The sequence below is a fragment of the Microbispora oryzae genome (genome assembly GCF_017896165.1).
Lineage (GTDB): Bacteria > Actinomycetota > Actinomycetes > Streptosporangiales > Streptosporangiaceae > Microbispora > Microbispora oryzae.
Genome location: NZ_JAFCNB010000027.1, coordinates 1 through 55,118, shown reverse-complemented (window position 1 = coordinate 55,118; position 55,118 = coordinate 1). Strand labels below are relative to the sequence as shown.

56 protein-coding genes and 1 tRNA gene (1 of these 57 running past the window's edge) are annotated in these 55,118 nt (G+C 71.5%); 25 read left to right on the top strand and 32 right to left on the bottom strand.

What is annotated here, in order from left to right:
* Both JOL79_RS30705 and JOL79_RS30700 read right to left on the bottom strand, forming a co-directional pair.
* On the bottom strand, positions 1-366 hold the beginning of the coding sequence (locus JOL79_RS30705) for a MinD/ParA family ATP-binding protein (protein ID WP_210159419.1). The gene continues 615 nt to the left of window position 1, outside the view; 366 of the gene's 981 nt are visible here — the first part of the coding sequence; the start codon lies at positions 364-366; its stop codon lies off the left edge, out of view.
* A 39-nt stretch (positions 367-405) separates the two neighbouring features.
* Positions 406-2,529 carry a hypothetical protein gene (locus JOL79_RS30700; protein WP_210159418.1) on the bottom strand — a complete coding sequence of 708 codons (2,124 nt, stop codon included), beginning with the start codon at positions 2,527-2,529 and terminating at the stop codon, positions 406-408.
* Between the two features lie 636 nt (positions 2,530-3,165).
* On the opposite strand from JOL79_RS30700, the gene JOL79_RS30695 reads away from it, so the two are divergent.
* Complete coding sequence (locus JOL79_RS30695) at positions 3,166-4,467, top strand: cryptochrome/photolyase family protein (protein ID WP_210159417.1); 1,302 nt, start codon at positions 3,166-3,168, stop codon at positions 4,465-4,467.
* A 19-nt stretch (positions 4,468-4,486) separates the two neighbouring features.
* Here the strand turns inward: JOL79_RS30695 and fdhA are convergent, their stop codons facing one another.
* From fdhA to JOL79_RS30675, 4 genes are all read right to left on the bottom strand, one after another.
* Positions 4,487-5,704, bottom strand: coding sequence for a formaldehyde dehydrogenase, glutathione-independent (gene fdhA / locus JOL79_RS30690; protein ID WP_210159416.1), 1,218 nt, complete (start codon positions 5,702-5,704; stop codon positions 4,487-4,489).
* Between the two features lie 59 nt (positions 5,705-5,763).
* Positions 5,764-7,632: a selenocysteine-specific translation elongation factor gene (gene selB / locus JOL79_RS35235; protein WP_210159415.1), complete on the bottom strand. Its 1,869-nt coding sequence runs from the start codon at positions 7,630-7,632 to the stop codon at positions 5,764-5,766.
* Complete coding sequence (gene selA, locus JOL79_RS30680) at positions 7,632-8,945, bottom strand: L-seryl-tRNA(Sec) selenium transferase (RefSeq protein ID WP_210159414.1); 1,314 nt, start codon at positions 8,943-8,945, stop codon at positions 7,632-7,634. Before selA ends, selB begins: the two co-directional genes overlap by 1 nt.
* Before the next feature lie 65 nt (positions 8,946-9,010).
* Entirely contained in the window at positions 9,011-9,517 is a 507-nt protein-coding gene (locus tag JOL79_RS30675) for a DinB family protein (RefSeq protein WP_210159413.1), read from the bottom strand.
* Between the two features lie 66 nt (positions 9,518-9,583).
* Between JOL79_RS30675 and JOL79_RS30670 the strand changes: the two genes are divergently transcribed.
* Both JOL79_RS30670 and JOL79_RS30665 read left to right on the top strand, forming a co-directional pair.
* Positions 9,584-10,420, top strand: coding sequence for a pentapeptide repeat-containing protein (locus JOL79_RS30670; protein ID WP_210159412.1), 837 nt, complete (start codon positions 9,584-9,586; stop codon positions 10,418-10,420).
* Positions 10,421-10,546: 126 nt separating this feature from the next.
* A complete protein-coding gene (locus JOL79_RS30665; protein ID WP_210159411.1) occupies positions 10,547-10,723 on the top strand; it encodes a hypothetical protein in 177 nt (58 codons plus the stop codon).
* Positions 10,724-10,775: 52 nt separating this feature from the next.
* Here the strand turns inward: JOL79_RS30665 and JOL79_RS30660 are convergent.
* A tRNA-Sec gene (locus JOL79_RS30660) sits at positions 10,776-10,871 on the bottom strand.
* 90 nt (positions 10,872-10,961) lie between these two features.
* Here JOL79_RS30660 and selD point away from each other — a divergent pair.
* From selD to JOL79_RS30645, 3 genes are all read left to right on the top strand, one after another.
* Positions 10,962-11,969 (top strand): selenide, water dikinase SelD, encoded by a 1,008-nt coding sequence (gene selD / locus JOL79_RS30655; protein WP_210159410.1) that lies wholly within the window; start codon positions 10,962-10,964, stop codon positions 11,967-11,969.
* A gap of 122 nt (positions 11,970-12,091) precedes the next feature.
* Entirely contained in the window at positions 12,092-12,325 is a 234-nt protein-coding gene (locus JOL79_RS30650) for a hypothetical protein (RefSeq protein ID WP_210159409.1), read from the top strand.
* Entirely contained in the window at positions 12,286-12,750 is a 465-nt protein-coding gene (locus JOL79_RS30645) for a pectinesterase (protein ID WP_210159408.1), read from the top strand. Before JOL79_RS30650 ends, JOL79_RS30645 begins: the two co-directional genes overlap by 40 nt.
* Positions 12,751-12,796: 46 nt before the next feature.
* On the opposite strand, the gene JOL79_RS30640 is transcribed toward JOL79_RS30645, so the two are convergent.
* Positions 12,797-13,714, bottom strand: a complete 918-nt coding sequence (locus tag JOL79_RS30640; RefSeq protein WP_230985773.1) for a hypothetical protein — start codon at positions 13,712-13,714, stop codon at positions 12,797-12,799.
* 238 nt (positions 13,715-13,952) lie between these two features.
* On the opposite strand from JOL79_RS30640, the gene JOL79_RS35920 reads away from it, so the two are divergent.
* A complete protein-coding gene (locus JOL79_RS35920; protein WP_210159407.1) occupies positions 13,953-14,351 on the top strand; it encodes an AIR synthase related protein in 399 nt (132 codons plus the stop codon).
* Between the two features lie 6 nt (positions 14,352-14,357).
* On the opposite strand, the gene nrfD is transcribed toward JOL79_RS35920, so the two are convergent.
* The 3 genes from nrfD to fdh are packed head-to-tail and all read right to left on the bottom strand — an operon-like array spanning position 14,358 to position 19,214.
* Positions 14,358-15,281: an NrfD/PsrC family molybdoenzyme membrane anchor subunit gene (nrfD, locus tag JOL79_RS30630; RefSeq protein ID WP_230985772.1), complete on the bottom strand. Its 924-nt coding sequence runs from the start codon at positions 15,279-15,281 to the stop codon at positions 14,358-14,360.
* Positions 15,281-16,039: a 4Fe-4S dicluster domain-containing protein gene (locus tag JOL79_RS30625; RefSeq protein ID WP_210159406.1), complete on the bottom strand. Its 759-nt coding sequence runs from the start codon at positions 16,037-16,039 to the stop codon at positions 15,281-15,283. Before JOL79_RS30625 ends, nrfD begins: the two co-directional genes overlap by 1 nt.
* Complete coding sequence (fdh, locus tag JOL79_RS30620; protein WP_307848821.1) at positions 16,032-19,214, bottom strand: formate dehydrogenase; 3,183 nt, start codon at positions 19,212-19,214, stop codon at positions 16,032-16,034. Before fdh ends, JOL79_RS30625 begins: the two co-directional genes overlap by 8 nt.
* A 238-nt stretch (positions 19,215-19,452) precedes the next feature.
* Here fdh and JOL79_RS30615 point away from each other — a divergent pair, with 238 nt between their 5' ends.
* The gene (locus JOL79_RS30615; protein ID WP_210159405.1) at positions 19,453-19,758 is read left to right on the top strand and encodes a hypothetical protein; all 306 of its coding nucleotides are present in this window, start codon (positions 19,453-19,455) and stop codon (positions 19,756-19,758) included.
* 24 nt (positions 19,759-19,782) lie between these two features.
* On the opposite strand, the gene JOL79_RS30610 is transcribed toward JOL79_RS30615, so the two are convergent.
* Genes JOL79_RS30610 through JOL79_RS30600 form a run of 3 tightly spaced genes read right to left on the bottom strand, consistent with a single transcriptional unit; the run spans position 19,783 to position 21,831 of the window.
* Positions 19,783-20,607, bottom strand: a complete 825-nt coding sequence (locus JOL79_RS30610; RefSeq protein ID WP_210159404.1) for an alpha/beta fold hydrolase — start codon at positions 20,605-20,607, stop codon at positions 19,783-19,785.
* Positions 20,604-21,233 carry a TetR/AcrR family transcriptional regulator gene (locus tag JOL79_RS30605; RefSeq protein ID WP_210159403.1) on the bottom strand — a complete coding sequence of 210 codons (630 nt, stop codon included), beginning with the start codon at positions 21,231-21,233 and terminating at the stop codon, positions 20,604-20,606. The genes JOL79_RS30610 and JOL79_RS30605 overlap by 4 nt, the downstream gene beginning before the upstream one ends.
* Before the next feature lie 46 nt (positions 21,234-21,279).
* Complete coding sequence (locus tag JOL79_RS30600) at positions 21,280-21,831, bottom strand: MarR family winged helix-turn-helix transcriptional regulator (protein WP_210159402.1); 552 nt, start codon at positions 21,829-21,831, stop codon at positions 21,280-21,282.
* A gap of 124 nt (positions 21,832-21,955) precedes the next feature.
* Between JOL79_RS30600 and JOL79_RS30595 the strand changes: the two genes are divergently transcribed.
* Complete coding sequence (locus JOL79_RS30595; RefSeq protein ID WP_210159401.1) at positions 21,956-23,425, top strand: MFS transporter; 1,470 nt, start codon at positions 21,956-21,958, stop codon at positions 23,423-23,425.
* Between the two features lie 144 nt (positions 23,426-23,569).
* Here JOL79_RS30595 and JOL79_RS30590 read toward each other — a convergent pair whose 3' ends face one another.
* On the bottom strand, positions 23,570-24,202 hold the full coding sequence (locus tag JOL79_RS30590) for a mycothiol-dependent nitroreductase Rv2466c family protein (RefSeq protein ID WP_210159400.1): 633 nt from the start codon (positions 24,200-24,202) through the stop codon (positions 23,570-23,572).
* 101 nt (positions 24,203-24,303) lie between these two features.
* Positions 24,304-24,741 (bottom strand): TIGR03668 family PPOX class F420-dependent oxidoreductase, encoded by a 438-nt coding sequence (locus JOL79_RS30585; RefSeq protein WP_210159431.1) that lies wholly within the window; start codon positions 24,739-24,741, stop codon positions 24,304-24,306.
* 81 nt (positions 24,742-24,822) lie between these two features.
* On the opposite strand from JOL79_RS30585, the gene JOL79_RS30580 reads away from it, so the two are divergent.
* Positions 24,823-25,284 (top strand): MarR family winged helix-turn-helix transcriptional regulator, encoded by a 462-nt coding sequence (locus JOL79_RS30580; RefSeq protein WP_210159399.1) that lies wholly within the window; start codon positions 24,823-24,825, stop codon positions 25,282-25,284.
* A gap of 125 nt (positions 25,285-25,409) precedes the next feature.
* Here the strand turns inward: JOL79_RS30580 and JOL79_RS30575 are convergent, their stop codons facing one another.
* Positions 25,410-25,970 (bottom strand): NADPH-dependent FMN reductase, encoded by a 561-nt coding sequence (locus JOL79_RS30575; RefSeq protein ID WP_210159398.1) that lies wholly within the window; start codon positions 25,968-25,970, stop codon positions 25,410-25,412.
* Positions 25,971-26,119: 149 nt separating this feature from the next.
* Here JOL79_RS30575 and JOL79_RS30570 point away from each other — a divergent pair, with 149 nt between their 5' ends.
* On the top strand, positions 26,120-26,608 hold the full coding sequence (locus tag JOL79_RS30570) for a ClpX C4-type zinc finger protein (protein WP_210159397.1): 489 nt from the start codon (positions 26,120-26,122) through the stop codon (positions 26,606-26,608).
* Positions 26,609-26,651: 43 nt separating this feature from the next.
* Here the strand turns inward: JOL79_RS30570 and kynU are convergent, their stop codons facing one another.
* Positions 26,652-27,908, bottom strand: a complete 1,257-nt coding sequence (kynU, locus tag JOL79_RS30565) for a kynureninase (protein WP_210159396.1) — start codon at positions 27,906-27,908, stop codon at positions 26,652-26,654.
* A gap of 76 nt (positions 27,909-27,984) precedes the next feature.
* Positions 27,985-28,887 (bottom strand): LysR family transcriptional regulator, encoded by a 903-nt coding sequence (locus tag JOL79_RS30560; protein WP_210159395.1) that lies wholly within the window; start codon positions 28,885-28,887, stop codon positions 27,985-27,987.
* A gap of 123 nt (positions 28,888-29,010) precedes the next feature.
* On the opposite strand from JOL79_RS30560, the gene JOL79_RS30555 reads away from it, so the two are divergent.
* From JOL79_RS30555 to JOL79_RS30545, 3 genes are all read left to right on the top strand, one after another.
* Positions 29,011-29,892: an NmrA family NAD(P)-binding protein gene (locus JOL79_RS30555; RefSeq protein WP_210159394.1), complete on the top strand. Its 882-nt coding sequence runs from the start codon at positions 29,011-29,013 to the stop codon at positions 29,890-29,892.
* A 446-nt stretch (positions 29,893-30,338) separates the two neighbouring features.
* Positions 30,339-31,091 carry a GntR family transcriptional regulator gene (locus tag JOL79_RS30550; RefSeq protein ID WP_210159393.1) on the top strand — a complete coding sequence of 251 codons (753 nt, stop codon included), beginning with the start codon at positions 30,339-30,341 and terminating at the stop codon, positions 31,089-31,091.
* 126 nt (positions 31,092-31,217) lie between these two features.
* On the top strand, positions 31,218-31,436 hold the full coding sequence (locus JOL79_RS30545; RefSeq protein ID WP_210159392.1) for a hypothetical protein: 219 nt from the start codon (positions 31,218-31,220) through the stop codon (positions 31,434-31,436).
* A gap of 192 nt (positions 31,437-31,628) precedes the next feature.
* Here the strand turns inward: JOL79_RS30545 and JOL79_RS30540 are convergent, their stop codons facing one another.
* The gene (locus JOL79_RS30540) at positions 31,629-32,783 is read right to left on the bottom strand and encodes a hypothetical protein (protein WP_210159391.1); all 1,155 of its coding nucleotides are present in this window, start codon (positions 32,781-32,783) and stop codon (positions 31,629-31,631) included.
* 158 nt (positions 32,784-32,941) lie between these two features.
* Here JOL79_RS30540 and JOL79_RS30535 point away from each other — a divergent pair, with 158 nt between their 5' ends.
* On the top strand, positions 32,942-33,469 hold the full coding sequence (locus JOL79_RS30535) for a gamma carbonic anhydrase family protein (protein WP_210159390.1): 528 nt from the start codon (positions 32,942-32,944) through the stop codon (positions 33,467-33,469).
* Here JOL79_RS30535 and JOL79_RS30530 read toward each other — a convergent pair.
* Both JOL79_RS30530 and JOL79_RS30525 read right to left on the bottom strand, forming a co-directional pair.
* Positions 33,378-34,400 carry an endonuclease/exonuclease/phosphatase family protein gene (locus JOL79_RS30530; RefSeq protein WP_210159389.1) on the bottom strand — a complete coding sequence of 341 codons (1,023 nt, stop codon included), beginning with the start codon at positions 34,398-34,400 and terminating at the stop codon, positions 33,378-33,380. The genes JOL79_RS30535 and JOL79_RS30530 overlap by 92 nt on opposite strands.
* Positions 34,401-34,535: 135 nt before the next feature.
* A complete protein-coding gene (locus JOL79_RS30525; RefSeq protein ID WP_210159388.1) occupies positions 34,536-35,924 on the bottom strand; it encodes a mannosyltransferase family protein in 1,389 nt (462 codons plus the stop codon).
* Positions 35,925-36,105: 181 nt separating this feature from the next.
* On the opposite strand from JOL79_RS30525, the gene JOL79_RS30520 reads away from it, so the two are divergent.
* Both JOL79_RS30520 and JOL79_RS30515 read left to right on the top strand, forming a co-directional pair.
* Positions 36,106-37,554, top strand: coding sequence for a hypothetical protein (locus tag JOL79_RS30520; protein ID WP_210159387.1), 1,449 nt, complete (start codon positions 36,106-36,108; stop codon positions 37,552-37,554).
* Positions 37,555-37,728: 174 nt separating this feature from the next.
* Positions 37,729-37,890 (top strand): hypothetical protein, encoded by a 162-nt coding sequence (locus JOL79_RS30515; RefSeq protein WP_210159386.1) that lies wholly within the window; start codon positions 37,729-37,731, stop codon positions 37,888-37,890.
* Positions 37,891-38,000: 110 nt separating this feature from the next.
* Here the strand turns inward: JOL79_RS30515 and JOL79_RS30510 are convergent, their stop codons facing one another.
* Positions 38,001-38,282 carry a metal-sensitive transcriptional regulator gene (locus JOL79_RS30510; RefSeq protein ID WP_210159385.1) on the bottom strand — a complete coding sequence of 94 codons (282 nt, stop codon included), beginning with the start codon at positions 38,280-38,282 and terminating at the stop codon, positions 38,001-38,003.
* A gap of 179 nt (positions 38,283-38,461) precedes the next feature.
* On the opposite strand from JOL79_RS30510, the gene JOL79_RS30505 reads away from it, so the two are divergent.
* Positions 38,462-39,502: a PP2C family protein-serine/threonine phosphatase gene (locus tag JOL79_RS30505; RefSeq protein WP_230985770.1), complete on the top strand. Its 1,041-nt coding sequence runs from the start codon at positions 38,462-38,464 to the stop codon at positions 39,500-39,502.
* Positions 39,503-39,578: 76 nt separating this feature from the next.
* Positions 39,579-39,965, top strand: a complete 387-nt coding sequence (locus JOL79_RS30500) for an STAS domain-containing protein (protein ID WP_210159384.1) — start codon at positions 39,579-39,581, stop codon at positions 39,963-39,965.
* Between the two features lie 24 nt (positions 39,966-39,989).
* Here JOL79_RS30500 and JOL79_RS30495 read toward each other — a convergent pair whose 3' ends face one another.
* From JOL79_RS30495 to JOL79_RS30470, 6 genes are all read right to left on the bottom strand, one after another.
* A complete protein-coding gene (locus JOL79_RS30495; protein WP_210159383.1) occupies positions 39,990-41,066 on the bottom strand; it encodes a glycosyltransferase in 1,077 nt (358 codons plus the stop codon).
* Positions 41,063-41,857, bottom strand: a complete 795-nt coding sequence (locus JOL79_RS30490; protein ID WP_210159382.1) for a hypothetical protein — start codon at positions 41,855-41,857, stop codon at positions 41,063-41,065. The genes JOL79_RS30495 and JOL79_RS30490 overlap by 4 nt, the downstream gene beginning before the upstream one ends.
* A 160-nt stretch (positions 41,858-42,017) precedes the next feature.
* On the bottom strand, positions 42,018-44,141 hold the full coding sequence (locus JOL79_RS30485) for a (Fe-S)-binding protein (protein WP_307848820.1): 2,124 nt from the start codon (positions 44,139-44,141) through the stop codon (positions 42,018-42,020).
* An 81-nt stretch (positions 44,142-44,222) separates the two neighbouring features.
* Positions 44,223-44,954, bottom strand: coding sequence for a TetR/AcrR family transcriptional regulator (locus tag JOL79_RS30480; protein WP_210159381.1), 732 nt, complete (start codon positions 44,952-44,954; stop codon positions 44,223-44,225).
* Positions 44,951-45,772 carry a class I SAM-dependent methyltransferase gene (locus JOL79_RS30475; protein WP_230985769.1) on the bottom strand — a complete coding sequence of 274 codons (822 nt, stop codon included), beginning with the start codon at positions 45,770-45,772 and terminating at the stop codon, positions 44,951-44,953. Before JOL79_RS30475 ends, JOL79_RS30480 begins: the two co-directional genes overlap by 4 nt.
* Positions 45,769-46,584, bottom strand: a complete 816-nt coding sequence (locus tag JOL79_RS30470) for a sugar phosphate isomerase/epimerase family protein (RefSeq protein WP_210159380.1) — start codon at positions 46,582-46,584, stop codon at positions 45,769-45,771. Before JOL79_RS30470 ends, JOL79_RS30475 begins: the two co-directional genes overlap by 4 nt.
* Positions 46,585-46,789: 205 nt before the next feature.
* On the opposite strand from JOL79_RS30470, the gene JOL79_RS30465 reads away from it, so the two are divergent.
* The 5 genes from JOL79_RS30465 to disA all read left to right on the top strand — a co-directional run bounded on the left by JOL79_RS30465 (position 46,790) and on the right by disA (position 51,094).
* Complete coding sequence (locus tag JOL79_RS30465; protein WP_210159379.1) at positions 46,790-47,488, top strand: class I SAM-dependent methyltransferase; 699 nt, start codon at positions 46,790-46,792, stop codon at positions 47,486-47,488.
* Between the two features lie 171 nt (positions 47,489-47,659).
* Complete coding sequence (locus JOL79_RS30460; RefSeq protein ID WP_210159378.1) at positions 47,660-48,040, top strand: MerR family transcriptional regulator; 381 nt, start codon at positions 47,660-47,662, stop codon at positions 48,038-48,040.
* Complete coding sequence (gene trxA, locus JOL79_RS30455) at positions 48,037-48,360, top strand: thioredoxin (RefSeq protein WP_210159377.1); 324 nt, start codon at positions 48,037-48,039, stop codon at positions 48,358-48,360. The genes JOL79_RS30460 and trxA overlap by 4 nt, the downstream gene beginning before the upstream one ends.
* 136 nt (positions 48,361-48,496) lie before the next feature.
* Entirely contained in the window at positions 48,497-49,924 is a 1,428-nt protein-coding gene (gene radA, locus JOL79_RS30450; RefSeq protein ID WP_210159376.1) for a DNA repair protein RadA, read from the top strand.
* 60 nt (positions 49,925-49,984) lie between these two features.
* Positions 49,985-51,094 carry a DNA integrity scanning diadenylate cyclase DisA gene (gene disA / locus JOL79_RS30445; RefSeq protein ID WP_210159375.1) on the top strand — a complete coding sequence of 370 codons (1,110 nt, stop codon included), beginning with the start codon at positions 49,985-49,987 and terminating at the stop codon, positions 51,092-51,094.
* Between the two features lie 30 nt (positions 51,095-51,124).
* On the opposite strand, the gene JOL79_RS30440 is transcribed toward disA, so the two are convergent.
* A complete protein-coding gene (locus JOL79_RS30440; protein ID WP_210159374.1) occupies positions 51,125-51,829 on the bottom strand; it encodes a hypothetical protein in 705 nt (234 codons plus the stop codon).
* A 137-nt stretch (positions 51,830-51,966) separates the two neighbouring features.
* Between JOL79_RS30440 and JOL79_RS30435 the strand changes: the two genes are divergently transcribed.
* Positions 51,967-52,833, top strand: coding sequence for an iron-sulfur binding domain-containing protein (locus tag JOL79_RS30435; RefSeq protein ID WP_307848819.1), 867 nt, complete (start codon positions 51,967-51,969; stop codon positions 52,831-52,833).
* A 60-nt stretch (positions 52,834-52,893) separates the two neighbouring features.
* Here the strand turns inward: JOL79_RS30435 and JOL79_RS30430 are convergent, their stop codons facing one another.
* Both JOL79_RS30430 and JOL79_RS30425 read right to left on the bottom strand, forming a co-directional pair.
* The gene (locus tag JOL79_RS30430; protein ID WP_210159373.1) at positions 52,894-53,829 is read right to left on the bottom strand and encodes a sugar phosphate isomerase/epimerase family protein; all 936 of its coding nucleotides are present in this window, start codon (positions 53,827-53,829) and stop codon (positions 52,894-52,896) included.
* 594 nt (positions 53,830-54,423) lie between these two features.
* The coding region (locus JOL79_RS30425) for an AAA family ATPase (RefSeq protein WP_210159372.1) at positions 54,424-55,118 on the bottom strand (695 nt) is incomplete at its 5' end.

The window sequence follows — 55,118 nt, the reverse complement described above, 5'->3', positions numbered from 1 at the left end:
CCCGAGCGTGCCGCGGTCGGGGTTGGCGTCGATGGCGATCACCCGGTCGCCGCGCAGGGAGGCCAGGGTGTTGCCGAGCGCGGCCGTCGTCGTGGTCTTCCCCACGCCGCCCTTGAGGCTCATGACCGCGATCCGGTGGTGTCCGCTGGCCACGGGCGTCTGGGCCTGCGCGATCAGCGTGCGCCGCTCCACCTCTCCCGCCGACTCCGACGGGTTGATCCGGCCGCCGGAGAGCTGGTAGACGAGGCGCCGCCAGCCGCCCGTGGGCTCGAGGCGTCGGTTGGTCAGCAGGTGTTCCGCCGTGAGCGGCACCGACTCCGGGAACGGCTCGCCGGGGAGGGGAAGCGATGTGTGCGTCTCTGTCATGGCCGTGGTCCTTTTACCGGGAAAGGGGTGGGAAGGAGGTCAGCAGGTGCGCCACCGCACTTCGGTCGTGGCCGTGCCCTTCTGGCCGTGCAGCTCCAGGGGAGCGCTGACCTGGTCGGGAGCCCCGCACCAGTAGCGGACGCGGAGCGCCCGCACGCTGATCACGCCGGTGTGACCCGGCTTCAGGGTCCCGGAGGACGGCGTGACGACCAGGCCCGGAGCCGATATCCGCCATTTCAGGGTGCTGCCTGATGTGGCTGTGATGGTGAGGCGGCCGCGGCCGAAGTCGTCGAGCGCGAGCGCGGCCGGCACCTGGAGCCCACCGGCCGCGACGGCCTCCAGCGTGGCGACCGGCCCCGCGCCACCGGATACCGCGCCACCCGAGGTCGAGTCGCCCGAGGGCGCGCCGTCTGAGGCCGAGTCCGGCACGGCGCCGCCTCCCGCTGTGTCGTTCCGGGGGGCACCGGAGGCGTTGGTCACGTTCGAGCTCAGGGACGCCGGGGTTCCGTCGTGATCGAAGACCGGCGCGAGCAGGTTGATGCCCGCCACCGTGCCCGCCGCACCGGCGACGACCACGATGACGATCCGCAGCGCGGTCGCGCGCACCAGCGAGCCCACACGCGCCAGCACCGTGACGATCCTGACCTGGGCGCCCGGCAGCCGGCCGCCCTCCTCGTCGCCGGACGCCTCGCCCAGACCCGTGGACGAGCCGGACATCGCCGGCAAGTCAGGCGTCATGACCGCGCCCGGTATCGCGTCGAGGCCGGGCTCGCCGGGGCGCGTACGGGCCTCCTCCCGGGCCCGGAGCTGGGAGAGCAGCGCGTCGTAGAGCGGGGTCTCCTGCCCGGTCCTGCCGCCGTGGACGGAGGCGGCCGAGAACGGTCCATTCACGGCCGCGGCCGATCCGACGGGGGGCGCTCCGACGGTCGGCGATCCGGCGGTGGGCGATCCGGCGGCCGGAGCGGACGGCTTGGCGGGAGACGGGCCGGCCTGCGGCCGCGCCGGCGCGGCCGGGGGGTGTGGCGCGACCTGGCCTGTGGGGGCAGGCGGCGCCGCCGACGCGGCCGGGGTCGCGGGGACAGGAGGCGCCGCCGGAGTGGCGGGCGACGGACGGACCGGGGCCGCGTCGACCGGGGCCGGGAGCGGCGCGCCGCCGAACGACGAGGGAGGACGGTGCCCCGCCTTCCGCGCGGCGAGCGGCGGAGGCCGGTGACCGCCCGTTCGCGGGGCGGCGGGCGGCTCGGGGGGCGCGGGAGTCACAGAACGCGCGGGAGTCACAGACCCGGGAATCGCGGGACGCCCGGGATTCGCAGGACGCCCGGGAGTCACGGGACGCGCTTGGGCCACGGGACGCGCGGGTGGCAGGGCCCGCAGCGCCTCGACCAGGCGCGCCCGGGTCTGGGGGGTGAGCGGGGCGATCGGCGGGCGGGACACGATCTGCGGGACGGTGTAGCGGATGTTGATCGGACGCTTGCAGACCGAGCAGGTCACGATGTGGGTCAGCAGGGCAGTCCGTGCGGGTCCCGGGGCCGCCTCGGGCCCTGCTCCCGCGGGGAAGACCGCGGCGACGAGGGGCTCGATCTCCGGGCATAGGGGACGGCTACGGGCGATGCCGTCCAGCCCGCTCACGAGTATCTCGATCACGTCCTGGGTGCGGGCGATCAGCCGGCCCACCTCGCGTGTCGACAGGGCCTGGAGCCGGGCGAGGTCGGCGACCACGAGCTCGTGGCGGTACAGCAGGCGGAGGGTCTCGGCGCCCGCCGGGTCCGCGAGCAACCAGGCGCGGGCGACGGCCCCGTCGTCGGGGACGCCCGGACCGGGGCCGGGCCGGAACCCGCCCGGGCCACCCGTTCCCGCAAAACCCGTTCCCGCAAAACCCGTCCCTGCGCCGCCCGTGCCCGGACCGCTTGGCCTGGGGCCGCCGGTCGGCGTGACGCCGCACTCACGGCGCAGCGCGGACAGCAGCCAGGCGCGGTCGGTGACGCCGTCGGGGCGCTCCAGCCCCACGCAGGACGTCAGCGCGGAGGCCGCCGCGGCCACCGCGCGAGCCGGCTCCAGGTGGAAGGAGGCGTAATCGACGAGGTGAGCACCGTGCTCGTCGACCCACGCCGCGCCCCGGCCGGGGTCGAGCGCGGCGTCCCCGGCTCCGGCGGACGGGTTCATGCGCTGGGAGGCGGTGTGAGCGTGGGATAGGAGTCATGTTCGGCCACAGCATCTCCACGATGACAGGGCCACACTTGCCCAACGGGGAAATCTGATGCATACCGATACATAGAACGAGATCTTAGACTGACTCCGATGTGTTGGGAAGGAAAGGAACCAGAGAAATACTCGGTTCATGATTGGCCGCAAATAACACCAATCCGGCCGTCCGAAAAGGGGCCCAGAAAGGCACCCGATATCGGTTCCGACTTCTCCGTAGAGGTCGCGATCCTGAGCCCCTCCATAATTCTCAGGTAAGTCCTACCTGGACATATGCCGCCCAATGGACGCACCGTCACACGCCCGGAGACCGGGGTTTCCACGCCCGACTTTCCCCGGCAACCCCGCGTCCACATCCAACGTGAATAACCTTCATACCCGCCGACGGCCTTATGACGACATCTTTCTCCATGCTTTCTCGGCATTACTGATCCGTGCCCCACGATCACGGAGCGGGCAGGGCGCCCGGCGCGCCCCTGCAGATCACTGGATGACCCCCCGAGACAGGCGAATTGGGAAGCCGCGCTTTTCCGTTTCCGTACGGCGGCCGGTCCATGGGTGGCAACCGGATAGAAGCCCCGCGCCGAAGAGACAGGCGTGGAGACCATCGTGGTGTTGTTCAACCGGGATCTGCGCGTGCGCGACCACCCGGCGCTCGCCGCGGCCTGCTCGCGCGGGGGTGTGGTGCCGCTGTTCGTGCTCGACCCCGCCATTGAGGCCGGGCATCGCCGCGAGTTCCTGCACGAGTCGCTCCACGACCTGCGGGCGAGCCTGCGCCGGCTCGGCGGCGACCTCGTCGTACGGCACGGCGACCCCGTCGCCGAGGCGATGAGGGTGGCGGGCGAGACGTCCGCCGCCGGGGTCTGGGCGAGCGCGGACGTCAGCGCCTTCGCCCGCCGGAGGGAGCAGCGCCTGGCGGAGGCGTGTGAGACCCATCGGCTGGAGTTCCGGACCTTCCCCGGGGTGACCGTGGTGCCGCCCGGCGCGCTCACCCCGCCGGGCGGAGACCACTACAAGATCTTCACGCCGTACTGGCGGGTCTGGTCGGCGTGGCCTGGCCGGCCGGTGCTCGAACCGCCCGAGCGGGTGCGGCTGCCCCACGGCCTGGCGCCAGGGAGCCTGCCCGCCCTCTCCCCGGAGCCGTTCGGCGTGGTCAGGGGCGGTGAGACGGAGGGGCTGCGGCGGATGGACGAGTGGGTCGGCGACGGCCTGGGCCGCTACGGCGACACCCGCGACCACCTCGCCGCCCGCACCTCGATGCTCAGCGCCTACCTCCACTTCGGCTGCGTGTCGCCCAACGAACTGGCCCGGCGGGCGGGCAGGCACCGCGGCGGCGACGACTACGTCAGGCAACTGTGCTGGCGGGACTTCCACCACCAGGTCACCCACGCCTTCCCGGGCATCACACGGCACGACTACCGTCCCCGTGGCCGTCTCCCCGGCCGTACGGCGTGGGGCCGGGACGCCGACGCCGAGGCGGCCTGGCGCGAGGGGACGACCGGCGTGCCCGTCGTCGACGCCGGGATGCGGCAGCTCCGGCGGGAGGGCTGGATGCACAACCGGGCCCGCCTGATCGTCGGCTCCTACCTGACGAAGCGGCTCGGCATCGACTGGCGCGTCGGCGCGGACCACTTCGCCCGGCTGCTCCTCGACGCGGATGTGCCGAACAACTTCGGCAACTGGCAGTGGGTCGCGGGCACCGGCAACGACACCCGCCCCAACCGGACGCTCAACCCGGTCCGGCAGGCCAGGCGGTTCGACCCGTGCGGGGAGTACGTGCGGCGCTACGTGCCTGAGCTGGCGTCCCTGCCGGACGATCTGGTGCACGAGCCGTGGCGGGCGCCCGTCCCGGTCCGCGGCTACCCACGCCGCCCACTCGGCGGGGAAATCAGCGGCTGATCACGGGCGATCACAGGGATCACGCGGGGATCATGCCGTGCGGGTCGAGGACGTACTTGCGGGCCGCGCCCCGGTCGAACTCCTCGTAGCCCCGGCGCGCCTCCGTCAGCGGCAGCACGGTGGCGTTGACCGCGTCGGCGATGCTCACCCGGTCGTTCAGGATCGTCGTCATCAGCTTCCGGTGATAGCGCATGACGGGACACTGGCCGGTGACGAAGGTGTGGGCCCTGGCCCAGCCGAGCCCGAACCTGATGGACAGCGAGCCCTCCCGGGCCGCCTCGTCCGCCGCGCCGGGGTCTCCGGTGACGTACAGACCGGGGATGCCGAGCCGGCCGCCCGCCCGGGTGGTCGCCATGAGCGCGTTGAGGACACTCGCGGGCCGCTCCGTCGCCGTGTCCTCCCCGTGCCCGCGCGCCTCGAAGCCCACGGCGTCCACCGCGCAGTCGACCTCGGGAACGCCGAGGACCTGCTCGACCAGCTCCCCCGGTTCGCCCTGGCCCACGTTGACCGCCTCGCAGCCGAAGCGGCGGGCCTGTTCCAGGCGCTGCTCGTTCAGGTCGCCCACGATGACCACGGCCGCGCCGAGGAACAGGGCGGAGACCGCGGCGGCCAGGCCCACCGGCCCCGCCCCGGCGATGTAGACGGTCGAGCCGCTGGTGACCCCCGCGCTCACGCACCCGTGGTAGCCGGTGGGGAAGATGTCCGTGAGCATGGCGAGATCGAGGATCTTCGCCATGGCCTGGTCGCGATCGGGGAACCTGAGGAGGTTCCAGTCCGCGTACGGCGTCAGCACATACTCCGCCTGCCCGCCCGGCCAGCCTCCCATGTCGACGTATCCGTACGCGCCGCCCGGCTGCGCGGGGTTGACCCGTTGGCAGATGTGGGTGTCGCCCGCCTTGCAGTTGCGGCAGCGCCCGCAGGCGATGTTGAACGGCACCGACACCAGGTCGCCAACCTTGATCACTTCGACGTCCGGGCCCACCTCGACGACCTCACCGGTGATCTCGTGGCCGAGGACGAGCCCGTGCGGCGCGGTGGTCCGGCCGCGCACCATGTGCTGGTCGCTGCCGCAGATGTTGGTCGCGACCGGTTTGACGATCGCGCCGTGCCGCACCTGCCGTCCCACGTTCTCCGGCGGGACCCCCGGCCCGTCTCTCAGCACGAACTCCGGGTAGCCGGCGTCGACCAGCTCGACGTCGCCCGGCCCCTGGTAGGTGACCGACGTGTTGCCTGGCATGTCGCCCCCCGTTCCCCCCGGGTCGGCCCCCGTAGATTCAGGTCGCCCCGATGTCCACGCTAACCCTGCGGGCCTGCGGCCACACAGCGGCGGTGGACGTCGTCGACGCGCTCGGTCATGCCCCTGCGGTCGAGGTGCTCCAGGAGCGGCACGGCGACCCTGCGGCTGGTGTCCAGGGCCGTCCTGGCCTGGCTGACGGTGAACGGCTGCGGGAGCCGGGCCAGCAGCGCCGCCGCCCGTTCGTCGGCTCCGGGCAGCAGTACGACGCCGTCAGCGATCCGCAGCAGGCCCCCCGCGCGCACGGCCGCGGCCAGCTCCCGGGGGCCGAGTCCGAGGTCGGCCAGCCGCCCGGCGTCGGGGGCGAGGAACGGCCGGTCGGTCAGCTCGGCGGCGAGCCGCCGCACCGCCTGGGCCACCGGGCCCGGCAGCCCCGGCCGCGCCGCGAGAACCCGGCCGTCCGCGATCTCCAGCGGCGGCCGGACCAGCGCGGCGACCAACCGGCGGTCGGGCAGGCCCAGCTCGTGGCGGACGGCCTCCAGGGGCATCCCTGGCTCCAGCGGGTTCGCCTCCGCGTGCCGCCGTACGACCTCGGGGAGCCGCGCCGCCAGCTCCGCCCAGTAACCGGGGTCGGCGTACCAGTCGGCCGCGACCGGACTCCCGGAGGGCGGGCAGCCCATCGCCACCAGAGTGCCGCCGCGCAGCAGCCGGTGCGCCCGGAGCGCCGAGGCCGCGTCCGGGGCGGCCGCGGCCAGGGCCGCCGCGCGCTCCCGCGCCGCGCCGCGGCGGCGCAGCTCCGGCGGGCGGGTGTCGAGCACCCGCGCGCCCGCGATCACCCGGAGCGCGTCACCGTAGGTACGACCGGAGTCGCGGCCGATGTCACGGGCGATCTCACGGGCAGTCTCACGGGCAGGGTCGCGGCCGGGGTCACGGCCGGGATCCCGGAGCAGCAGCACGTCGCCGAGGTGCAGGGGAAGCGGCCGGGCCAGGCGCAGCCGGGCCGCGCCCGGGCCAAGCGGGCGGACCTCGCACACCACCGCCGTCGAGCCGATGTGCGCGGTCAGCCTCGGCGGCAGGGCGAGCCTCTCGTCCTCCTCGCCCCCTTCACCCCTTTCGGCACCGGCGGGCGACAGCCGTACGTCGATCAGTTCGGTCGCGGTCCAGGCGCCCGGCGTCACCAGGGCCCGGCCGCGCTCGGCCCTGACCCGGCCGCGGAGGTTGACCGCCACCCTCGCCACCGCGGTGACCGACGCGACCGGCTCCTTCAGCGACTCCAGGCCGCGCACCCGCACCGGCTCGCCGTCCAGCAGCAGTTCGTCCCCGACCTCGACCCGCCCGGCGGGCAGCGTGCCGGTGACGACCGTCCCGCTGCCCCTGACGGTGAAGGCGCGGTCGATCCACAGCCGCACCGGCGCCCCGGGATCGGGCGCGGGCAGCGTGGCGACCAGCCGGTCGAGCGCGCCGCGCAGATCGCCGAGCCCCGCGCCCGTACGGCCGCTCACGACCACGGATTCGGCGGCCCCGAGGCCGGCCCACGCCAGGCGTTCGCGGGCCCCGGCCAGCGCGGGCCCGGGGTCGGCGCGGTCAGACCTGGTCACCACGAGGAGGCCGTGCCGTACGCCGAGGGTGCGCAGGGCGACGAGGTGCTCCTCCGACTGGGGCATCCAGCCCTCGTCGGCGGCGACCACGAACATGACGGCGGGCACCGGGCCGACGCCCGCGAGCATCGTGCCGAGGAACCGCTCATGCCCCGGCACGTCGACGAACGCCACCCGCTCCCCCGACGGCAGCGTGGTCCAGGCGTAGCCCAGCTCGATCGTCAGGCCGCGCCGCCGCTCCTCCTCCAGCCGGTCGGGCTCCATTCCCGTCAGCGCCCGGACCAGCGTCGACTTGCCGTGGTCGACGTGCCCGGCCGTCGCGACGACGTGCATCAGGCGCTCACCGCAAGCACGGCCTTCAGCACCTCGCCGTCCTGCCACGAGGGGACGGCGCGCACGTCGAGCAGCAGCCGCCCGCCCTCCACCCGGCCGACCACCGGCGGATCGCCGGTCCGCAGCGGCACGGCGAACCGCTCCGGAAGGCTCACCGCCGCGCTCGGCAGCGTCACTCCCGGCGCCCCTCCCCCGCCCACGGTCGCCCCGGCCCGTACGGCTCTCGCGTCCAGGCCGGCGCCGGCGAGGGCATTGGCCATCTCGGTCGCGCGGGCGAGCAGCGCGGCCGGGTCGGCGTGGAGCGCCAGGTCGAGCGGGGTCGCCGGGCCGCGGAGCGTGGCCTCCAGCGCGGCGAGGGTCAGCTTGTCCACCCGCAGGGCCCGTGCGAGCGGGTGCCTCCGGCAGCGTTCGACGAGATCGCGGCGGCCCAGCAGCAGCCCGGCCTGCGGACCGCCGAGCAGCTTGTCGCCGCTGGCGGTGACCAGGTCGGCCCCGGCGCGCAGGGTGCTCGCCGCGTCGGGCTCGTCCGGCAGCAGCGGCTCCCGCCGCAGCAGCCCGGACCCGATGTCGGCGACGACCGGCACGCCGAGCCCGGTCAGATCGGCGATCTCGACGCCGCCGGTGAAGCCCTCGACCCGGAAGTTCGACGGATGGACCTTGAGCACGAGGCCGGTCTCCGGCCCGACGGCCTCCCGGTAGTCCCGGAGCGAGGTGCGGTTGGTCGTACCCACCTCGCGCAGCCTGGCCCCGGTCGAGACGAGGAGATCGGGGATGCGGAACCCGTCCCCGATCTCGACCAGCTCCCCACGGCTGATCACGATCTCCCGGCCGGGCGCCAACGTGGTGGCCACCAGCACCAGGGCGGCCGCGTTGTTGTTCACCACGTGTACGGCCTCGGCGTCGGGCACGGCCGCGGCCAGCGCGTCCAGGGCACCCCGGCCCCGTCGCGCCCGCGCCCCGGTGGCCAGGTCGAACTCCACGTCGGCCGGCCCGGCGGCGGCCACCGTCGCCTCGACGGCGGCCGGGGAGAGCGGCGCCCGGCCCAGGTTGGTGTGGAGCAGCACACCGGTCATGTTGATGACCGGTCTGATCGTCGCCGCGCGACGCGGCAGCGCCGCCAGGGCCGCCTCCGGCACGTCCTCCGGCTCTATCTCGCCGCGCCTGGCCCGTTCCTGCGCCCGGACGACCGCGTCCTTCACCACGCTCCGGCCCAGCCGCCCAGTCATCCCGGCCAGCCGCGGGTCGGCCAGCACGGCGTCGGTGCGGGGAACCCGCCTCCGCCGGTCCGCCTCGCGATCCGCTCCTTGGTGCACGCCTCGGTCCACACCTCAACTTATCGCCGGTCGCCCGTCCTCCTACCGCTGCCGGGCGCCGCCGCTCACACGCCGACGGTCCCGTCCACGCCCTCGCGGAGCAGGTCGGCGTGCCCGTTGTGCCGGGCGTACTCATTGATGACGTGGAGCATCACCAGCCGCAGCGACACCTCCTGCCCCGATCTGTGGTGGCGTCCGCGCACGTCGAGGGACGGGACGCGTTCCTCGATCCGGCGGGTGTGCTCGATCTCGGCCTGCCAGGCGTCGAAGGCCTCCCGCCTGCCGGCGCCACTCGCGTCGTACGCCGCCTGGTAGTCGCCCTCGACGGACCAGACGAGCGGGAGATCCTCACCGTTGATCACCCGGCGGAACCAGGTGCGCTCGACCTCCGCCAGGTGCCGTACCAGGCCGAGCAGCGACAGCGTCGAGGGCGGCATCGACTGGCGGCGCAGTTGCTCGTCCGACAGCCCGTCGCACTTCATCGCCAGGGTGGCACGGTGGAAGTCGAGATAGCCTCGCAGCGTCTCACGCTCGCCGCCGAGCAGGGGTGGGCTGGGTCGCTCCCAGGTCATGTGCCGATCCTCCCTTCCGGTCTCGGCTACCGTAGCCGCGAACCGACAGAAGGAGGCCGGGGACCCATGTCCGACGGGCGACAAGCCGCGGTGGAAGATCCGCGCGCCGGGTTGCGGGCCGACTGCGCACGCTGCTTCGGGCTGTGCTGCGTCGTGCCGGCCTTCGCGGCGTCGGCCGACTTCGCGATCGACAAGCCGGCCGGACGGCCCTGCCCGAACCTCGGCGCCGACTTCCGCTGCGGCGTCCACGACTCCCTGCGGGAGCGTGGTTTCTCCGGCTGCACGGTCTACGACTGCTTCGGCGCGGGCCAGCAGGTGTCCCAGGTGACCTTCAGCGGTCGTGACTGGCGGCGCTCCCCCGGCACCGCCGGGCAGATGTTCGAGGTCTTCCCGGTCATGCGGGGCCTGCACGAGCTGCTGTGGTACCTCCACGAGGCGCTGAGCCTGCCCCCGGCCCGGCCCGTGCACGACGACGTCAGCCGCCTGATAAGCGAGATCGAACGCCAGACCGCCGCCGATCCCGCCGTCCTGCTGTCCCTCGACCCGGGGGCGTACTGGAAGGAGGCGAACGAACTGCTGCTGCGCGCCAGTGAGCTCGTCCGCGCCCAGGCGCCCGGCCGCAGGAGAGATCACCGGCGCGCCGACCTCACCGGGGCCAGGCTCGGCGGCGCCGACCTGCGCGGGGCCGACCTGCGCGGCGCGTACCTCATCGGGGCCGACCTGCGCGGCGCCGACCTCCGCCAGGCCGATCTCATCGGCGCCGACCTGCGGGGCGCGGACCTTTCCGGGGCCGACCTCACCGGCAGCGTCTTCCTGATCCAGTCTCAGCTCGACGCGGCCAGGGGCGACGCCCGCACGAAGGTCCCGCCCGCGCTGCGGTACCCCGCCCACTGGCAGATCTGATCAAGTTGCTCGTTTCAACGAATCAGCGCTCTCTCCGGTGATATTTGTGGCGTCAACCCTGCGACCGACATCCGCATATTCGAACGGGAGCACGAGTATCAGGCTTACCTGAAGGCCGCCATCCCTGTGTTCCTGCTGCCCGGCGAATCCAAGGTGGCCGAGCGCTTGGAGCTGATCGAGCGGAACCTTGCGGTGATGTGCACCTATGCCAGCCAGCGCGGTGCGGGGGTCTGGCGACTCACCAACAACGGCGCGGAGGCGTACAACGCGCCTGCCAGAAAGCGCCGCCGCTCCGGCAGGTGAGACTTCTGGAGTGGCGGCCGCCGGGGCGGAGCTCCTTCCAGGTCGAGCGGAGTGGCGGAGGCGGACGGGAATCGAACCCGCCAGGCCGAGGACCTCGGCCTCGTCGGTTTTGAAGACCGCGGGGGCCACCAGGCGCCCACACACCTCCGGGAGAAAACCTAGTCTGTGCGGGGTAGGACGATCGCGGCACCCCGGACGTACGGTGGGGCGCGCGGCGACGAACGAGAGGGCACGCGGCATGACGGAGACGACGGAGCGCACCGCGATCCGGCTCACGCAGTACGCGCACGGAGGCGGCTGCGCCTGCAAGATCCCTCCGGGTGAGCTGGAGGGCATCGTGGCGGGGCTGCTGCCGCCCGGCGGCGCCCGCGACGACCTTGTCATCGGGCTCGACGACGGGGACGACGCGGCCGTGGTCCGCGTCGAGGGCGGCCGGGCCATCGTGGCGACCGCCGACTTCTTCACCCCCGTCGTCGACGACCCGTACGACTGGGGGCGGATCGCGGCGACCAACGCCCTGTCGGACGTGTACGCGGTGGGCGGCGAACCCGTGGTCGCGGTCAATCTGCTCGGCTGGCCCAGGGACACCCTGCCGCTCGACCTGGTCACCGAGGTGCTGCGGGGCGGCCTCGACGTCGCCACGGCCGCGGGCTGCCACCTGGCCGGCGGGCACAGCGTCGACGACCCCGAGCCCAAGTACGGCATGGCGGTCACCGGGCTGGCCGACCCCGACCGGCTGCTGCGCATCGACGGCGGCCGGGCCGGGACGCCCATCTCGCTGACCAAGCCCCTCGGCGTCGGCGTGCTCAACACCCGTCACAAGGCCACCGGCGACGTGTTCCCGCAGGCGGTGGCGGTGATGACCACGCTCAACCGTGACGCGTCCCGGGCCGCCCTCGCGGCGGGCGCGACCTGCGCGACCGACGTCACGGGCTTCGGCCTGCTCGGGCACCTCTACAAGCTGGCCCGGGCGAGCGGCGTCACCGCCGTGATCGACGTCGCCGCCGTGCCACACCTGGAAGGAGCCCGCGAAGCCGTACGGGACGGTTTCGTCAGCGGCGGCACCCGGCGCAACCTGGCCTGGGTCGAGCCCCACCTGGACGCGGGCCGGTACGGCGAGGAGGATCTGCTCCTGCTGGCCGACGCCCAGACCTCGGGCGGGCTGCTCGTCGCCGGGGAGGTCCCCGGCGCGCCCGTTGTCGGCGAGCTCGTCCCCCGCGAGCGCGCGGCGCTCCGCCTCGCCTGATCCCGGCTAACGCCCGCCGAGCCTCGCGGTGAGGCGGTCGCGCTGGGGGACGACGGTGTACTTCGGGTCGGCGGCCGAGACACGGCCCGCATGCGGAGCGAGCCGTCGCACGGTGCGTTGAAGTGGGGCGTCAGCGTGCACCCCACGTTCGGGTCTGCGTTGTCGAGCCGTCGAGGCTCCACCTGTATCGCGACCACGCCACCGTCCAGGCCACCGTCAACGCGACCCCGGACACCCCGGCCGAGGGCTGGACCCTGGTGATCGCCGCCGGGACATATCGGGAGACCGTCCTCGTGCCGCAGGCCAAGATCGGCCTGTGCTTCCTGGGGCGACCGGCCACGCTCGGGACCTGGTGATCGTCTACGACAACGCGGCCGGCACGCCCAAGCCGGAGGGCGGCACGTACGGCACCAGCGGCAGCGCCACCACCGCGATCCAGGCCGACGGGTTCACCGCCGCGCACGTCACGTTCGCCAACGACTGGCTGCGGGCCGCCCTGGCCAGGGACGTAGCGTTCCGTCCGTACGGCTTCGTGTTCGCACCGAGCACGGCGGCCGCCGACCCGCACGGCCACCTGGCGGTGCGATGCGTGATCAACGGGACCGCGGCCGACGCGTCCTTCGGCCTGGCCCGGCCCTGGCGGCCCAGCAGCGACCCGACCGCCATCCCGTCCCTCGTCGTACGCAAGACCTTGATGGGCTCTTCGATCGCCGCATATACGGCCAGGAGGAGGTCCTCCCGCCCGTCCTCACAGGAACAGAGCCGGCGCCGCCCCGTTTGAACATGCGGATGAAGTCACCGCCCGACATGGCGGGTATGCGTCGCGGCTAGGACTCCTCTGCGAACAGGTCGGCGGCCGAGGTCGCAGTGGCGGCGCGCCGTACCCAGTCATCCAGCAGGCCCAAATCCGTGCAGGCCCTGATGAAAGCGCGGTCGGAATCGGAGACGGGAATGCCGCGAGCCTCCAGGATGGTCAGCACCGCCCTCGCCTCACCCTCTGCCCGACCCCTTCTGCGACCCTCTTCGCGACCTTCTTCACGGCCTTCCTCGCGGCCGACTTCGAGACCCTTCCCGTAGTGCTGACGGGCGAAGGGGCTGTAGACCGGCCAAGTGGTAGTTTCCATGACTTTCTCCATGACGTGTCTGGCGGCCCTAGTAGCGAGTCGGTATGCGTATTCATAGTATTGCGGAGCGTATTCATCGGGTAGGCGACGCAGCGCGGCCACGAACGCCTCCATCACCGGCAGATGTTCGCCGTGCGCCATCACCGACAACGCGGCCAACTCCGGATGGGCCGCCGCTTCCGCGGGATCGGTGACAGCGGGGATCCGATCTGGACCGATTACCTGGCAGGTCAGCGTGTAGCCGGGCAGGCTCGTACGGATCGGTGCGGCCGCCCATTGTGCGGTACGAGCCTTCGGGCAGACCATCAGTACGGTGATCGGGCAGGTCAACTGCAACCACAGTGCGGCGGCATATCGAGGCAACGCCTGCAACTTGCCCGGCTCCTCCTTTTGCTGGATCTCCACGACGATCGCGTGAAGGGGGGTGTGTCGGGGGCCGACCGTGATCACGACATCGGGTCGCAGATCGATGGACGGACGGTCGTTCAAGTCGTTGCTCGCGACCTGGACCGGAAGCCCGCCGGGTACGTCCACGCCGAGGTGATCGCGGAGCATCTCCACGGCGAACTGCGGTCTGTGCCGGAACAGCAGGTTGAGCGTGTCATGCAGGGGGGACGGCATAACACCGAACGTTATCACTTAATTACTGATAGTAGTCGACGTCTTGTGAGGTCCGCCGTTGAAAATTCGGCCGGATGCCGCGATGATTCCGGTCTTCCCGAGGTCATGCCCGTGATCGCGTGTGCGAAGGAGGGCGTCGGAGACTCGCTCGCAAGCTCGCCGACCGGCTGATCACCGGATATGTCCTCTATGCGGGTCCGGAGGCACTCCCCTTCGGGGATCGGAGCAGGTGCTTCCGATGTCCTCCGAGGACCTCGGCCTCGTCGGTTACGGCTGGGGGCGGATCGCGGCCACCAACACGCTGTCCGACGTGTACGCGGTGGGCGGCGAACCGGTCGTGGCGGTGAACCTGCTGGGCTGGCCCAGGGAGACGCTGTCCATGGACCTCGCCAGAGAGGTGCCATACCTGGAAGGGGCCCGCGAAGCCGTACGGGACGGTTTCGTCAGCGGCGGCACCCGGCGCAACCTGGCCTGGGTCGAGCCCCACCTGGACGCGGGCCGGTACGGCGAGGAGGATCTGCTCCTGCTGGCCGACGCCCAGACCTCGGGCGGGCTGCTCGTCGCCGGGGAGGTCCCCGGCGCGCCCGTCGTCGGCGAGCTCGTCCCCCGCGAGCGCGCGGCGCTCCGCCTCGCCTGATCCCGGTTAACGCCCGCCGAGCCTCGCGGTGAGGCGGTCGCGCTGGGGGACGACGGTGTACTTCGGGTCGGCGGCCGAGACACGGCCCGCCTCCAGCACGCCGAACCGGGTGCACAGGGCGCCCGCGGTGATCGCCGCGGCCGACAGGGCGGTCAGCGTACGGCTGCGGCCGGCGACCGCCGCGAGCAGGCCGCCGCCGACTGTGAGCGCGCGGGACGCCCGCATCAGCCGCCCGGCCCGGCCGGTCCGGTACGGCTCGGCGAGCATGCCGAGGCGGCGCTCCATGAGCGCGCCGGCGGCCGTCTCTACCGCCGCTCCGGTCACGGCCGCCGCACGGGCCGGCCCGGCCAGGCGGCGCGGCGTCGTCAGCATCGCCATCGCCCCCGCCGACGCCGTCGCGCTCCCCGCGAACAGGAACGGCAGCTCACGCATGGCCTCGTGCCACGCCGGGACGGCGGTGTCGGCGAGGAGCACGGCCGTGTAGGTGGCCATGAGCGCGCCGGTGACCCCGCTCGCCAGGGTCGCGGCGTCGCCCACGACGGGCAGGACGCCGGTCACGGCCGACGCGGCGCCGACCGAGGTCAGGCCGCCGTGCGCCGCGAGCGTCCAGGAGCCGACGCTCATCGGCGAGGTGACCTTGAAGACCCGCAGCATGTTGAGGAAGCGCTCGGGCCGGCCCAGCTCCGCGACGAGGAACCCGGCCCCCGCCGCGCCGCCGCCGAACGCGATCATCTGAGAGGCGCGCGCGAGCCGGTCGGCGCCGCTCAACCGGGCCGCCACGGCCATCACGGACGCCGCCCCGGACAGGCCGCCGAGGTAGAGGTACGTCGGCATGTGGGGCTCGTGCCAGATGGGCTTCTTGACGATCGGCTGGCCGTAGTAGGACCGGAACTCGGCCTCCGGCACCATCTCGTCCCGCCGCCTCGGCATCACGACCTCCTCAGGAAACAGGCGGCGACCGCGCCTGCGAGGCCGAAGGCCGCGACCCCCGCCCAGCGCCACATCTCGCCCAGGTCCCTGGTCGTCACCACCGGGTCGGGCGGCAGGCCGTACGTCTCGGGCTCGTCGAGCAGCAGGAAGAACGCGCCCGTGCCGCCGACCCCGTCGTCCGGGCTCTCGCCGTACAACCGCGCGTCGGTCCTGCCCTCGGCGTGCAGCCGCTCCACCCGTTCCTGGGCCCGTTCGCGCAGCTCGTCCAGCGGGCCGAACTGGATCGACGTGGTCGGGCACGCCTTGGCGCAGGCCGGCTCCAGCCCGCCGCGCAGCCGGTCGTAGCACATCGTGCACTTCCAGGCCCGGCCGTCCCGCTCCCTGCGGTCGATCACGCCGTACGGGCAGGCGGGCACGCAGTAGCCGCAGCCGTTGCAGATGTCGGACTGCACGACGACGGTGTCGAACTCGGTGCGGAACAGCGCCCCCGTCGGGCAGACGTCGAGACAGGCGGCGTTGGTGCAGTGCTTGCACACGTCCGACGACATCAGCCAGCGGCCGTCCTGCTCGATGAACGCGACGTGCCGCCAGGTGTCGGCGCCCAGCGCGCCCGTGTTGTCGTACGACGTGGCCCGGAAGACGAACCCGTCGTCGGGCACGTCGTTCCACTCCTTGCAGGCGACCTCGCAGGCCTTGCAGCCGATGCACACCGAGGTGTCGGTGAAGAAGCCCATGCGCCGGGTGGGCGTCTCATCCATCGCGGTACCTCTCGATCAGCGCGCGCAGCGCCGCGCCCCGAGGGCGGCGGCCCGGCAGGACGTCACACGTACCCGCCTTGCTCTCCTGGATGTAGACGTTGGGGTCGAGCACGACCGGCGACAGGTCGTTCACAACGTCACCGGTGACCAGCCCGCCGCCGCCGTAGCCCCAGTGATACGGCATGACGATCTGGTGCACGGTCGTGTCGCCGAGGCGGAGCGACCTGACCCGGTTCGTCACGAGGACCCGCAGCTCGATCGCCGTGCGGGACGTCACGACCGTCGCCCAGCCGCCGTTCTCCAGCCCCACCTGCTCGGCCAACTCGGGCGAGACCTCGCAGAACGCCGCGGGCTGCAACTCCGCCAGATACGGCAGGGTCCGGCTCATGGCGCCCGCCGTGTGGTGCTCGGTGACCCGGCTGGTGGTGAACACGTACGGGAAGCGCGGCGACAGCGCCGGGTTGTACGGGTTCTCCGGCCGGTCGACCGTCCGGCGGGCGGGATTGGACTGCCGGCCGTACATGGTGTTGCGGATCGGCGACTCGTGCGGCTCGTAGTGGGCGGGCAGCGGCCCATCGGCCAGGCCGCTCGGCACGTACAGCCAGCCCTTGCCGTCCGACTGCATGATGAACGGGTCGGTCCCGGCGATGGCGTCCTGCGCCTTCGCCCCCTCAGGCGGCCGGTACGACGGCGGCTTGTCCTCCTCGAAGTCGGGCACGTCGGGGCCCGTCCAGCGGCCCGCCTCGGCGTCCCAGTAGACGTACTTCTTCCGCTCGCTCCACGGCCGGCCCTCGGGGTCGGCGGAGGCGCGGTTGTAGAGGATGCGCCGGTTCGCGGGCCAGGCCCAGCCCCACTCGGGGGCCACCGGGCCCTGCTCGCCGCGCGGCTTGCGCCGGGCCGCCTGGTTGACGTCGTCGGCGTAGACGCCGCAGTAGATCCAGCAGCCGCAGCTCGTCGAGCCGTCCGGCTTCAGCTCGCGCAGCGAACCGAGCGGACGGCCCTCGGCGTCGACGCCGCCGATCTCCCGGAGCACGGCCGCGGCCGACGGGTCGCGGTGCTCGCCCTCCTCCGGATAGTCCCAGGTCAGCTCCATCAACGGCCGGTCCGTCGGGTCTACCTGACCGGCGCCGAGCCGCTGCCGGATCCGCTTGCCGAGGTGGTAGTAGAACCACAGGTCGCTGCGGCAGTCGTCCGGCGGGTCGACGGCCTTCTCGCGCCACTGCAGCAGCCGCTGGGTGTTGGTGAAGGTGCCGTCCTTCTCCACGTGGCTCGCGGCCGGCATGAAGAAGACCTCGGTGCCGATCTCCTCGGTGCTCAGCTCGCCCGTCTCAAGCTCGGGGGCGTCCTTCCAGAACGAGGCCGTCTCGATCACCATGAGGTCGCGGACGACCAGCCAGTCGAGGTTGGCCAGCCCGAGCCGCTGCGCCTTGCCGTTGGCCGACCCGACCGCCGGGTTCTCACCGACGACGAAGTAGCCCTTCACCGTGCCGTCGATCTGGCCCATCACAGTGGCGTAGTGACCGTGGTCGCCCGTGAGGCGCGGCAGGTAGTCGAAGCGGAAGTCGTTGTCCTCCGTCGCGGAATCGCCCCACCACGCCTTGAGCAGGCTGACCATGTAGGCCCGGCGGTTGCCCCACCAGCCGGTGTCGCCGCCCTCACGCTTGAGGTAGTCGTCGAGGCCGTCGTGCCGGTGGGCGTGCGGCATGGAGATGTAGCCCGGCAGCAGGTTGAACAGCGTCGGGATGTCCGTGGAGCCCTGGATGCTGGCGTGGCCGCGCAGCGCCATGATGCCGCCGCCCGGACGGCCCATGTTGCCCAGCAGGAGCTGCAGGATCGCGGCCGACCTGATGTACTGCACGCCGACCGAGTGCTGCGTCCAGCCCACGGAGTAGACCCAGGCCGTCGTCCGCTCGCGCCCCGAGTTGGCGGTGATCGCCTCGGCCAGCTCGGCGAACTGCTCGGGCGCGATGCCGCACAGCTCCGCCACGCGCTCCGGCGTGTAGCGCGCGAAATGCCGTCTGAGGATCTGGTAGACGCAGCGGGGATGGCTCAGCGTCGGGTCCTGCGGCGGCGTCGCCGTGCTTCCCGCTCCCCTGGCGCCGTACGAATCCGAACCGGCGGCCTCGGCGTGCCGCTGGTCGCCCTCGCTCATCTCGTCGGTCTGGCCCGTGTCCCCCTCGTACGCCCAGCTGGCCGTGTCGTACCGGCCGGTCTCGGGGTCGTACCCGGAGAACAGGCCGTCGAGGTCCTCGGTGTCGCGGAAGTCCTCCGACACGATCGTGGCCGCGTTCGTGTACGCCAGCACGTACTCACGGAAGTCGAGCTCGTTACTGAGCACGTAGTTGATCAGCGCGCCGGTCAGGACGAGGTCCGATCCGGCACGGATCTGCAGGTAGCGGTCGACGGTCGCGCTGGTCCGGCTGAACCGCGGGTCGATGTGGAAGACCTTCGCGCCGCGCTGGCGCGCCTCCATCACCCACTGGTATCCCACCGGGTGGCACTCGGCCATGTTGGAACCCTGGATGACGATGCAGTCAGCGTTCGCGAGATCCTGCTGAGACTGCGTCGCACCGCCGCGACCGAAGCTGGTCCCCAGACCGGGGACGGTGGAGGAGTGTCATATGCGGGCCTGGTTCTCGACCTGGATCGCGCCGAGGGCGGTGTACAGCTTCTTCATCAGGTAGTTCTCTTCGTTGTCGAGCGTCGCCCCGCCCAGGCTGGCGATGCCCAACGTGCGCCTGACCTCCTTGCCCTCGTGCGTCTGCTCCCAGGTCTCCCGGCGCGTACGCACGACCCGGTCGGCGATCATGTCCATGGCGGTCTCGAGGTCGAGCCGCTCCCACTCGGTGCCGTACGGCCGCCGGTAAAGAACGTGGGTCTGGCGGCCGGTATGCGTGACGAGCTGCTTGCTCGCCGAACCCTTGGGGCACAGCCGGCCGCGGGAGATCGGCGAGTCGGGATCGCCCTCGATCTGGGTGACCTTCCCGTCCTTGACGTAGACGAGCTGGCCGCACCCCACCGCGCAGTAGGGGCAGACGGACCTGGCGACGGAGTCGGCCTCCTCGACCCGGGGCCTCAGGGCGTCCGTACGCGCGGAGCGCGCCGCCTCACGCCTGCCGTCCTCTCCCTGGAGCTGCCGGATCACCGGCCAGCGGGAGAGCCATCCACCTGCCACGGTGCCCTTCCTGCCCCTCACGAGCGAACCTCAATCACCCGACTATGGATCTTTATCACAAGACTGCGGATAACGGGGCGGGATAACGGGACCGAAACGACCGGTCCGGCCAGGTGTACCCCGCTCAGGACGGGCACTATCCCGGAAACATCTGACACGCTGGACCAGGCGTGCACACCATCGATCAGCGCCGGGGCGGGGCCGTGGTGCCCGGCGAGCGCGCACTCAGAGGAATGCAATGAACGACGAGCACACCGATTGGATGCGCAACCTCGAGAGGATCGCGCAGCAGGCGGCGCGGGAGTTCGGCGACGTCATGGACAGAGCGGGCAGGGCGCTCGGTCGTGCCGTCGACGAGGCCGGCCGGGTGGCCAAAGCCCAGGCGGCCATGGCCGCCGCCTACCATGCCGACCTGGAGACACTGGAGAAGGTCCTGCGGGGGCTGACTCCCGCTCAACTTCAGGAGATCTCCGCGGCCGCCGCGGTGGTGACCGCCACAGCCGATCGCGTCCTGGCCCAGACCCCGGCGGACGACGACAGGTAGAGGGCGGCGCGCCCCGGCGTCGGTCTAATTCACGGCCAGCACCTTGATGAGCAGCTTGCCGAACTCGTCGGGGCATTCCATGGTGCCGCCGTGTCCGCCGGGGAACTCGACGACTTCACGGCCCAGCCGCCGCGCCAGCTCGGCCACGGGCCGGTACGGCAGATGCCCCCGGGTATCCCGTCCGGCGGCCAGCACGAGACGGTCGCCGGCGGTCGTCAAAGCGGCTTCATCCGGCACATGCGACGTGAACTGCCGCAGCTCGTGCTCCATGAAGACCGGGAAGTTGGCGGTGAGCCGGACCATCATCTCGGCGGACCTGGGCGGCAGGGCGGCCGGGTCGGGCAGCGGCTTCACCGTGCCGCCGATCCCTTCCATGAAGTACGCCGAGGCGGCGGCGAGGCCCTCGGCCACGTAGACGCGGTGCACCTCATGGAAGAAGCCACGCTCCGGAGCCGGCAGCAGCGCGGCGTAGGGCGGTTCGTGGGCGACGACCCGGCGCAGGCGCTCGGGGCGCCGGGCGAGCATGTCCAGTGCGACGATCGCACCCGAGCTGCCCCCGAAGACGTAAACGTCCTCCCCGGACGGCGCGAGATGGTCGATCAGCCGGAGGGCGTCGTCGCTCTGCGTCTCCACTCGCTGGTCAACGGGGACGGGATCGTCCAGACGGCTGCGGGAGTAGCCACGTGGATCGAGGGTCACCACCGTGTAGTGCTCGGCCAGCGCGTCGGCGAATCCGTCATAGACGGCGGCGTCGCCGCCCCCGCCGGGCAACAACAGCAGCACCGGACCCCGGCCGCGCACCTCGTAGTAGAGGCTCGCTCCGGGAACGGCCAGTGTCGCGCTTCTCATGATCTGTTTTCCTTCTCGTCTGGTGCGTCGTCTGTTCCGGTCGAGGAGTTCCGGGCCGCGGACGGCCACCGCGTCAGCAGTACGTGCAGGGCTTCGATGGCCCGCTCGAATGAGGCGTCGACGTCACGAGGGTGGGCGAAGCCACCGGCGGCCTCAAGCACGCTGTAACCGTGGAAGGCGCTGCGCAGCAGGCGGGCCGCGTCGGTCAGGTCGGGCTCGGTGAGCCCGTACGCGCGGAGCATGCCGTAGGTCAGGTCGACGTTGCGCACGTACGCCGGTGTGCCGGCCACGTCCGCCGGATCGAGCCGCAACTGCGTCGCCGCGTAGCGCCCCGGATGCCGTAGCGCGAACTCCCGGTACGCCCGGGCGAAGGCAGCGAGAGCGTCCTTGCCCGAACGGCCGGCGACCGCGAGGGCGATGTCTTCTGTCATCTCGCCGGCGGCGAGCAGAGCCACCCGGGTACGCAGGTCCTGAAGGTTCTTGATGTGCGAATACAGGCTCGCGTCCTTCACCCCGAAGTGCCGTGCGAGCCCGGAAACGGTGACCTTGTCCAAGCCGACCTCGTCGGCGAGATCCGCCGCCGCCCTCGTGATCCGATCGGGCGTCAGACCCGCCCGCGGGACCATACGACCACCCCGTTTCCTAGAGACCATAGGAATACTACTAGTGGTCCTAGGATGCCGGGGCGCCCCTCCCGAGCTCGCCCAGCTCGCCGGAGACGCCACCGGAGACGACGCTGGAGACCTCACCCGGGACGATGCCGGAGGGGACGCCGGGCCGGGGCCATTGGCGCCCCTCCCGCCGCTCGATCGCCATGTTGAATCGCCTCAGCACCTGGGCGAAGGCCGCCACCTCGCCGGGGGCCCAGTCGTCCAGCACCAGGCCGAGGCCCTCAATGGCCCACTCACGGTCGGCGCGCAGGCGGCGCGCCCCCTCCTCGGTGATGCGGAGCTTACGGGCGAGCCCTCCGTCCGGATCGGGGATGCGTTCCGCCACGCCGCTCCGCAGGAGGGCGGCGGTCTGCCGGTTCACGGTGGAGGTGTCGAGCCCGAACGCCTCGGCGAGCTGTCCGATCGACATCGGGCCCTCGATCTCGATTCTGCTGAGGAGGAGGTAGGCGCTGCGTTCGAGGGCCCGGTCGGATCTGGCGCAGAACGCCCCCATCACCACGTGCCGGCCGACCAGCCTCAGCTCCCGCTCGATCTCCGCGATCTCCTGCTCCATGCCGTCACCCTTCCTGACGAACGCCCACCCCCGGGATATGCATGATGCACATCATATGTAGGATGCACACCGCGCGTTCGCACGTTTGACGAGTGGCACTCCCCGGTGCCGAGTGGAGAATTTCATGAGCGTCTCCTCCCCGACGCACCGCACCGGTGCGGTCGTGGGCGTACTGGCCGGTGCGGGCATCACGGTCTCCGTCATGCAGACCCTGGTCGTCCCCCTGATCCCCGACCTCCCCCGGTTGCTGCACACCTCGGCCGCCAACGCCTCGTGGGCCATCACCGCGACCCTGCTGTCCGCCGCCGTCGCCACCCCCGTCATCGGACGGCTCGGCGACCTGTACGGCAAGCGGCGCCTGCTCGTCGTCAGCACGGCGATGCTGATCATCGGCTCGATCGTGTGCGCGCCGGCTAACACCCTGACGCCGATGGTCATCGGCCGGGCCCTGCAGGGATTCGGCATGGGCGTGATCCCCCTCGGCATCAGCATCATGCGCGACGTGGTGCCGCCCGAGCGGCTCGGCTCCGCCATGGCGATCATGAGTTCGTCGCTCGGGGTGGGCGGCGCCCTCGGCCTGCCCGCGTCGGCGGCGGTGGCCGAGAAGGCGGACTGGCACGCCCTGTTCTGGGGCTCCGGCGCCCTCGGGCTCATCGCCGCCGTACTGATTCTCTGGGTGGTCCCCGAGTCGTCCGTACGGGCGGGCGGCGGCTTCGACGTCGTCGGCGCGCTGGGGCTGTCCGTGGGCCTGCTCTGCCTGCTGCTGCCCGTCTCGAAGGGGGGCGACTGGGGCTGGGGCAGCGGGACGACGCTGGGCCTCTTCGCCGCCGCCGTGGTCGTCCTCCTGCTCTGGGGGCTGTGGGAGCTGCGCAGCTCCGCCCCCCTCGTCGACCTGCGGACCAGCGCGCGCCGCCCGATCCTGATGACGAACCTCGCCTCCGTTGTGATCGGCTTCGCGATGTACGCGATGTCGCTCGTGACGCCGCAGCTCCTGCAGCTGCCCGTGGTCACCGGTTACGGCCTGGGCCAGTCGATGCTGGAGGCGGGTCTGTGGATGGCGCCCGCGGGGCTGATGATGATGGTGGTCTCCCCGTTCGCCGCACGGCTCTCCAGGGCGCGGGGACCCAAGGTCTCCCTCTTCACGGGCGCCGTCGTGATCGCCTGCGGATACGCGCTGGGCCTCGCGCTGATGGACGGTGTCTGGGGCGTACTGATCTTCGCGAGTGTGATCAGCGCGGGGGTCGGGCTCGCCTACGCCGCCATGCCGGCACTGATCATGTCGGCCGCCCCGGTAGCCGAGGGCGCCGCCGCCAACGGTCTGAACAGCCTGATGCGCTCGATCGGCACCTCGACCGCGAGCGCCGTCATGGGCGTGGTCCTGGCGCACATGACCACGCGGCTCGGGCCGATCACCGTCCCGTCGGAGAACGGCTTCCGCGCCGGGCTCGCCATCGGCGCGGGAGTGGCCCTGCTGGCCGCCCTAGTCGTCCTCGCCATCCCCGGGACCGTCTCCGGGCGCGGGCGGGCCGGGGTCCGTCCCGCCGCCGCGCCGGGCGTCCCGGCCGCCGTCGCCGAGGAGACCGCGGCCGGTTGACCGGTCCGCGGCGCCACCTCCACGCGGCGGCGACCTGAGAGCCGGACTTCAGCTGCCGGACCAACCGGCCGGGCCCGGCTTCCGGGCCCGGCTGGCGGGCTCAACCGCCGGGCGCGCAGCCTCCGGACCAGAGGCTTGCGGGCCTCAGCTGAAGTCGAGCCCGCCGGTGCGGGTCCGCTTCAGCTCGAAGAAGTTGGGATTGGCGGCCAGGGCGAGGGCGCCGTCGAAGGTCCGCAGGGCCTCCTCGCCGCGGGGGATGCGGTTGAGCACCGGTCCGAAGAACGCCACCCCGTCGATGTGGATGGTGGGGGTGCCGACGTCCATGCCCACCGGGTCCATCCCCTCGTGGTGGCTCTTGCGCAGCGCCTCGTCGTAGTCCGTGCTCACCGCCGCCTCGGCCAGCTCCGCGGGCAGCCCGACGTCGGCGAGGGCCTCCTTGATGACGAGGTCGTAGTCCTTGTTGCCCTGGTTGTGAATGCGGGTGCCCAGCGCGGTGTAGAGATCACGCAGAACGGGCTCACCGCTGTGCTGCGCGGCGGCGATGCAGACGCGCACCGGGCCCCACGCCCCGTCGAGGAAGGTGCGGTAGTCCTGGGAGACGTCCCTGCCCTCGTTGAGCACGGACAGGCTCATCACCCGGAAACGCAGGTCGATGTCGCGCTGCCGCTCGACCTCCAGGATCCACCGGGAGGTGATCCAGGCGAAGGGACAGGCGGGATCGAAGTAGAAGTCCACCTTGGGGCGGACAGGCGTGCTCGATGTGTCAGTCGCCGTCATAGAGCTCTCCTGATCTTGGGGGGTCGCCGCAACACTGCAACCGGCCCCGCTCACATCTGATTCCGGCACCTTCCGGCACCGATTCTGGCACCGCTATGTCGTCACCCGCTCGGCACGTCCGCGTACGACCAGCCGGACCAGCGGTCCACGCGGACGAGGATGGCGGGGCCGGCCGGGGGCCGTTCCCGATACTGCGCGTACCTGTTCACGAGCCGCTCGACGGCGAGATCACGATCCTCGCCCGTCTCGACGACGCGGGCACGTCCGTCCGCCCGCGCCCACCACAGCCGCTCCCAGTCGTCCTCGTAGTGGTCCGCGAGCAGGCAGACCGCCGGGTTGGCGGCGATGTCCCGCAGGCGGCGCAGATCGGACGTGCTCTTCGGCTTGTGGTCGACGGCGGTGACGATTGTGCCGAGACCGGCCTCGTCCGCGAAGGCGAAGGTCACCGGCACCAGGCGCGGCACCCCGTCCCGGCTCGCGGTCGCCAGCCGGGCGACTCGGACGGCGGCGAACAATTCACGTGCCCGCTCGGCCGGCATCCTCACGCGTCCAGATTAGGTCGTGCCCGTAGACCTTCCCGCCGGAAGGGCGGTGCTTGCCTTCTCAAGTAAACTAGACATATGTCCGCGACCTCGGATCCGCGCCCCCAGCCGCTTTCCCAGGACGAGGAGGCCCTGATCCGCACGCTCGGACAGGTGACCTACGCTCTGCCGCGCGCGCTCGAAGCCGATCTCATGCGCGAGCAACACATGTCGCTCAGCGAATATCTGACACTCATGCACCTGTCGGAGGCCCCACACCAGCTGATGAGGATGAGCGAGCTCGCGGCCGCCTGTCATCTGTCCTTGAGCGGTATGACGCGGATCGTCTCCCGGCTGGAGGGGCGGGCCCTTGTCCAGCGGGTCAAGTGCGACGAGGACGCCCGCGGCTGGAACGCGGTTATCACCGACGTCGGCCTGGCCCGGCTGGAGAAGGCGTGGCCGACCCATCTGGACAGCATTCGCCGGCACCTCCTCGATCACCTCGACGGCCTCGATCTCAAGCAGCTCACCCTGTCGTTGAGCCGAGTCGCCACCGGCTGAGGCACCACCGGCTGAGGCACCACGAGCCGAGGGGTCCGCCGCCTTGCGACGACGGACCCCTCGTACGACGGACTCCGGTGACCGACCGAGGCGGTCGGCTCAGGTGACCGGCTCGGCTGGGCGGCTCAGGCGCTCCGCAGCGGCGCCAGCGCGTTGCTCCAGGCGACGACCTGGTCGAGCATGGCGTGAAGCAGGCCCTGGTGGTAATCCTTCGGCTGGAAGACGCTGTAGTTCTCGAAGTCGGTGGCCAGCGAGAACATCACCTGGTTCCGCACGTCGGCCATCATGAGCTCGCCGGCGATGAGCCGCAGGTGCTCCACCGCGCGGGCGCCGCCGACCGCGCCGTAGCTCACGAACCCGACGGACTTGTTGTTCCACTCGGCGAACAGGAAGTCGATGGCGTTCTTCAGGGCGCCCGACGTGGAGTGGTTGTACTCGGGGGTCACGATGACGAACCCGTCGAACGAGGCGATCTTCTCCGCCCACTGGAGGGTGTGCGGCTGGCTGTACTGACCCATCGACGGCGGGATCGCCTCGTCGAGGTGGGGAAGGGGATAGTCGAGCAGGTCGACGAGCTCGAACTCGGCGTCAGGACGCTGCTTGGCCAGGTCGAGGACCCAGCGGGCCACCGCCTCGCCGTTGCGGCCGGGACGGGTGCTGCCGAGGATGATGCCGATTCTGGTCATGACTTACCTCTTGAGAGATGTTTGCTTGCGCATGCAACCTAACAGTAGTTGCTGCGCGGAGCAAGTAAATCTCCCGCGTGCGGATCCCGGACAGACGACCCCGTACGAACCGTTTGATCATCTTTGGGCGACAACCTAGTGTTGCGGCCATGGAGCCATCTGACTTACTTGACCGGGCCCGCTCCCGGTCGGCCGACCCCGCGGACCCGTTGGAGAACCTGTCCGCCGCGATCGCCCTCGCCGCCGAGCTGGCCGAGCAAGCGGAGCAGGCGGAGCCGGCTGACGGGCACCGGCACGGCGACGCCCTGCTCGACCTCGCCGTACGGCAGGCCAGAGAGGCGGGCGTGAGCTGGGCCGCCATCATGGAGCGATTCACCGCCGCCCGGGCGTCGGCCCGGAGGCGCTTCGCCCCCCGCTTCGCGCCGCGGTTCGCCCCCCGTCTCGCTCCCCGCTTCGCCCCCCGGTTCGCCCACCGTCATCTGGCCAACCGACGCCGCAGGATCGAGACGTCGTGCTCGTTCTGCCGGCGTCCGCCGGGCCCCGGCGTCCACATGGTCCACGGCGAGGGCGGCCGCATCTGCGACCGCTGTGTCGCTCTGGCCGGCGACATCGTGGCCACCCTGGCCCGCCGTTCCTGACGCCTTCCGGCCCGCTCCCGCACGGGAGCGGGCGCCGGCGGCCTCAGGTGACGGCCAACCTGTGCGCGTACTTCTCGTCCCGCCAGGACTCGTCGGAGAGCACGGCCGCGAGCGCGGTCGCCGCGTCGAACACGTCGACGTGGCGCAGGTAAAGCGGGGCGAAGCCGAACCGCACGATGTCGGGCGCGCGGTAGTCGCCGACGACGCCCCGGTCGGCCAGCGCCCGGACCACCGGATAGCCGTCGGGATGGCGGTAGCTGACCTGACTGCCCCGCCGCTCCGGGTCGCGCGGGCCGGCCAGCTCGAGGTCCGGCGCCAGCTCGTCGAGCAGCTCGACGAACAGCGAGGTCAGCGCCACGCTCTTGGCCCTGACCTGGTGCATGTCCACCTTCTCCCAGATGTCCAGCGAGGCGTTGAGCGCCGCGTACGACAGCACGGGTGGGCTTCCGGTGGCGAACCGGCGCACGCCGGGCGCCGGCCGGTAGTCCGGCTCGAAGGCGAAGGGCGCGGCGTGGCCGTGCCAGCCCGACAGCACGTTGCGGACGGCCTCCTGATGCCGCGGCGCGACGTAGATGTACGCGGGTGCCCCGGGGCCTCCGTTCAGGTACTTGTAAGTGCAGCCGACGGCGAAGTCGGCGGCGCCGATCTCGACGGGCAGGGCGCCCGCGCTGTGGCACAGGTCCCAGATCATGATCGCGCCGGCCGCCTGGACCCGTTCGGTCACCTGGGCCAGGTCGCGCATCGCCCCGGTTCTGTAGTCGACCTGCGACAGCAGGACGAGCGCCACATCGTCGTCGAGCGCGTCCGCGAGAGCGTCATCCGGGGAGCCGGTTGAGTCCTGGGAACCCAGGGAGCCGACGTCCCTGATCTCGTACGACCCGAGCGCGTCGGCGGCCCCCTGCACGACGTACCGGTCCGTGGGGAAGTTGTCCAGGTCGGAGACGATGACCCGGCGGCCGGGGCGCAGTGGCAGGGCGGCGGCCACCGCCTTGAAGATGTTCACGGAGGTCGAGTCGCCGGCGAGCACCTGCCCCGGCCCCGCCCCGATCAGCGGCGCGATGCGGTCGCCCGTGCTCTGCGGCAGGTCCCACCACCCCGCCGTGTTCCAGCTCGCCCCGAGATGCACGCCCCATTCGGACTCCACGGTCCGCGCCACCCGCTCCGGGGTGTGCCGGGGCAGCGCCCCGAGCGAGTTCCCGAGCAGATAGACGATGCCTGGGGGCAGTGAGAACGCGTCCCGGAACTCCCTCAGCGGGTCCCGGTCGTCGAGGGCCTGGCATTCGGCACGAGTGATGGCCATGGGCAGCTCCTTAGGTCACCGCATTATGTCCCCATAAATACCTCTAAATGCTGGCCAGTCCCCTGAGCGACGGCCCTCAGGCGGTCGTGCTCTGCATCTGGGGCTCTGCTTGTGTGCGGCGGGTGGCTGCGATCGTGCATGCGACGCGTACGAAGGCGGCGACGGCCGGTGAGCGGGCGTCCTGGGGCCACACGATGGCCAGTGTGCAGTTCGGCAGGTCGCTGACCGGCCGGTAGGCGACCCCTGGGCGCGGGTTGCGTCGGGCGACCGAGGCAGGCGCGAAGAACACGATGCTGCCCGTTTCGACGAGGCTGAAGATCTCCGACAGGTTGGAGGCCGGCCTTGTCACCCCGGGCCGGCGCGGCACGGCACGGCCGCCGTCGGCCGGCGCGCCGCTGGGGAGGCTCCGGCCGGCCAGGTCGGCCAGGCGCAGCTCGGTCCTGGCGGCCAGCGGGTCGGTGGCGGCCATGGCGACCAGGACCGGCTCGGTGATCAGCGACTCGCTGTCCAGCCCGCGGTCGTCCATGGGGCGAAGCACGAGCGCCACGTCGGCCAGGCCGTCGCGCAGTGCCTTGGGTTGATCGCCGAGCCCTCCGAGGACCAGTTCGGTGGGCAGGGCGGCGGGGTCGGTGCCGTAGGCGTCCAGGATCTGTGGCAGCAGGCCGCCGTCGATGTCGGCCTTGATTGCGATGCGCAGCCGGGGCGAGGTGCTGCCTGCGTGCCGAGCACGGTGAGCGGCGGCGGTGATCGCCTCCAGGGCGGTTCTGGCGTCGCGCAGCAGGACCTCTCCGGCGCCGGTGAGCTTCACCTGCCGGGTGGTCCGCTCGAAGAGCGTCACACCGAGCTGCCGTTCCAGGTCCCGGATTGTGCGGGACAGCGGAGGCTGCGCCATGCCCAGCCGGGCGGCGGCGCGCCCGAAGTGCAGTTCCTCCGCGACCGCGACGAAGTAGCGGAGCTGCCGCACCTCCAGGTCATTCATATCCCCAGGGTATCAATCGCGACCAAGTTGATCCTTCACCTGCACCGTTGCTCCGGGTTCACTCGGGAGCGACCGTCCGGCGCCCCTTGGGTTCGCCGTCGACCGCCACGCATGGAGGAACTCATGATCGTCATTACTACGCCGACCGGTGACATCGGCCGACAGCTCCTGGACCGCGTCCTGGACAGCGGTGAGCAGGTCCGGGTGATCGTCCGGGACCTCTCCCGGCTCCCGGAGCACGTGTGCGCGCAGGTTGAGGTGGTGGAGGGCTCCCACGCCGACGCGGACACGATCGCGAAGGCGCTGGAGGGCGCTGACCGGCTGTTCTGGCTCGTGCCCCCGGCCGGTTTCCGTGACGCCGGCCCCGCCAGGCGCTACTACCTGGACTTCGCCCGGGCCGTAACCCAGGAGGCCGCGAGCCGGGGCGTACGGATGGTGCACGTCACCTCTCTGGGCCACGGCTACCAGGACGAGGCCGGACTCCTGTCGGCCGCGCTCGACATGGACGAGCTGATCGAGAGCGCCGGCGTGCAGTACCGCGCCCTGGCTCTGCCGTTCTTCATGGAGAACCTGCTCCGTCAGACCCAGCCGATCACAGAGCAGGGGGTGTTCTCCATGGCGAACACCGCGGACCAGCCGCTGCTGACCGTCGCCACCCGGGACGTGGCTGCCACGGCGGCGGCGCTCCTGGTGGACACGACCTGGAGCGGACAGGCCCGCGTTCCGCTGGTCAGCCCCGACAGGCTGACCCCCGACGCCATGGCCGAGATCATCTCCGAGACCCTGGGCCGCACGGTGCGCTACCAGCAGGTTCCGCTCGCGGACTTCCAGGCCCATATGGTGCGGCGCGGCGCGAGCCCGGCGCTGGCCCAGGACATGGCCGACATGGTCAACGCGCAGAACAACGGAATCTACGACGCCGAACCCCGCGACCCGGCCTCCGCCACCGCCACCGGTTTCCGCCAGTGGTGCCAGGACATCTTGAAGCCGGCCGTCCAGTCCTGATCGGCTGCGCCGGTCAGTGCCCGGCACAGCCGCCCAATCCAGCACCGGAGGAAGCGGCCCCGCACTTCAGCGTCGGGTGATGCCGCCAGCAGGGCTGCGGGTCGATACAGCTGGCCTCGACCGCCGATTTGGACACTGGGGCCCTTACCGCCGGGATACTTCCCTGGCCCCTGCCGGCCCGCCGCCACGGGACGTCCTCCCGAGCTCCGCGATCACGGTTACCGCACGTCGTCGCAGCTTTCATGACAGAGCGTGGATACGCGGGCCCATACCGGCCGGGACCGTTCCACAGTAAAGGACGGCAGAAATTCGCAGAGATCGCCACACCGGCACGATCAGCGCGAAATAAGCACGGGACCAACCTGCGACTCTGTGCGATCGTGGACACAACGGGGCAAGTTCTCTGTAGACGCCAATCCCCCGTTGGTGACAGAGGGTGATCAAACGTGACGGAATCCCCGGTGCATCATGAGCCCCCGATCTACCGGCGCATCGCCGACCGGCTGCGCGAGCAGATCAGGTCCGGGGCCTTAGGTGATGGGGACCGCTTACCCGGCGAGAACGCCCTGATGAGCGAGTACGGCATCGCCCGCGCCACGGCGCGTCAGGCGCTCGCCGTGCTGATCAACGAGGGCCTCGCCGTGCCGAGACGAGGCTCCGGTGTGTACGTGCGCCTGTTCCGGCCCATCCGCCGGCACGGGTCGCGGCGGCTGTCCCGCGAACAGTGGGGCCAGGGACAGGCCATCTGGGACTCCGACGCCAGGGGCCGGGCGTACACGGTGGACGAGGTGCGGATCCAGCGCGAGCGGGCCGGAGAGCAGGCGGCCCGGGCGCTCGGCGCCGAGCTGGTCTGGGTGCGCCGTCGCCGCTATCTGGTCGACGGCCGCCCCGTGCAGCTCGCGGCCTCGCACTTCCCCGCCGACCTCGTCGAGGGCACCCCGGTCGTGCTGGCCGACACCGGGCCGGGAGGCGTGTACGCGCGGCTCGGCGACCTGGGGCTGGCCCCCGTGCGTTTCACCGAGGAGGTGCGGGCGCGGATGCCCGTGCCGGTCGAGGCCGACTCGCTCGAACTCCCTCCGGGCAACCCGGTGATCAGCGTCAGCCGGATCGCGTACGCCGACGGGGGCGCGGCGGTCGAGTTCAACGAGATGGTCCTCGACGCGGCCGCCTATGTACTCCAGTACGACTTCGACGCGTAGGTCAAGTCACTACCCCGCCGATAGGTTGACCTGACCGCCACGATCATTGATTTCTCTAGAGATGTCCCGCACCTTGAGGGAGAGACGTCAAGAGCACCCGGGCACACGGCGAGGGAAGGTGAACGGATGTCCTTTGACCGACGCCTTGCCGAGATCGCCCGGGAGTTCCCCCGATGGACGATCTGGCGGAGCGACGCGGGACGCTGGTGGGCCACCCGGCACCACCCGCTGACCGCCGCGCAACGGGCCTCGGGATGCGCGATGACAGTGGACGCGGACGACCCGGACGGGCTCCGCGAGCAGCTTCGCGACCAAGAGGAACGTGCCACCACCGCCGATCCATGAGCGCGGAAGCCCCCGGCCCGATCGGGGGCGGGGGCTTCCGCTTCCATCTGCTCGCGATGCTCTGATGCCTGTGCTGCTCATGTTGCTGCTCGTGCTGCTCGTGGCTGCTGCCCGGACTCGGCCGGGCCGCGGTGACCCGCCGCGGCGTCGCGATCCCGGCTCAGATCCGGCGCAGCTCAGATCCGGCGCAGCTTAGATCCGGCGCAGCGACTCCTGCTCGCCGGAGTCGGCCCGCACCCGGCCGAGGTCGACGTCGGTGTCCTCCGCCACCCGCGGGCCGTCCTCGCCCCGCCGGTCGTCGAGGATCACCCGGTCCTCGCTCTCGTCCTCGTCGCCACCGACCTGCACGGCACCATGAGCTGAGTCGTTGACCGAGTCGTGAACCGAGTCGCGGGCAGTGTCGCCGCCGGAGTCACGCACAGAGTCACGGCCGGTGTCGTGGATGTCGTCGTGCCGCTGCCCGAGGTGCTCGGCGTACTCCGGCTCGGTCGCGGCCGCGTCGTGTCCCGTCGCCGCGTTGTCATCGGCCGGAGCGGGCACGGGCGCCTGCGGCGCGTGCGGCTGAACCACCGGGGCCGGCGGGAGCACCGCGGCCTCGTCGATCAGCGGTCCGGCGGCCGCCTCGCGGTGGAGCAGGTCGCCCAGGACCGACTCGACCTCCGTGAGCCTGCGCACGACCTCGGTGTGGGTGTCGGTGAGGTAGGCGACGCGCCGCCCGGTGTGCTCGTCCAGGGAGTTGACCCGCTGCTGCGCCGCCGACAGCATGGCCTCGGCCTGGCCCCGCGCGTCGGCGAGTGTCCGCTCCGACTCGGCCCGCGCGGCGCGCAGGGTCTCGTCGGCCTCGGCCCGGGCCGCGCCCAGCGTCTCCTCGGCGTCCGCCCCCGCCTGCGCGAGCAGCCGCTCGGCCGAGGCCGTGGCGTCCGCGACCCGGCGCTCGGCCTCCTCCTGGGCGGCCGTCCTGATCGCGTCGGCCTGCTCGCGCGCCGACGTCACCAGGCGCTCCGCCTCCGCCGCCGCGTTGTCCCGCAGCCGGTTGGCCTCGGCCTCCGACGCCTCCTTGTTGGCCGCCGCCTCCTCGTGCGCCAGCTTGAGGATCTGGCTCAGGCGCTCGCCGAGCTCGTCAGGGTTCTGCGGCGACTCCGCCATCTTCCGCCGGGCCTCGGCCAGCTCGATCCGGCCCTGCTCGGCCTGGTCGATGGTTCGCGCGAGCCGTTCCTCCAGGTCACGAATCTGGTTGCGGGTCCGGATCATGTAATCGTGGACCTGCCGGCGGCTGTACCCGCGCATCACGACTTCGAAGGAGTCGTCACTCATGAGGTCGGGAAAGTTGTCGGTCTGATTCGTCATGGCAAGCCCTGGGGGTCGGAGAACAACGACGGTAACGCACGTCAGGACATGACTTTCCTGCTATCCGGAGGACATCGCAACCCGAACGGCGCAGCTGCCGGGGAAAATGCAGGACACCGGCACCGATCACGCAAGACCCCTCGTGGGATCATGGTGGCATGTCGTACATCATGGCCCTCGACGAGGACGCGACACCGGTCATCCACCCCGAGGCGTGGGTGGCCCCCGGCGCGGTGGTCGTCGGCAGGGTACGACTCGGCCGGGCGTCCAGCGTCTGGTACGGCGCGGTGCTGCGCGGTGACGACGAGCTGATCGAGGTTGGCGCCGAGTGCAACATCCAGGATCTGTGCTGCCTGCACGCCGACGAGGGCCGGCCCGCGATCCTGGCCGACCGCGTGAGCCTGGGCCACCGGGCGACCGTGCACGGGGCGCGGGTGGAGACCGGAGCGCTGGTCGGCATCGGCGCCGTCGTCCTGAACGGCGCGGTGATCGGCGCGGGCAGCGTGGTCGCCGCGGGGGCCCTGGTGCCGCCGGGCCGGAACGTCCCGCCCGGAGTGCTGGTGGCCGGGGTGCCCGCGAAGGTCGTCCGTGATCTCACCGACGACGAGCGGACTTCCTTCTCCGGAACTCCCGGCAGATATCTCGCCAAAGCGCGTCGCCACTCCGCGGCGTACGAGGTGTCGTGAGGAACGTCCCGGTGAGCGGCCGGTGGTCGGAGAGCTCGGGATGGGTGTCGAGCACCGAGGCGTCCACGGGCGTGTAGTCGTCCTCGCTGGCGAAGATGTAGTCGATCTTCCGGCCACCCCTGGTGGTCGGCTCGCCATCCCGGACGGGGACGCCGCATCGGGCCGCGTCCGCCTCCGCGTACGGGCCGTCGCCGACGCCCATGCCGTAGAGAGGGGTGAGCTGGCCGTCCCGAGGGGTCCGGTTGAAGTCTCCGGTGAGGATCACCGGATCGGTTCCGGCGTAGGCCTGGGCCAGCCGGAGGACCTGGCCCGGGGTCTCGGTGCCCGACAGGTGGGTCACGCAGCTCACAGCCGGCCCGTCACCCACCTCCCCTCGCGCGCACAGCAGGCCGCGCGGGTGCACCGCGTCGCCCTTGTGAGCCGGGGCGTGGTCGACCTTCAGCCTGCGGCGCAGCGGCGCCCCGTCCGCCGCGCCCTTCAGCACGAGGGCGACGCCGAAGGTCAGGCCGTCCGGCGGCATGGTCCGGTCGGTCAGGTCGCCCCACATCTGGGTGCACCGGTCCGAGCGCCCGGGGCCGCAGCCCCGCGCGTAGCCGTACCAGACGACCCGGTAGCCGGGAAGCTCACGCTTGAGCAGGGCGACCTGGGCGTAGCACATCTCGGTGAGGCCGGCCACGTCGACGTGTCTGCTCTTGATGATGCCCGCGACCTGCGCCGCCCAGGTCTTCCTCCGGGCGCGAGTGAGGTCGGCGGCGCAGGTGCCGGCGCTGTTGCCGGACGCGCAGACGTTGTACGTCAGCACGTTGACATGATCCGCGAAACGGTCGCGCCCGGTGCCGTCCTCCGTGGCGTCCTCCGCCGCCCGCGCGGGCTCGGCGCGGCCGATGACCAGCGCGACGAGTACGACCGCCCAGACCACCACACCCGTCACGTCGCCGCGACGTCCCCCTGCCGCCCTCACCCGCCACACCCTCCCGGTTCCGGGAGCCCCCATGGGCGTCCGTGATCGGGAGGTGGCTCCGCATGGCACTTCCTCCCGTATCCGGAGAAAGTAACCCGAAGCGGATCAGCCCACCCAGGCGCCGGTGGTGAAATTTCCTACATTGATTGCCATAACGGGCGCGGCGACGGCCACATAGGCCATGAAAACCCACGGTTTGCGTACGGCGGTGACGCCGACGGAGAGGTAGAGCGGCCACCAGAGCAGTGAGGCGCGGCCCACCGACATGTAGAACGACGACATGGCGAGCAGCGCCACGGCCTGCGGCGCCAGATAGGCGAAGTCGGCCCACCGCCGCCGCACCAGCTGCCAGATGATCAGCGCCACCAGCACGGCCGCCGCCAGAATCTCCTCGCGGTACGACGTCTGCAGGAGAGGCTCCTCCATCGACCGGTGCCACGTGTTGAGGAAGACCGTCCAGGGCTTCTCCGGGAAGCGGCCCCAGTAGACCGCCTCCGCCTGCTTCCAGGCCATCAGGTCTCCGGTGCGGACGTACAGATAGCCCATGTAGGCCAGCACCGGGGCCACGGGAACCACGAGCCAGGGCGCCGTCCGCCACCCGGTCGACCGCAGTCCCTTCTCCGAGACCAGGAACGCGACGGCGAGACCCGCGGCGAGGAACAGCCCGGAGATCCGGACCGACGACGCGAACGCGGCGCAGACGACGGCCGCCTCCCAGCGCCCCTTCCTGGCGAGCAGCCAGGCGGGAATCGCCAGCGCCAGGAACGGCGCCTCCGAGTATCCCGCCAGCATGAACACGGCGAACGGGCTGAGATAGAACGCCAGCACGGCCAGCATCCCGCTGCCCGCCCGCATGTCCTCGGCCAGCCGCCACAGCGCCACCGCGACGACGGCGCTCGCCACCAGCGAGACGAGCACGATGGCGAGGCTCCAGTCGGAGACGATCAGATGCACGTAGCGCAGGAAGAGCGGCAGCCCGGGGAAGAACGCGGTCAGCCTCGGAGCGTCCTGCATACCCGGCGAACCGTCGTAGCCATACTGGGCGATGGCGATGAAATTGTCGCTGTCCCAGGGCGTCAGGCGGTCGAGCAGCGGCGCGTCCGAGCGCCCGGGAGCCGCCAGGACCATGTAGATGTAGGTCCCGACATGCCAGAAGAACCAGATCAGCAGGGCCGTGACGTCGCCCCGCCGGACGTGCCACCACCGCTGCGCCTCGTCGTCCGGACCGCGTGATTCCGCGGGCTCGGCGCCGGCGCCTTCCGTGCCGGCGCTTTCCATCTCGGCGGCCTTCCCACCGGCGGGCTCCTGACCCGCCGCGGCCACGTCGGAGCCTCTGAGACCGGTCTCAGCCGACGTCTCGGTCGGCGTCTCGGTCGGCGTCTCGGCCGAAGTCTCAGCCGACGTCTCTGCCGGAGCGCCCCCCTCCGCGTCAGGCCGCCCCCGTGACGCGCCGGCCTTCGGCTCGGCGGTCCCTGCCTCCTGGATCTCGGTCACGAGCACCTATGGAATACGCAGGCATGAGGTTGTGCCAAGTACCCACCCGCGAGGTTGAGTGGAACAAAGCGACAACATTAATATTTCCCCATGTCAGCGCAGCCACCTGGGTGAAAGTTTCATCGCGCCCCGATACCGGTGCGCCGTCCCGCCTGTCGGTGCCCGGATCTACCATGGCCACGTGCGATGGGACGGGTTCGGCGCGATCGAGAGCGACATGCGCGCCCTCGTCGCCGATCCCCGCTGGTCCCTGCTCACGCCGCTCGGGCGGGCGCACGCCATCGCGCAGCGATGCCTGGCGACGCCCGACGGCTCCCACTGGCTCTTCGGGGCCCACGCCCGGTGGTACCGGCTGGACCGGGTCGACGGCCGCTGGCACCTGTCGGCTCCCCCGTCACACCCCGTGGTCCGGGAGGCTGCACGGCCGCATCCCGCCCGGGCCCCCATTCCGCCGCACGTCGTGCCCGCCGGTCCCGACTTCGTCTTCGACCGCGGCTCGACCCAGGGGTTCGTCGGGCCGGACGTGCCACGCGAGATCACCGAGCGGGTCCGGGCCCTGCTGCTCGCCCACCGGGGCCTGTCGACGGACGACTACCCCCTGGCCGGCGGGCCCTACGAGGAGGTCTTCGCGCCCGACGTGACCGGTGCCGTGGCGGCGGTCTGGGGCACCGTCATGTGGTGCGCCTACGCACCGGCCTTCGACGGCAACGAGGTGCTGCTGTCGATGTTCGGCGAGTTCCTCGCCCGGCCGCTGCCGGGCGACGACTGGGTGCGCTGGCTGCCGATGGGATCGCTCGACGCACTCGTGGGCCTGTACGCCGAGCGGATGGCCTTCGGCGCCCACGAGGCCGGCCTCCGTCTGGCCGGCCTGATGGCCGAGACCGCCACGATCCTGCGCGCCGACCCCCGGTTCCGGCCCCGCGCCGACGCGCTGCTCGGCATGGTCGAGCCCCTGCTCTCCCGGCCCTGGCTCGATCTGCACGCCGTTCCGTCCGGGACCGTACGGCGGGCCTGGCTATCGCGGTGCCCGCCGCACCTGGCCCCGGCCACGCTGCCCGAGACCTCGCCCGGCGACCACTTCCGGCACAGCCTGTACGACCTGACCGAGGCGCTGACCGTCACCGCCTCGCGGGGCTGGGAGCCGAGGACGGTCGCGGCCGCCCTGCTCGCCGCCGACGTCTCCGGCGTCTGCGGCGCCACCGAGCCCGCCTGGGCGCCGCCCGGCGCCTCCGCCACCGCTCAGGTCGTGACGTGGCTGTACGGGTGGCTCGACGACGAGCTCCGCCAGGCGTTCTATCTGGCGCTGTCCGACCCGGCGAACCCGCTGAGAGCCTGCTGGCCGCGCGGCGGGCGGCTGGCCCCGCTCCTCGTCCCGCCCGATCGCGCCACCGCCGCCGCCCTGCTCGGCGCGGCGTACGCCACGGGGCTCGCCTGGTGCCGCCTCACCGGGACGCCCGTGCCCGCCTCAGGCTTCCCGGTGGCCTCGGCGGCCGTCCAGTCCCTGATCCATCAGCGCGACGACGATCCCGGCCCGGCTCCGGCCCCGCTGCGTACCGTCCGCGACCCCGAGGAGTCGGGTTGGCTCTTCGAAACTCAAAATTCGGATATCTCACCCTTACCTCCGCTTTAGCAATATCTCTCCATCTCCACCAGGCGTTTTGCCGAATCGTGATGCATACCACGGGGAAATGGTCAGGGAGGAACGAGGGCGGCACGGCGGAATGGTCCCGATGGGCCATGTCCCGGCAGGTTAACCAGACGTAACCTCGTGATGGGTGTGGGCTGCGGAAGGAAGGACGACGCGGTGGGGCACGACGACCTGGACTCTCGGGTCCACGACCGTGTCGCGTTGGACGAGATCGCGCTCTATGCCGAGGTACTGGAGGCCGTCAACATCGCGGATGACCGCCTGACCTTGGAAGAGCTCGACAACGCGCTCGGATTGCGGACCTCGGCGAGTCGTTGATGAAACGTTGAGGACACTGAGAGCACGAAACGGTCCCGGGCTCCCTACGGGGGTCCGGGATTGTTCTTTCCCGGGGCCGGGGAGCCGCCGCGCGGCGCGGGGATGACCGGTCAGGAACGCACCAGGCGGGCGATGGCCGCCGACGCCTCCTTCACCTTCTCCTCGGCGTCCGGCCCGCCACCGCTGACCGCCTCGGCCACGCAGTGGGAGATGTGGTCTTCGAGGAGGCCGAGCGCCACCGCCTGGAGGGCGCGGGTCGCCGCCGAGACCTGGGTGAGGATGTCGATGCAGTAGACATCCTCCTCGACCATGCGCTGAAGGCCGCGGATCTGTCCCTCGACGCGACGCAGGCGAGTCAGGTATGCCTGCTTGTCCCCGCTGTAGCCGTGCATGCCCCCTACCGTACCCCTCGCCGGTATGTGACCGCCCTTGTCGTTCCAGTCACACACTTTTGACCTCGCACAGGTGGCCAAACACAGGTGGCCATACACGGTCGGCACAACCGGGGGTAACACCGCGGGCCGCGGGGAACGATTCATTGACTGGCACGAAGCCGGCCATGGAGTCCCGGATGCGATCGCAGACGATTCTCCGCTCGCTGCCCTTCGCCGTGATGGCGGCGGTGGCCCTTGTCGACCTGCTCGCCTGGCCGGGGATGGGCTTCATGACGCTGCTCACCCTCGGCCCCGCCTTCGCGGCGCTGTCGGGCAGCGTGGGATACACCGCCGCCGTGGGCGGGATCGCGATCGCCGTCTCGCTGCCCCTGGCTCTCTACGAGCACGTGCTGGGCGAACAGCAGAACGCGGTGACGATCGTGTCGATCATCGGCGTCACCGCCGCGAGCATGCTCGCCAGCCGGCTGCGCGCCCGCCGGGAGCGCGAACTCGCCAACGTCCGGCTCGTGGCCGAGGCGGCCCAGCGCGTACTGTTGCGGCCCGTCCCCAGGCGGGCGGGCGACCTCCGCATCGCCATGTCCTACACGTCCGCCGCGGCCGACGCCCAGATCGGCGGCGACCTCTACGAGGTGGTGACCACGCCCCGCGGCGTACGGCTGCTCGTGGGCGACGTGCAGGGCAAGGGCCTCGACGCCGTGGAGACGGCGGCCTGGGTGCTCGGCGCCTTCCGCGAGGCCGCCTACGACGAGGCCGAACTGTCCGACGTGGGGGAACGGCTGGAGACCAGCCTGTCCCGGCACCTGAGCGGCGAGAAGTTCGTGACCGCCGTCCTCGCTGAGGTGCACGAGGACGAGATCTCGCTGCTCAATTTCGGGCACCCGTCGCCGCTCGTGCTCGGCGCCGACGGCGCGGTCCGCCGGGCCGAGCCGCAGGAGGAGGCGGCGCCGCTCGGGCTGCTCGTCCTCGGCTCGCCGCGGCCGAAGCCGTACCGGGTCGGGTTCGCGGAGGGCGACCAGATCCTCTTCTACACGGACGGCGTGATCGAGGCCAGAAACGCCCGAGGCGAGTTCTACCCCTTGGAACAGCGCACCGGCATCCTGCGGGTGGACGATCCGCAGGCCGCGCTCGACCGGCTGCGCGCCGACCTGCTCGCCCACGTCGGAGGGCCGCTCCCCGACGACGCGGCCATGCTCCTGTTACGCCGCCAGCGATCCTGACCCGTGCCCCACCAATCCTTGCCCTGTGCAAAGATTGGTGCGCCGATGTGAGCGATGCCGAGCGGAGCGAGCGAGGATGGACCAGGAGAGAGCGGAGTCGAGCGCCCCCTCCCTGTCCCTCTCCGTACACCTTCGCGGCGACGTCGTGGTCGTCGCCATGTCGGGGCAGCTCGACATGATGTCCGCGGCGTCCCTGCGCGCCTGCCTGGCCGACGCGATCCGGCGCTCCTCACCGCCCCGCGTCGTCGTGGACGCCGAGGAGCTGACCTTCTGCGACTCCACCGGGGTCAGCGTGCTGATGGGGGCGCTGCCCGCGATCGGGGCGGCCGGCGGGCGGATGGCGCTCAGCGGCGTGCGTGGCAGGCTCGGCCGTATACTGCGCATCACCGGTCTCGCCGCCGAGCTCGCCGTTCACCCGACCGTCGACGACGCGGCCGCGTACCTCACCCGCCTGCCCCTCTGACACGGGTCATCGGGAGCGGGTCGCTCAGTCGCGGGAGCGCAGGCCGTACATGAGCTCCTGCCAGCGGGCCGCGACGACCGGCGCGGCGTGGGCGGAGGCGGTCTCCAGTGCGCCCGCGGCCAGCGACATCCGGCGGCGCTCGTCGTCCACAAGCGAGAGCAGGGCCGCGGCGAGCGACTCGACGCCGTCGTCCCCGTCGGTAGCCAGCACGCTGTCGCGGCCGGGACGCAGGAACTCGGCGGGCCCGCGCGCCCCTTCGAAGCCGACCACCGGAACGCCGCAGCTCAGCGCCTCGATCAGGGTCATCCCCCGCACCTCGTGCGGGGACGGCACGGCGACGATCGACGCCTTGGCGAACTCGCCGCGCAGGTCGGGGGTGGTGCCCATGAAGTAGACGTGGTTGTGCAGGTTCAGGTCACGGACCAGGGCACGCAGCCGCCGCTCCTCCGGCCCGCCGCCGTAGAGACGCAGCCGCCAGTCGGGCCGCTTGTCCGCGACGATCGCGAACGACCTGATCAGCCGGTCGTACGACTTGCCGGGCACCAGCCGGCCGCCCGCGCTGACGATGCGGTTGTCCATCCGGGAGCGGGGCCAGGGCGCGGGCGACAGTGAGTCGGGGATGACATGGACGGAAAGGTCGTCGTCGAGCACCCGCGCCCACTCGTCCCGGCTGGTCTCCGTGCTCGTCACCACGGCGTCGAGGCGGGGATAGAACCGGCGGACGGGGCCCGGAACGGCCGGACGGCCCCACTCGCGGGCGATGCGCACCACGCCGCGCGGGGCGTGTCTCGCGGACTGCACGCTCAGCGCCGGCCGTCCGGTGACCAGGACGTCCGAGCGCAGTCCGCGCAGCATCCGCCAGAGCGCCACCTCCATGCGCACCTGGCCGCGCGGGAGCAGGTGGTTGACCCCGGGCCGGGCGTCCACCAGCCACCGCATGGCGACCCGCCGGTCCACCGGGAAGAACGGCGTCTCCCTCGTCCGCCTGACGCTGACCACCTCGACCTCGTGCCGCGTGGCCAGCTCACCCGCGAGGTTGAGCATGGCCCGCGCGTCTCCGCGCATCCCGTACGCGGAGGAGATCAGGAAGGTGATCTTCACACGCCCACCTCGAGCCGCAACTCGTCTTCGGCCGTGAAAGCCGGCCGGATCGGGACGCCGTCCACGAACGCGCTCGGGTAGTGGACGCGGCGGCGTTTGCCCTCGACGTCGTCCAGCCGCGCACCGAGGCGCAACGGCCGCTCCACGCCGTCCACCTCCAGGGACGGCTCCCAGACGCCCTGCGAGTCGGGGGTCGCGGCGAGCACGTCGCACAGCGACAGCGCGGCGTGGAAGCGGACGCCCTGGACCGTGGCGGCCACCGAGACGGTCGCGGCCTGATCGCCGTGGGAGAGCGCGAGCGTCGCCTCGCGGTGCTGGTCGTCGTCGTCGAGCCCGGTGTACGCCAGGAGGCCGGTCACCTCGAAGCGTCCCTCGCGGAACCAGACGGCCCGGACGTCCGCGACGGGACCGGCCTGGTCGATCTTTATGGCCAGGTAGCCGTTGCGGGTCCGGTAGGCCCGATAGGACATCGTCCTCCGCCCCAGCGCGTACGCGTCCAGCCGGTCGAGCGAGAAGCCCGGATCGACGCTCTGGATCCGGGTCCGCGGACCGTCCTGTTGCAGGTAGGCGTCCCACCGGCCGGGCTCCAGCCGCAGCGGCGCGAGCGAGACCGCGACACTCGCGTCGCGGGCCCGTCCGCCCGGACTGCCCAGGGTCACCTGCCGCTCCCCGCCGGTGGCCCGATGCCGCAGCACCAGCCGGGTGCCCTCCGCGAGCGGCCTCTCGATCGCCAGGCGAAGGGAGAGGACGTCGGCCAGCGTGACTTCCGCGTCGGTGACGACAACCCCCACCGCACAGCCCCCTCCCCGTTGATTGAGCCAACGTTGAGGTTACCGTGATTTTCCTGTTATGTGGAGAAACCCATTGTCGATGGTGGCCGGATAGTCATCTGCTTCTGACGCGTTGACACGATATTCCGACAATTAGTGTTCCGTACCGGCAAAGAATGCTTTACCCCTGCTTGACGGATTTGATGAGGAGCTGCGCCACGTCGACGACCTCCAGCGTCTCCCTGGCCTGTCCCGCGTTCTTCTTCTCGCTGATGGCGTCGCCCAGCATCACCAGGCAGAAGGGACAGGCGGTGGAGACGGTGTCCGGGTCGGTGGTCAGCGCCTCGTCCACCCGCTCGGTGTTGATGCGCTTGCCGATCCGCTCCTCCATCCACATGCGCGCGCCGCCCGCGCCACAGCAGAAGCCCCGCTCCTTGCAGCGGTGCATCTCCTGCGTCTGTACGCCGGGCACCTTGGCCATGATGTCGCGCGGCTGCGCGTACACCTTGTTGTGCCGGCCGAGGAAGCAGGGGTCGTGGTAGGTGATCTTCTGGTCGATCGGCGTGATCGGGGTGAGCCGTCCCGTCTCCACCAGGTGCGACAGCAACTGGGTGTGGTGAACGACCTCGTAGTGACCGCCGAGCTGCGGATACTCGTTGGCCAGGGTGTTGAAGCAGTGCGGGCAGGTGGCCACGATCTTCTTGACCCCGGCCTCGTTGAGGGTCTCGATGTTCTGCTGGGCGAGCATGGTGAAGAGGAACTCCATGCCCAGCCGCCTCGCCGGATCGCCGGTGCACGCCTCCATCGGGCCGAGCACGGCGAACTTGACCCCGGCGATGTGCAGCAGCTCCGCCACCGCCTTGGTGGTCTTCTTGGCCCGGTCCTCCAGTGCGCCGGCGCAGCCGACCCAGAACAGGTACTCCACGTCCTCGGGCATCGTCGAGTCGACGATCGGCACCTCGAACCCCGATCCGTCGGGGGCGGAGGCCAGTTCCTCGATCCACTCGGCCCGCTTCGTCTCGGGCACCCCCCACGGGTTGCCCTTGTTCTCCAGGTTCTTGAGCATCACGCCCGCCTCGGACGGGAACGACGACTCGATCATGACCTGGTAACGGCGCATGTCGAGGATGTGGTCGATGTGCTCGATGTCGACCGGGCACTGCTCGACGCAGGCGCCGCAGTTGGTGCACGACCACAACACGTCCGGGTGGATAACCCCGTCCTCGCCGACCAGCGGCTTGTCGAGCAGGGCGAGCACGTCCTCGGAGAACCCCTCCCGCTCCTTCTCCCCCGCCAGCAGGTACGGCGCGACGGCGAACGCGTGATCACGCTGGTCGAGGATGAGCATCTTCGGCGACAGCGGCTTGTCGGTGTTCCACGCCGGGCACTGCGACTGGCAACGTCCGCACTCGGTGCAGGTGTAGAAGTCGAGGAAGCCCTTCCAGGTGGTGTCGGAGATCTTGCCCCGGCCGAAGACGTCGACGTCGGGGTCGGCCTCCTCGAAGTCGAGCACCTTGCCGCCGCTGCGCATCACCGGGGCGGCCCCCAGGCCGTCCGGACGGCGGGCGAACAGCACGTTCAGCGGCGCGGTGAAGATGTGCAGGTGCTTGCCGTTCACCACGATGACGAGGAAGACGAGCATCACGCCGATGTGCAGGAGCAGCCCCGTGCCCTCCAGCACCTCACTCGTCGGCAGGACCTTCGCCGCCAGTTCCGAGGCGAACGCGCCGGACGCGTACGGGAAGTTCCCGGTGTTGATCGCCGCTCCCCGGAACAGGAACATCGTCCAGATCACGTTGAAGATCATGAAGAGGATGAGCCACGCGCCGCCCAGGTGGGAGCCGGAGAACCGGGAGCCGCGGCCCAGTTTCTGCGGGGAGTTGCGCAGCCGGATGACCGCGAACGCGATGATCCCGGCGAGCGCGGCGACCGCGATGAGGTCCTGGAGGAAACCGAGAATCGGCCACGTCCCGATGATCGGGATGTGGAAATCGGGCTTACCGGTGATCGCGCCCTGAATGAGTGAGCCGTACGCCTCCAGATAAACGGTGGCCAGAATGAAGAACGCCCACATGACGAAGAAGTGCGCGGTGCCCGAGGGCGTCCACTTCAACAGCTTCCGCTGGCCGAACACCTCGACCAGTTGGGCCTTCACCTCGGCGCCCACGTTCGCCCTGGCGTACTCGACGCGCTCGGGCGCGGGCTGGCCGGCCACGGCGAGCCGGTAGAGGAACAGCACGCGGCGACCCGCGAGCGCGACCGCCGCGACGGTCATGACGAGCCCGACTATCGCTACCCAGAGCACGGGTTCCTCCCAGATCCGCGGTTGGCCGCCGGCGGGACCGCCGGTTACCGGCACACACAGAATGGTATACCGGTCAGTAACTTACCCGGACAGGTAGCGCTGGATCGTGGGGGCGACCAGCGGGATCAGTTCGCGGGCGTCCGCCGAGGCCAGCGGTTCGAGCCGGAGGATGTAGCGCATCATGACCAGCCCGAACATCTGCGAGAACGCGACCTCCATGCGCAGCGGGGGAACGCCCAGCGCCTCGCCGACCCGGCCGAGTACGGCCGTGGTGAAGAACTCGCGGACCATCGCGGCGGCCTGCTCGTGAGCCACCGCCGTCCGCATCACTCCGAGGATCTGCTCCCGGGCGACCGGATCGTCGACCATGGTCAGGATGAAGCGCACCACCCGCTCGCCGACCTCGTCACGCGGCCCCGCGATGATCGAGGGCACCACCGCGGCCGGGTCGGCCGGCAGCCGCATGGCCGCCACGAACACGCCCTCCTTGGTGTCGAAGTAGTGGTGCACCAGGGCGGGGTCGACCCCGGCCTCGCGGGCGATGCCGCGGACCGTCGCCTTGTCGAAGCCCTTCTCGGAGAACACCCTGCGGGCCGCCGCCAGGATCTCGGCGCGCGTGTCGGCCGCGCCCTGCCGCCGCCCCGGCGGCCGTCCCGGACGCCTCCTGCCGCCGGCCGACGCGGCTCCGCCTCCGGCCGACGCGGCTCCGCCTCCGGCCGACGCGGCTCCGCCTCCGGCTGAGCCCCCACCCGGGCTTCCACCCGCGTTCGCGCCGTGTCCGGTGGGCTGATCCCCGATGACGTCCCCCTTCATACGACCGGCGCCTCCGCGCGTCCCGTCGCCAGGTATACCCGCATGGGGACGGTGAGCCTGCCGTCGGGGAAGACCCGGCCGAGCTCGGCCCGCTCCCGGGCCACCAGCTCCTCGGCGTCCCTTTCGTCCAGCCGGGCGACGTAGGAGTGCGACCTCAGGTCGGTGAGGAAGTCGTCGAGCCGGACCGACCGCGTCCACCCCACCCAGGTACGCGCCACGGTGAGCCCGGCCAGCTCCATCGTCTCGGCGATCGGCGGCATGCTCCAGCCGGGCAGCGCCGGGCCGACGTATCCGTCGCACGACTCGGCGAGCCGCACCTGGTAGGCCGCCAGCCAGTCGGCCCGGCCCGCGTCGACCGTGTTCCACCAGCCCGCCACCGCTCCGCCGGGGCGCAGCACCCGTACGGCCTCGGCCACGGACAGGGCCGGATCGAGCCAGTGCCACGCCTGCGCGTAGGTCACCAGGTCGGCCGCGCCGTCCCGGAACGGCAGCTCGTTGCCGTCCGCCAGCAGGGCGGCGCACTCCGTGCGGGAGCACAGGACACCGAGCATCCGGCCGCCGCGGTCGACGGCCACGACCCGCGCGCCGCGATCGAGGAGCCCTCTGGTCGAGATGCCGGTGCCCGCGCCGACGTCGATCACCCGTGCGCCGGCCAGCCGGACTCCGGACAGCTCTTCCAGAGCCAGGTAGAGCGCCTCCGGATAGTGCGGCCGCGCCGCGTCGTAGGCCTCGGCCACCCGTTCGAAGACCACATGGCCCGCGTCGAGCCCCTCGCTCACGGCCCCGCCGGGCCGCGTGGCCTCCGCGCCTGCGCTCATGCGGTCTTCGTGGACGCGGGGAGGTGGTTCCGGGCGAAGGCGAGCGCCTCCGTCAGGTCCTCGATGCGTTCGGAGCGGCTGACCGCCCGCCGTGTGTTGATCTCCAGGACCACCAGCCCGCGGTAACCGTTCCCCGACAGCCGCTCCAGCAGGGGTGCGCAGGGCTGGCTGCCGCGACCGGGCACGAGGTGCTCGTCCTTGTTCGTGGTGCCGACGCCGTCGGCCAGATGCAGGTGCGCGAGCCTGTCGCCCAGCTTGGTCGCCATCTCCATGGCGTCGGAGCCGGAGACGGCGGTGTGGGACAGGTCGAGGGTCACGTGGGGGAAGTCGTAGTCGACCGGGTTCCAGTCGGGCGCGTAGGGCACGACCTCGTTGCCCCTGGCCCGCAGCGGGAACATGTTCTCCACGGCGAACAGGACGTCGGTCTCCTCGCGCATCCGGGCCAGCCCGGTCTCGAACTCACGGGCGTAGTCGCGCTGCCACCGGAACGGCGGGTGGACCACCACTGTCTGGGCCCCCAGCCGCTCGGCCGCGTCCCGCGCGCGCCGCAGCTTGAGCCAGGGATCGCGGCCCCACACGCGCTGGGTGACCAGCAGGCACGGCGCGTGCACCGCGAGGATCGGGATCGAGTAATGGTCCCTGAGCCGCTCCAGCACCTCGATGTCCTGGCTGACCGGATCCTGCCCCACCATGATCTCGACGCCGTCGTAGCCGAGCCGGGCGGCGAGCTCGAAGGCGTCCGGCGTCCGCTCCGGATACACCGAAGCGGTCGACAGCGCCACCTTCGGGTTGGGCACGCGGATGTTACTCATGACGCCTGCCTTCCCCCGTGGCCGGGGTCTTATCACGTCCCCGGAACCTCCGGAGGGCACGCCACGGACGCGCCCGGCCGGATGTCACGGCCGTGCCGCCCGTCGATACCTTGCGCCCGTTCACGGATCCAGACTAAGCGGGAGTGGCCCCGGATGACGCTACGCCACAGTGATGTAACCAAGATCGCCAACTATCGTGGGTGACATGCCGCGGATCGCGAGTGGGGCCGTACCCAGCCCGAACATCTGGAACTCCCCCGACGTCTACGAATTGGAAAACCGCGCGGTCGGCCCCGAGGGAGCCGTCGAGGCCGCCATGCGTGCCGTCCGGGGCTGGGACGGCGCGGCCGTGCTCGACATCGGCTGCGGCAGCGGCTTCCACCTCCCGGGACTCGCCGCCTCGGCCGCCCGCGTCGTGGGCGTGGAGCCCCACTCGGGACTCGCCGCGCGGGCCGCCGCCCGCTGCGCCGGGCTGCCCAACGTCGCCGTGCGGACCGGTACGGCTCAGGCGCTCCCGGTGCCCGACGCGTCCGTCGACGTGGTCACCGCCCGCTGGGCGTACTTCTTCGGGCCGGGATGCGAGCCGGGCCTCGCCGAGCTGGCCCGTGTGATCCGCCGCGGGGGCGCGGCCTTCGTGGTCGACCTGGACGGCACCCGTGGCGCCTTCGGCCGCTGGTTCCGCATGTCGGTGCCCTCCTACTCCCCGGACGCGGTCGAGCGGTTCTGGTCCCGCCGGGGCTGGGAGCGCCGCGACCTCGACCTGCGCATGTCGTTCGCCTCCCGGGCCGACCTGGAGGCGGTGCTGCGCATCGAGTTCACGCCGGAGGTGGCGAGGGCGGCGGCCGGGGAGACCGACGGCCTGGAGATCTTCTACCCCAACGTGCTCCGCTGGCGCCTCTTCTGACCCCGCTTCCGGCCCGCTGCCGAACCGCGACCGGCCCTCTTGTGGCCCGCCGGGAAGGGATGCCGCCCCGGAGGACTTGACCCTGACACCGGTGTCAACGCCTACCGTCGGGCGCGGAGGGCCGGCGCGGCCGAGAACGGCCGGGGAAGCCAGGGAGGCCGAGGAGGACCGATGCGGATCGGCGAGCTCGCGCGGCGGGCCGGGGTGAGCCCGCGGTCGCTGCGCTACTACGAGCAGCAGGGGCTCATCCGGGCCCGCCGCTGCGCCAACGGCTACCGCGAGTACGACGAGGCCGACGTCCGGCTGGTCGCCGAGATCCGCGGGCTGCTCGCGGTGGGCTTCACCCTGGAGGACACCCGCCCGTTCGTGGAGTGCCTGCGTTCCGGGCACCCGTCGGGCGGCTCCTGTCCGGAGTCCGTCGCGGTCTACCGGCGCAAGCTCGCCGAGATCGACGGCGACATCCGCGCCCTCCTGGCCCGCCGGGCCGAGGTGGCCGCCCAGCTGGCCGACCTGTGCCCGGGCTGCCTGGTGACACGAAGAGGAGAATCATGATCACGTTGACGGCGGACGACTTCGACGAGCAGGTGCTGCGGAGCGGCACCCCGGTGCTGGTGGACTTCTGGACCGAGTGGTGCCCGCCCTGCAAGATGATCGCGCCCATCCTGGAGGAGATCTCCCGGGAGTACGGCGACCGTCTCACGGTCGCCAAGCTGAACGCCGAGGAGCACCCCGAGATCGCCCAGCGGTACGGCGTGCTCGGCTTCCCCACCCTCAATCTCTTCCAGAACGGCGAGGTCGTGCAGCAGATCGTGGGGGCGCGGCCCAAGCGGCAGCTGCTCGGCGCGCTCTCCGGGCACGTCGACCTGACCTGACGGCGACCGTCGGACACCCGACGGCACTTGACGGCCGGGGCCGCGGGGCGATCGCGGGCGGCGGGTCACCGGCGCGGGATCCCCAGTCCCGCCGACCCGGCTGTCATTGTCGGGGCGGGCAGGTACCCTCCCCGTCGTGAGCAAGGCAACGAAGACCGCGTACCGGTGCGGCGAGTGCGGCTGGACCACGGTCAAGTGGGTGGGCCGGTGCGGCGAGTGCCAGGCGTGGGGCACGGTCGAGGAGGCCGGCGCCCGCCAGGGGGTCCATGTCGCCAAGGCCGGACCGGTCTCCGCGCCGGCCGTCCCGATCGGCGAGGTCAAGGCCGAACAGGTGCACGCCCGCTCGACCGGGGTCCCCGAGCTCGACCGCGTCCTCGGCGGCGGCCTGGTGCCCGGAGCGGTCGTCCTGCTGGCCGGCGAGCCCGGCATCGGCAAGTCGACCCTGCTGCTCGACGCCGCGGCCCACACCGCCAAGGACGAGACTGTGCTCTACGTCACCGGGGAGGAGTCCGCCGCCCAGGTCCGCATGCGGGCCGACCGGATCGGCGCCGTCCAGGACAGGCTCTATCTCGCGGCGGAGACCGACCTGGCCGCCCTGGTGGCCCACGTCGAGAAGGTACGGCCCCGCCTGCTCGTCGTCGACTCCGTGCAGACCTTCGGCTCGGCCGAGGTCTCCGGCGTCCCCGGCGGCGTCACCCAGGTCCGCGAGGTCGCCGGCAACCTGGCCCGGCTGGCCAAGGAGCACGCGATGGCCACCGTGCTGGTCGGCCACGTGACCAAGGACGGCACGATCGCCGGCCCCCGGGTGCTCGAACACCTCGTCGACGTCGTCCTCCAGTTCGAGGGCGACCGCAACTCCCGGCTGCGCATGGTCCGCGCGGTGAAGAACCGGTTCGGGCCCATTGAGGAGGTCGGCTGCTTCGACCTGCACGAGAAGGGCATCACCGGCATCGCCGACCCCAGCGGGCTGTTCGTCTCGCGCCACGCCGAGCCGGTGGCCGGCACCTGCGTGACCGTCACCATCGAGGGCACCCGGCCGATCCCCGCCGAGTTGCAGGCCCTCGTCGGCCCGACGGAGGCGCCGCAGCCGCGGCGCACCTCCTCGGGGCTCGACTCCTACCGGGTGGCGATGGTGCTCGCCGTGATGGAGCGGCGGCTCAACGCCAAGATCGGCAAATGCGACGTCTTCACCGCCACCGTCGGCGGCATCCGGCTCACCGACCCCGCGGTCGACCTGGCCCTCATGCTGTCCGTGGTGAGCGCGGCGGGCGACAAGGCGCTGCCCAACGGCCTGGTCGCGCTCGGCGAGGTCGGCCTCGCCGGGGAGCTGCGCCAGGTGCGCGACGTCCGGCGGCGGCTGGCCGAGGCGTCCCGGCTGGGCTTCACCCGGGCCATCGTCCCCGCCGGGTCGCTGGAGGACGAGTCGCCGAAGCTGCAGAGTCCCAGCTCCCGCAGGCATCTCGTGGCCCTGCGCGACCGCGGCCCGCGCACCTCGGCGTTCCTTCCGGGGTTCGAGGTCACCGAGGTGGAGAACGTCTGGGACGCTCTCACGCACCTCAGGTGAACGTTCCGTTACGCCGGTAGACTGCGGAGGCCCATCGAGCCGTCCGACCGCGGGGGTCACGTGCTGGACAGCGACAAGGGAAGCGACAAGGGATTCGACGATCGCAGGAGAGCCGTACTGGCCGCGGTGGCACCGGGTACGGCCCTTCGCGACGGGCTCGAACGCATCCTGCGCGGCCACACGGGGGGTCTCGTCGTCCTCGGTTATGACCGCGCGGTCGAGACGATCTGCAGCGGCGGCTTCGAGCTGGACGTCGAGTTCTCGGCCACCCGGCTGCGCGAGCTCGCCAAGATGGACGGCGCGATCGTGCTCGACAGCGGCCACCTGCGGATCGTGCGGGCGGCCGTCCACCTCGTGCCCGACCCCGGCATCCCCACCGACGAGTCCGGCACGCGCCACCGCACCGCCCAGCGGGTGGCCAGGCAGACCTCCCACCCCGTCATCTCGATCAGCAAGTCCATGCGGATCATCGCGCTCTATCTCGACGGCGTCCGCTACGTGCTGGAGGAGTCGGCGGCCATCCTGTCCAAGGCCAACCAGGCCCTCGCGACGCTGGAGCGCTACAAGCACCGCCTCGACGAGGTCTGCGGCACGCTGTCCGCCCTGGAGATCGAGGATCTGGTCACGGTCCGCGACGTGGCGGCCGCCGTCCAACGGCTGGAGATGGTCAGGCGCATCGCCGGCGAGATCGAGGGATACGTCGTCGAGCTCGGCACCGACGGACGGCTGATAGCCCTCCAGCTCGAAGAGCTGATCGCCGGGGTCGAGCCGGACCGCGAGCAGATCGTCCGCGACTACACGCCGGGCCCGGCCGGCCGCCGCTCCGACCACACCGCCGACCACGCCAGGGCCATGCGCGATCTCGACGGGCTGTCCGCCACCGAACTGCTCGATCTGTCCCGGGTGGCCGCCGTCCTCGGCCACACGGACGCGAACGCGCTGGACACCGCCGTGAGCCCGAGGGGTTTCCGGCTGCTCGCCAAGGTGCCCCGGCTGCCCGGCGCGATCGTCGACCGGCTTGTCGACCACTTCGGCGGCCTGCAGAAGCTGCTCGCCGCCACCACCGACGATCTGCAGACCGTCGGAGGCGTCGGCGAGGCGCGGGCCCGCACCGTACGGGAGGGCCTGTCCCGCCTGGCCGAGTCGTCCATCCTGGAGCGCTATCTGTGACGCAGGCACGGGCGGGCACGTTCGGCCTGTTCAGCGCAGGTGGAAGACGACTTTCGAGCTCTTGATCTGCCCGGCGTGCGCCGTGACGATGTACGTTCCGGCGTCGGCGGCCGGCCGCTTCGCGTCGCACTGCGTGCCCGAACGATGCCGGTCCCACCTGATCGTCCGCACGTAGGGGATCCCCCGCTGGAGCATCTGCCGGTCGACGCCGCTGCCCGCCACGCAGTCGGCCGTCGACCAGATCCGCTCCCCACCCGACAGGACACGCATCTCCAGCGTCCGGGGACCGACGTCGACCGTGCAGTCCAGGCGGCCGGTGCTGACCATGGTCACCAGGAAGGTCGGCATCACGCCCTTGCTGTAGACGTCCTGACCGCTCTGCACGGCCAGGACGAGGTCCTTGGTGTCGCACGGGTCACCCGGACGCCGCGGCCGCTCGGGCTTGGCCGACGCGCCCGGCGAACCGGACGGGCTGGGCCTGCCGCTCGGGGCCGACGGGACGGGTGAGGGGATCGAGGAGGCGAGGCCGGGGGGCAGCGCCACGACCATCGACTCGCCCGCACCCGGGGTCGCCTTCACCGCGGCCCGGCTGTCCGGCTTACCGGACGCGCTGCTGCACGCCCACGCCACGACCGCCACGACGACGAGCATCCCCGTGAGCACGGACACCCGGCGGCGCCAGTAGACGTCCGCCCCCTCGACACCGACATCACCACGGAACGTGTCCGGATCCATGCGGACAGTATGCTGATCCCTGGCCCGCAGGGGGAAAAGACTCGCCGCGTCTTTGTCGTTCCCGGTGACGACACCGCCCCGATCCCGTCCGGCCCTTTCCGGAATTGGGTGGCGATGCGCGGCGATAGGGTCGGACAGTGGCCGCCTCACTGAGAGAACCGATCCTCGACTGGTACGCCGAGCACAACCGCGACCTGCCGTGGAGACGTCCGGACGCCACTCCCTGGGGGATCCTGGTCAGCGAGATCATGCTCCAGCAGACCCCGGTGTCGCGGGTCCTGCCGATCTGGCTGGAGTGGATGGAGCGCTGGCCGACCCCCGAGTCGCTCGCGAAGGAGTCCCCCGGCGAGGCCGTGCGCCACTGGGGCCGCCTCGGCTATCCGCGCCGCGCCCTCAACCTCCACGCCTGTGCCCGGGCCATCGCCGCGGAGCACGACGGCCGGGTGCCGTCCACGTACGACGAGTTGCGCGCCCTTCCCGGCATCGGGGACTACACGGCCGCCGCGGTCGCCAGCTTCGCGTACGGCGGCAGCCACGCGGTGCTCGACACGAACGTGCGGCGGGTGCTCGCGAGAGCCGTACGCGGCGAGGAGTATCCCCCCAAGGCCACCACCTCGGCGGAACGGCGGCTGGCTGAGGGGCTGATCCCGCCTCTGGGCGCACCCCGCTGGGCGGTCGCGATCATGGAGCTGGGGGCGCTGGTGTGCACCGCGCGCTCACCGCGCTGCGACCACTGCCCCGTCGTCTCGCAGTGCGCCTGGCGGCTGGCCGGGCGACCGCCCCACGACGGCCCGGCGCGGCACGGCCAGACGTACGCCGGGACCGACCGGCAGTGCCGTGGCCGTCTGCTCGCCGTCCTCAGAGAGGCGCACGGACCCGTGCCCAAGGACGCGCTCGACGCCGTCTGGGCCGATCACGTGCAGCGGGAGCGGGCGCTCGACGGGCTGCTCGACGACGGGCTCGCCGAGGTGCTCCCCGACGGCACCTACCGCCTGCCGGGCTGAGGGCGGTCGGCCGCGAGGGAGCCGAGGCCTCAGGCCGGCGAGGTGTCAGGCGGCGAGGTGTCAGGCGGCGAGCTTGAGACCCAGCGACGTGAGGTTGCGGCGAGTCCAGTCGAGTTCGTCGGCCAGCTTGGCCACCAGCGCCGCCGGGCCCTTCGACTTGGGAGCGGTGCCGTCGTGCGCCTCGACCTCGATGTGAGCGGTCCCGCTGACCGTGCCGGAGAGGAGGGCGTTCAGCGTGTCGTGGATGACGGGCTGGGTGCTCGGGATCTCCTGGCCGTGATGGTGCACGTGGTTGATCTTGACCACCGGCGCCCCGGCGAGGGCCAGCCCGCGCAGCGCCGCGTCCGGCTCCTCGGCCCCGCACGACAGGTGGCAGGCGTCCAGGCACACCCCGAGGTGCTCGGAGTCGATGTCGCAGACGCGCGCCAGCGCCTGCTCGGTGGTCTCCAGGACGCAGCCGGGCCACGGCTCGAAACCGACCCGGATGATCTTGCCTGTCACGCTGTACAGGCCGCGCAGCTCGCGGGACAGGCGCTCAAGCCGGCGGGAGGCGATCGAGTGGAGGTCGCTCGGCCAGTCGCGGCGCCAGCCGATGGGGATGGTCGAGATACTGCCCGACTGCACGTCGTCCGGCAGGAGGAAGGCGAGGATCCGGGACAGCGCCATCGTGTACCGGTACCGCTCGGGCTTGGCCCAGTCGGGGCCCGGCACGTCCTGGTTGCGGCCACCCGTGCCGTTCAGGCTGACGACCTCCAGTCCGCGCTCCTCCAGGCTGCGCCGGAGCCGGACGAGCTCGATCCGGTCGGCCATGAGATGGTCGGCGACGGCGGGGGCCAGCCACAGGCCGATACCCAGCCGGTCGACGCCCAGCCTCCTGCGCACCGGAACGGCGTAACGAGTGAGGTGGGCGATCAGGTTCTCCAGGTCCTCCGCGGGGTGCACCCCCGCGTTGTAGGCCAGGTGAACAAGCGTCCCGTCGTCATGCAACAGGCGCATCAGGTGCCTCCCAGGCGTTTGTGCACTACCGGACCCCCGCTCGCCCTCGTGTCCGGGACCGGACCACGAGGAACACGGATCCTCCTGCCCGCGGGCTCCGGCCCGGCTTTCGCCGAGCCTTCCCTGCGGGCTCTGGTTTCCGCGTCCGCCCCGCAGCGGATTGTCCGGTACGCCGCGCGGATGACATGGAAACATGGGGCCGCGCCAAGGAACGTGTCCATACGACAGACGCGGCTGACTCTACAGAGTGTAGTACTACGTATGGTGGCGGCATACCGGATCTCACGTAAAAGACGCGCTCCAGGTGAGAAATCACCTGGAGGCGAATCCGGGGCAGTCATCCGACCATTGACCGCCGATGGGGCCGCCCTGGCGCCGGTCCCAAACCGATCGAGGGCACCCGCAGAGCTGCTCGGCCCGGCCACAGATAGGCCGAGGGGCGTCCCCCGGGTGGGAGGACGCCCCTCGGTCTGGCTCAGTCCGACTCGCGCCCCGGTCGGGTGGGGCCGGCGCCGACGCCGTCCTGGCGGCGTCAGCGTCCCAGCCCGTCAGCCCCGACGCGTGCGGGTGTGGAGCGTGCGGATCTGGAGCGTGTCAGTGCTGGATCGGCGCCACGATCGCGGCCGCCGAGTCTGGGACCGACGCGGGCTTGGTCTCGCCGACGAAGGTGAACGTGGCGGCATCGCCCTCACCCTCAACATCGATCTTGACGACCTGCCCCGCCCGAAGATCCCCATACAAGATCTTCTCCGACAGGACATCCTCCAACTCCCGCTGAATCGTCCGCCGCAACGGCCGAGCACCCATCACCGGGTCATACCCGCGATCCGCCAGCAACTGCTTCGCAGCCCCCGACAACTCCAAACTCATGTCCCGATCCCGCAACCGCTCATCCACCTGAGACAACATCAGATCCACGATCTGAATGATCTCCCGCGGCGTCAGCTGATGGAACACCACAATGTCATCCACCCGATTCAGGAACTCCGGCCGGAAGTGCTGCTTCAGCTCCTCCTGCACCTTCGCCTTCATCCGATCATAATTCGACTCGGCGTCATTCGCCTTCGCGAACCCCACACCGATCCCCTTGGAGATATCCCGCGTCCCCAAGTTCGTCGTCATGATGATGACCGTGTTCTTGAAGTCCACCACCCGACCCTGAGCATCGGTCAACCGACCGTCCTCCAGGATCTGCAGCAACGAGTTGAAGATGTCCGGATGAGCCTTCTCGATCTCATCGAACAGCACCACAGAGAACGGCTTCCGCCGCACCTTCTCCGTCAGCTGCC

What these genes read in the sequence shown, in the direction of transcription:
- JOL79_RS30580 (WP_210159399.1), top strand. Translation starts at nt 24,823, where the DNA reads ATGTCCGCGACCTCGGATCCGCGCCCCCAGCCGCTTTCCCAGGACGAG.
- JOL79_RS30585 (WP_210159431.1), bottom strand. Translation starts at nt 24,741, where the DNA reads ATGCCGGCCGAGCGGGCACGTGAATTGTTCGCCGCCGTCCGAGTCGCC.
- JOL79_RS30540 (WP_210159391.1), bottom strand. Translation starts at nt 32,783, where the DNA reads ATGACGAATCAGACCGACAACTTTCCCGACCTCATGAGTGACGACTCC.
- JOL79_RS30600 (WP_210159402.1), bottom strand. Translation starts at nt 21,831, where the DNA reads ATGGAGCAGGAGATCGCGGAGATCGAGCGGGAGCTGAGGCTGGTCGGC.
- JOL79_RS30470 (WP_210159380.1), bottom strand. Translation starts at nt 46,584, where the DNA reads ATGAGTAACATCCGCGTGCCCAACCCGAAGGTGGCGCTGTCGACCGCT.
- JOL79_RS30570 (WP_210159397.1), top strand. Translation starts at nt 26,120, where the DNA reads ATGGAGCCATCTGACTTACTTGACCGGGCCCGCTCCCGGTCGGCCGAC.
- JOL79_RS30615 (WP_210159405.1), top strand. Translation starts at nt 19,453, where the DNA reads ATGAACGACGAGCACACCGATTGGATGCGCAACCTCGAGAGGATCGCG.
- JOL79_RS30460 (WP_210159378.1), top strand. Translation starts at nt 47,660, where the DNA reads ATGCGGATCGGCGAGCTCGCGCGGCGGGCCGGGGTGAGCCCGCGGTCG.
- JOL79_RS30605 (WP_210159403.1), bottom strand. Translation starts at nt 21,233, where the DNA reads ATGGTCCCGCGGGCGGGTCTGACGCCCGATCGGATCACGAGGGCGGCG.
- JOL79_RS30480 (WP_210159381.1), bottom strand. Translation starts at nt 44,954, where the DNA reads ATGAAGGGGGACGTCATCGGGGATCAGCCCACCGGACACGGCGCGAAC.
- JOL79_RS30700 (WP_210159418.1), bottom strand. Translation starts at nt 2,529, where the DNA reads ATGAACCCGTCCGCCGGAGCCGGGGACGCCGCGCTCGACCCCGGCCGG.
- JOL79_RS35920 (WP_210159407.1), top strand. Translation starts at nt 13,953, where the DNA reads ATGTCCTCCGAGGACCTCGGCCTCGTCGGTTACGGCTGGGGGCGGATC.
- JOL79_RS30500 (WP_210159384.1), top strand. Translation starts at nt 39,579, where the DNA reads ATGGACCAGGAGAGAGCGGAGTCGAGCGCCCCCTCCCTGTCCCTCTCC.
- JOL79_RS30595 (WP_210159401.1), top strand. Translation starts at nt 21,956, where the DNA reads ATGAGCGTCTCCTCCCCGACGCACCGCACCGGTGCGGTCGTGGGCGTA.
- JOL79_RS30545 (WP_210159392.1), top strand. Translation starts at nt 31,218, where the DNA reads ATGTCCTTTGACCGACGCCTTGCCGAGATCGCCCGGGAGTTCCCCCGA.
- kynU (WP_210159396.1), bottom strand. Translation starts at nt 27,908, where the DNA reads ATGGCCATCACTCGTGCCGAATGCCAGGCCCTCGACGACCGGGACCCG.
- JOL79_RS30465 (WP_210159379.1), top strand. Translation starts at nt 46,790, where the DNA reads ATGCCGCGGATCGCGAGTGGGGCCGTACCCAGCCCGAACATCTGGAAC.
- selB (WP_210159415.1), bottom strand. Translation starts at nt 7,632, where the DNA reads ATGCACGTCGTCGCGACGGCCGGGCACGTCGACCACGGCAAGTCGACG.
- JOL79_RS30440 (WP_210159374.1), bottom strand. Translation starts at nt 51,829, where the DNA reads ATGGATCCGGACACGTTCCGTGGTGATGTCGGTGTCGAGGGGGCGGAC.
- JOL79_RS30625 (WP_210159406.1), bottom strand. Translation starts at nt 16,039, where the DNA reads ATGGATGAGACGCCCACCCGGCGCATGGGCTTCTTCACCGACACCTCG.
- JOL79_RS30590 (WP_210159400.1), bottom strand. Translation starts at nt 24,202, where the DNA reads ATGACGGCGACTGACACATCGAGCACGCCTGTCCGCCCCAAGGTGGAC.
- JOL79_RS30430 (WP_210159373.1), bottom strand. Translation starts at nt 53,829, where the DNA reads ATGCGCCTGTTGCATGACGACGGGACGCTTGTTCACCTGGCCTACAAC.
- JOL79_RS30555 (WP_210159394.1), top strand. Translation starts at nt 29,011, where the DNA reads ATGATCGTCATTACTACGCCGACCGGTGACATCGGCCGACAGCTCCTG.
- nrfD (WP_230985772.1), bottom strand. Translation starts at nt 15,281, where the DNA reads ATGCCGAGGCGGCGGGACGAGATGGTGCCGGAGGCCGAGTTCCGGTCC.
- JOL79_RS30675 (WP_210159413.1), bottom strand. Translation starts at nt 9,517, where the DNA reads ATGACCTGGGAGCGACCCAGCCCACCCCTGCTCGGCGGCGAGCGTGAG.
- JOL79_RS30670 (WP_210159412.1), top strand. Translation starts at nt 9,584, where the DNA reads ATGTCCGACGGGCGACAAGCCGCGGTGGAAGATCCGCGCGCCGGGTTG.
- trxA (WP_210159377.1), top strand. Translation starts at nt 48,037, where the DNA reads ATGATCACGTTGACGGCGGACGACTTCGACGAGCAGGTGCTGCGGAGC.
- JOL79_RS30505 (WP_230985770.1), top strand. Translation starts at nt 38,462, where the DNA reads ATGCGATCGCAGACGATTCTCCGCTCGCTGCCCTTCGCCGTGATGGCG.
- JOL79_RS30640 (WP_230985773.1), bottom strand. Translation starts at nt 13,714, where the DNA reads ATGCCGTCCCCCCTGCATGACACGCTCAACCTGCTGTTCCGGCACAGA.
- selD (WP_210159410.1), top strand. Translation starts at nt 10,962, where the DNA reads ATGACGGAGACGACGGAGCGCACCGCGATCCGGCTCACGCAGTACGCG.
- JOL79_RS30560 (WP_210159395.1), bottom strand. Translation starts at nt 28,887, where the DNA reads ATGAATGACCTGGAGGTGCGGCAGCTCCGCTACTTCGTCGCGGTCGCG.
- JOL79_RS30475 (WP_230985769.1), bottom strand. Translation starts at nt 45,772, where the DNA reads ATGAGCGCAGGCGCGGAGGCCACGCGGCCCGGCGGGGCCGTGAGCGAG.
- JOL79_RS30535 (WP_210159390.1), top strand. Translation starts at nt 32,942, where the DNA reads ATGTCGTACATCATGGCCCTCGACGAGGACGCGACACCGGTCATCCAC.
- fdhA (WP_210159416.1), bottom strand. Translation starts at nt 5,704, where the DNA reads ATGCCAGGCAACACGTCGGTCACCTACCAGGGGCCGGGCGACGTCGAG.
- JOL79_RS30610 (WP_210159404.1), bottom strand. Translation starts at nt 20,607, where the DNA reads ATGAGAAGCGCGACACTGGCCGTTCCCGGAGCGAGCCTCTACTACGAG.
- JOL79_RS30575 (WP_210159398.1), bottom strand. Translation starts at nt 25,970, where the DNA reads ATGACCAGAATCGGCATCATCCTCGGCAGCACCCGTCCCGGCCGCAAC.
- JOL79_RS30510 (WP_210159385.1), bottom strand. Translation starts at nt 38,282, where the DNA reads ATGCACGGCTACAGCGGGGACAAGCAGGCATACCTGACTCGCCTGCGT.